Genomic DNA, 57,671 nt, shown 5'->3' with positions numbered 1-57,671 from the left:
AACAAAAAGCTGCTGAGGGTTTAGATATTAAAATATTAATAGATTCATTAGGATCATTTTATGTTTATCGTCATAACAAAAGAGTATTTAAGAATCTAAGAAAGCTAGGCGCTAAAGTAGTATTTTTTATGCCTATAATATCTAATCCTTTGCGTAATTATATAAATTATCGTAATCATCGTAAAATATTCATTTTTGATAATAACACAGCTTTTAGTGGTGGAATAAATATAGGTGATGAATATATGTCACCGACTAAGCATAATGGAATGTGGAGTGATTTATTGTTCAAAATTGAAGGAGAATCTGTAGTCCACTTTCTGAAAGTTTTTTGTTCAGACTGGCACTTTGCAACATCAGAAGAACTAAACTTCAAAATTGAAAGTCAAATCACAACTGAGTGTTTCGCTCAGGTAATACCTTCTGGTCCAGATATGCATAAAAATCAGCTTTATGCTGGATTAATTACTGCCATAAACTCTGCTCAACATAGGTTATGGATTATAACACCATACCTAATCCCATCACTTGATTTACTACAATCGATACTATTAGCAAAATGTCGTGGAATAGATGTAAAAGTAATCACACCTAAAAACTCTGACCATAAAATAATTAATCGAGCTAGATCTAGTTATATTAGAGATTTACTCGAATGTAACATAGATGTATATTTTACTGAAAACATGCTACATGCAAAGGCTGTACTTGTTGACTCTAACATAGCTATCTTAGGTTCAGTAAATTTAGATAATCGTAGTCTATTTTTGAACTATGAAATAGCAACTTTTATATACTCACCTAAGCAAGTTAAGAAATTATATACATGGGCAGAAACTGTAATAGAAGGCTCAACACAGGATGCATCTCACCTACCAACGAAACGCACAAGTTTAATCGTTGAAAGTATAATGAAGATATTGACACCATTAATGTAAGCTACCCAGAAAATCAGGGCTGTGTTACAATCTAGCTTAATAATTTGTTATCACCATATAAATAAATGGAAAATTTCTTACTACATTTACTATACATCCTTGAAGCAAACATCATTTTATTTGTATGTCAGGCATTTACAATATTAATTGTTCTAAAATTAATAGTCGATAAGAAGTCTGCTTCTAATATAATAGCCTGGTTATTAGCTATACTTTTTATTCCATATGTAGCTATACCTTTTTTCTTTATATTCCAACGCAAAGATAAGCGTAGCTTTTGGCAAAAGGAAAATATGGATATTAGCGAATCAGGCTTACAATCATTTTGTATTAATGATAGTGATAGTTGCAAAAATTTGCCGATAGAAACAATAAATGTTTTTACAAATATGGATCTACCAACCTTAACAAGTAAAAACTCTTTTGAGATGTATACTAATGGGGTTAAGTCATTCGAAGCTTTTATGGAAGCGATTGAAGCTGCTAAGAAAAATATCTACATTCAAACGTATGTATTTAAAAATGACACAACATCTAAACTTGTAATCAGTGCCTTAGAAAAAAAAGCTGCTGAAGGTGTTGAAGTTAAAATGATGATAGATTCTTTAGGATCATTCTATATATATCGTCACAATAGAAAAATCTTTAAAAACTTACGTAAATTAGGTGCTCAAGTTGTATTTTTTATGCCGGTAATATCAAATCCACTTCGTAACTATATTAACTATAGAAATCATCGTAAAATATATATTTTTGATAATCATACTGTATTTAGTGGCGGTATGAATATAGGTGATGAATATATGTCGCCAATTGAGCATGAAGGAATGTGGGATGATATTTTATTTAAAATCCAAGGAGATTCATTAGCATATTTTCTTAAAGTTTTTTGCTCAGACTGGCACTTTGCTACAAGTGAAGAGCTTGAATTTAAAATTGAAAACACTATTTCTCAGGAAGGTTTTGTTCAAGTAATACCTTCAGGACCAGACTTACAGGAAGATCAACTATATTCTGGTCTTATTACAGCTATTAATTCAGCCAAAGAAAAGCTCTGGATAATAACTCCATATCTAATACCATCTGCTGAACTATACCACTCAATTATACTAGCAAAAAAGAAAGGCATAGATGTCAAAATTATTACACCTAAAAAATCTAATCATCAATTAGCTGATCGTGCTAGAGCTAGTTATATAAGAGATTTTCTAGCAAATGATATTGATGTTCATTTTACAAAGAATATGATCCATGCAAAAGCCGTGTTAATAGATAATAATATCGCTATGCTTGGTTCTGTTAATTTAGATAATCGTAGCTTATTTTTGAATTATGAAATTGCTACTTTTTTGTATAGTAAGAACGATGTCGAAAAAATATATCAGTGGGCTGATAAAATATTAGCTGATTCTACTCAAAGCACACAGCATATGACCACAAGTAGAGGTAGCCTGATCGCAGAAAGTATTCTTAAAATACTTACTCCGTTAATGTAACCGTAAATCGTAACACTTATTTGCTATGTTTTAAATAGACTTTTGTTGATATTTTTTTATTTGATAAAAGCTGGTTAATCTCTTGAATTTGTAAATTATTATGTCCTTGTTTTTGATTTATTTTAGTTAAACCAAGGAGATATACTATTATGCAAAAACTTAAAGCCACATCGAAAGCATTGTTAATACTAGGATTAGGTACAACAGTATTGACATCATGTTCAAATGATGATGACAAAAGCAATGTTGATCCATTAGAACTTTATACAAAAGTTACTCAGCTTGAAGCTGCTTTTGATGAGCAGTATGGCGATACATTCAAACTACCCCAAAATGCTAAACAATGTACTAAAAATATTACCAAAAACTCAGATGTATTTAAGTATATGGATAGCAAAACAGGTTATGATTATACAGATAACTCTCAATATGCCCAAACCGCAAAAAAATTAGTAGATAGTTTAAATAATCTAATGTACGAATTTAAAGATATTGGCTTTATTAAAGCTATAGAGCAAAGTGGTAAACACCCTGCTATTATGTTCGATATTGATAATACTCTTGAATTAACGTCTTTTAATGATGATTACGATAGCAAAGGTACCAAACCAACTCCATATATTACTGACTTTGTAAAAAAACAATGTTTTAAAAATGGAGTTGATTGCTATTTTATAACTGCTAGATATTGTAATACTGCCTCAGCAACTACTACTGCAAAATGGCTAAAAAATAATCTCAATCTTACAGATGATCAGATTGATAAATATGTATTTTTATCAGGTTCAATTGAAAATAGCCTTTGTGCGTCTGGTGCAAATGATAAAGTCGCTTATAAAGATTCATTTAGACAAGCCCTATCAGAACAAAGAAATGTATATTGGTTGATGTCTATTGGTGATCAAATGACTGATTGGTACGGCTCTCATAGTGGTTTAAAAGTCAAATTCCCAAATCAATTATTCCAAAGTAATATAGTACCTAATAACTATGATAACCCTAGCAACTGTATGTTGATGACTGTTACTGCTCCTACTCAAAGTTGCTATGATAGAATTAAATCAGGAATATTAGAGCATGGTACAATTAATTATTGTAAGAATTTCAAAGAAAATAAATATTATAGTGGTAATTAAAGTCTAAATTATTGTTAATTTCTAAGTCCAAATAGCGACTATTGCCATAATTGCAAAGCCAATAATTACAAAACTATACTGCTTTGTATTACAACAGTCTTTAACAAGTACAGATCTATCTAAACCATGTAAAGTTCCCATATATATAAAAGTACCTGCTGCTATAGCAGTAAATGTAGGCTCAACAAATGGATTTGAAACGTAGTTATGTGCAGCCTGTCCAAATAATATTCCTAATGGTGTCATAAAAACAAATATTATAAATAGGATTAGCCTTGCTAAAAATCTTAGGTTTGTCTTATTAATAGTTATAGCTAAAGCAAAACTTGCTGCCCATTTATGAGTAATAATTGCTAGAAATATTGCTAATGCGACACTTAACTGTTCTGATAAACCCAATGCTGCACCTTCAAAAAAACTATGAATAGACAACATTATTGTTGCCATTATAGCCATAAAAGATAGATTGCCTTTATTGCTCTTTGATAGTGCTCCACCTATATGTTCTAACAACAAAAAGAGTAAAATAGTTATCCCTGCTATCAAAAATGGAAATGGGTAGTCTATATTTAGTTCTGAAAAATCCCCAACTGAATCACTTAGCATATGAATTAGACCAGCACCTAAAAATACACCGCTTGCCAAAGCATCACCTATTGGGAAGTGAAATCCCTCAGGATTATTTGCTTTCTTTACAAAAGGAAATATACCAGAAATCGCCGTTACGAATAAAATCACAAGCAGAATTGTTAATTGAAAATTACTCATCTTTAGACCTCTTCATCATCTGATTCAAACCAAGCAGGAAATGGATCTGCTAAATCGGTATATTTTTCTAGATTATCCCAGTAGTCATTTATTAAGCAATCATCTAGAGCCGCTTTTATTTGCTCATCTTTCATTTCATCTTTTAGATCAATAAATACTATCTCTTGTCTTCTATCGCCGCTGATATCATTCCATCTATCTTTTAGCATCTGTTGAAACTCTGGGGTATTTGGCCATTGCTCTTTATCCATACTAGCCCACCACATGCCCATACCTTGATGCCTTACTAAAGCACCAGCTTGAGAAACTTCACCAACATAATCTGGTCTTGTAGCTAGCCAAAAGAATCCCTTTGCTCTAACTACGCCTGGCCACTCTACATTGTCAAAAAAGTTTTTTATCTTAACCGGATCAAAAGGGTTTATTGAATGATAAACAAATGATTTAATACCATACTCTTCTGTTTCTGGTACATGCTCTTTGAAGTTATAAAATTCTTTGCTCCATAACGGATGATTTTCAGCTTCTTCTAAGTTGAATTTTTTTGTATTTACTACCTTATTTATATCAACTTTTGAAAAATTTGTTTCGATTATTTCAGCATCTACATTTAGTCCTTTAATTATAGATTTGATAGTATCTTTGTCTTTAGCTGAACAATTATCAACTTTGTTTAAAATGATTACATTTGCAAATTCTATTTGCTCAACCATAAGGTCAACTATTGCTCGGTCATCTTCTTCCCCTAAGCTTTCATCAGTATTTTTTAGATACTCTGAAGAGCTATAGTGATTCATAAAATTAACACTATCAACTACTGTAACCATCGTATCTATATAAGCAACATCGGCTAGACTCTTACCCTCTTCATCTCTAAACTCAAAAGTTGTCGCAACAGGTAATGGTTCTGAGATACCAGTGCTTTCAATAATTAAATAATCATATTTTTGTGATTTTGCTAACTGCTCTACTTCTATTAGTAAATCTTCACGCAGAGTACAGCAAATACAGCCATTACTAAGCTCAACCATCTTTGCTTCAGTTTTTGAAATATGTGAATCATGATTTTTGATTAGCTCAGCATCTATATTTATTTCATTCATGTCATTAACAATCATAGCAATTTTTAAATCATTACTATTATTGAGAATATTACTTAATAAAGTAGTCTTACCAGCCCCTAGAAAGCCAGATAAAACAGTAACAGGTAATTTTTTCATATAGAGTTTTCTTGTAGTTAAAGTTTGATTGATATAATACATAACTACACAATATGTTACAATATAACAGTTTATTAAATAATAAGAAATGAGTTATACTTTGTCGAGTAAATTAAATAAAATTTGACTTCTATTAATGAGTAAAAGTATACAAATAGCTAAAAATTTCTGTGAAAAGAATAAATACAGATTTACTAAACCTCGAGAACAAGTGCTCCAAACTATTTATAATCAAAGCACTCCGCTAAGTGCTTATGATATTTTAGAGATTCTTTCAGCAAAAAAACAAACAAATCCCCCTACTGTATATAGAGCAATAGATTTTTGGTTAAAACATGGTTTTATCCATAGGATAGAAAGTCAAAATTGTTATGTAAAATGTAAAGAAAATCACAAGCATCAAGGTTTTGAAGTATTTGTTTGCCAAAATTGTGGTTTTGTTGATGAATCACATTTTTGTAATCTAGACATATTTAAAGAGTTTCAAAAACTTACCCCTTATCAAGTTGATAGTTGGAATCTTGAGTTAAGAGGATTATGCGACAAATGTATAAAATAATATAAACCAGCTTATATTAATAATTCTGTAGATAGTTAAACTCTTTGTTCTGCGCCAAACTTATTTATTAAAATAGATAAAGCAGAATCTACAGCTTGATTTATAATTATATCATCTAAAGTTTTATCATTATCTTGGAAAAGCATACTTAAAGCTATGCTCTTTCTTGCATTTTCTTCAGACTCATAGATATCAAAAATATTTACATCTTTTAGTATGCTTATATTAAGGTCATTTATAGCTTTGATAATATCTCCAGCAAGTACAGATTTATCAACTAAGAATGATATATCTCTTGATACAGACGGATATTTAGAAATTTTCTCAAAACTAGGTATTTTTTTGTTAGTTAAAACAGCTAAGTCTAACTCAAATACTACTGGTGCTTTGGCTTTGATTTGGAATGTTTTTAAAACAGATGGATGAATCACACCAATTACACCAATCTTTTCACCATTTGCTAGTATATAAGCTGACTGACCTGGATGAAGCCAATTAACATCATCACAAACTTCAAAACTTAGATTTATAACATCAGCACAAAGTCCTTCGATATCTGCTTTAACATCAAAGAAATCAACTTTTTTAGTATTTGACCAATTAGGGTTTAAAAGATCTCCATAAGCTAGACCTGCAATTCTATCAAACTGAACTCGTTGGTTATTCTCTAACTTAAAACAAGCACCCTTCTCAAAAATTCTAATTCTATTTTGCTGACGGGCAGTATTAGCTTTAAAAGAGTTAATTAATCCCGGTATCAAAGATTGTCTCATTATAGATAAATCTTGCGATATTGGATTTTGAATAGCTATACCCTTTTCTTCAAAGAAAAACTCATCAAACTTAGGATCTATAAAGCTATAATTAATAGCTTCATGATAACCTCTATCAACTAGCCTAGCATTTAAAGTATCTATAGGTTGCTTTGTTTCTGATATATTAATTTTAGAAGCTTGATACTTAGGCATAGTCTCAGGCAGATTTGAATAGCCATATACACGAGCAACTTCTTCAATTAAATCTTCTGGAATTTCCATATCAAAACGATATGATGGAGGAATTACCTCTAAACAGCATTCATCTATTTTTGTAACTTGCATATGTAAGTTTGTAAGTACTTCAGCTACATATTCAATAGTAAACTGCGTACCCAAAACTCTATTTAGTTTATTGATACATAGATTGATAGGTGTAGTCTTATCTATAGATTCAGAATCTTCTACACCTGATATAGGTGCTACTTCACCACCAGCAATTTCCACTATTAAATTAATAGCTATCTGCATCGCATCCTGTGGTAGCTTAGGATCCACACCTCTTTCAAATCTATGTGAAGAGTCAGTATGTAAGTTATATTTACGCGCTTTACCAGCAATTTTCTCTGGTACAAAATGTGCACTTTCTAGGAAAATATTAGTCGTAGAATCTGTAATTGATGAATCTAAACCACCCATCACACCTGCTATTGCAAGAGCTTTTTTATCATCTGCAATTACTAGAGTATCTGATTGTAATTTAACTTGTGTTTCATCTAACAGAGTTAGCTTCTCATTATCATTTGCATAACGAACATTAATACCACCTTCTAGTTTATCCAAATCAAAAGCATGCATCGGCTGACCAGTTAGTAACATCACATAGTTTGTCACATCAACAAAAAATGAAATACTGCCTACGCCACTTCTTCTAAGCTTTTCAACTATCCATAGTGGAGTTTGAACTTTGTTATTTACATTTTTGATAATACAACCCAAATAAGACTTACAAGCATCATCAGCTAATATTTGCACATCTTTTGTATCTTCTAAAGATACTTCGGTAGCTTTGATCTCAATATCTTTAAGTTGTGTTTTTGTAAGAGCTGATACTTCGCGAGCAATACCATAGACACTTAGGCAGTCTGCTCTATTTGGGGTTAAATCAACTTCGATAATATTATCATCTAAATTTAGATACTCATTCATATCTTTGCCTACTGGAGCATCTGCTGGTAGATCCATCAAACCATCAGCCTTCTCAGCTAGACCAAGCTCTTCTTCTGAGCACATCATCCCAAAAGATTCTTGCCCACGAAGTTTTGATTTCTTGATTTTAAAGTTACCAGGTAAAACTGCACCTATTGTTGCAACAGGAGCTTTCATACCCTCATAGATATTTTTGGCACCACAAACTATAGTTAGTAGCTCTTCTTCAGCTATATCTACACTACATATATTTAGTTTATCAGCATCTGGATGTTTATTTATAGCTTTGATTTGCCCTACTACGACACCTGTAACCTTTTCAGCAACTACTGGCTCAATCGCATCAACTTCTAAACCAGCTAAAGTTAAAGTATCTGCTAGATTTTGGCTATCTTGAGTATCATCTAGATATTCATTTAACCAATTATGTGAAAATTTCATTTATAAACCTCAATAATAAAAATTAAAACTGTTTCAAAAATCTTAGATCATTTTCAAAGAACATTCTCAAATCATCAATACCATATCGAAGCATAGCTAATCTCTCGACACCCATACCAAAAGCAAAACCTTGGTATTTCTCAGTATCAACATTGCCAGCTTTTAGGACTTTTGGATGCACCATGCCACAACCTAGCACCTCCAACCAACCAGTATGCTTACATACTCTACAACCTTTACCATCACATATTACACACTCCATATCTGCCTCTGCTGATGGCTCTGTGAATGGAAAATATGAGGGTCTAAATCTTACTTTTAAATCCTTTTCAAAGAATGAATTTAGAAATGCGTGTAAAAGCCCTTTTAAATCAGCAAAAGAAACATCTGTATCAACCAATAAGCCTTCTACTTGATGAAACATTGGAGTATGAGTAATATCAGAATCACAACGATATACTCTACCCGGAGCTATAATCCTAATAGGTGGCTCTTGCTTCTCCATAGTACGAATTTGCACACCTGATGTATGAGTTCTAAGTACATGAGTATCATCAATATAAAAAGTATCATGCATAGCACGAGCTGGATGATGTGATGGTATGTTTAGAGTCTCAAAATTATAATAGTCACTCTCAATCTCAGGACCAACCTCTACTGCAAAACCATTTTGTTTAAAAAATGCTTCGATACGATTAAGCGTTTTTGTTACAGGATGAAGAGAACCTTGATTTTGCCCCACTCCCTTTAATGTAACATCTATCTTCTCATTAGCTAATTTTTCATTTAATTCTGCTTCTTCAAATTTTGCTAGTTTTTCATTAATAGCATTTTGTAATGCTTGCTTTGCAATATTTACTGCTTGACCAAGCTTTGGTTTTTCTTCATTTGGCAATGTAGCTATCAGCTTCATCATACCAGTTAACTCACCCTTTTTACCAAGATACTTTACTCGAATATCATCTAGAGACTTTTTATCACTGACAAGATTTAACTCTTCAAGAGCCTGATCTCTCATTTGATCAACTATTTGCATACTAATCCTTTATTTAAAAACTTGCAGATATTATAGACAAAAAAGATTTTTATTAAAATGTGGTAAGACAAACAATTTAAGAGTTTTAGTTAGTTTTTTTATTTAAGCCATATTTACTAATTATAAAAGCACCTACAACACTTATTATTCCACCAATTATTGATATATATGCTTCTGTCTCTCCTAAAAAGATCCAACCTAAGAATAAAGAAATAATAGGCATAAAATATAACGAGCTAATAGCAACTGTTGCAGGAATATTTCTAAAAGCATATCCCCAAAATAAATAACCTAATGCTCCAGGAAATACTCCTATATAGATAACAACAAAGATACTTGTAAAATTTGCAGTAGATAATTCTGTATAAGCCTCGCTAGAATATATCATTAACATAATTGTGCCAAACCAAATACAATATGTAATAGCTTCAATTGGGTGAAATTTCATAAATAAACTTTTCTGGAAAACCGAATAAATAGCACCTGAAAAACAGGCTCCATAAACTAAGCAAATACCAATAAATTCAAATGAGGTATCATTCTTTGAACAAAAAATTACTGCGGCACCTATGATAGCTAAAATAAATCCAAAAATACCATATTTATTAATTTTTTCACCCCAGAATATAAATGCAAATACAGCTACAATTATGGGAGCTTGTGCTATGATAAAATTAGCACTAGATGCCGTAACTCTAGATTCTCCAGAATTTAACAGTACGTTATATGCAAAAAAACCAAAGAAGCCTAAAATAGCAAATCTCAACAAATCCTTAAAACTAGGCCTAGCTTTATCTTTTTGTCTAAAAAATATTATAAGCATAACAATACTAGCTATAGCATATCTGGCTAATGATAAGCCTCCAGCACTAAATCCATTTAACATCAAATAACGGATTCCAATAAAAGCTGTTGACCACATTGTTATAGTGAGTAGTAACAATATTAATGCCTTTTTAGCAGAAAGTTGATTATGCATCATTATTAATTGGTTGATATTATTTAATCTTGAATCATTTTATTAAGTTTTTTGCCAATTACAAAAGCAATTATTGCAAAAACTATCGCGACTAAGGAAACATAACCGAATAACTCTTGATATTTATGGAAACTACTTATAGTCATCTGAGTATTAAAACCTTTTGACTCATCATACTGTATACCACTTGTAACTGCTTGAGCAATTGTTGTACCGATCTTAATACCAATAGCTGATGTTATAAACCATGTTCCCATAGCAAAGCCTGTGATTCTCTGAGGTAGAAGCTTAGCCATTAAAGACAATCCTAGGGCTGAAATCAATAATTCACCAGCTGAGAAAAACACTGTTATAGCTAAAACTTCCCAAAGTATACTGACTTTAGATGTGGGATCGTTAATTATACATGCTAAAAACATACTGCCATATGCTAAACCACAGAATAAGATTCCTAAGGCAAATTTAAATGGTAAGCTAAAATCTTTTGCTCCTAGCTTTGTATATATAAAAGCTAATATAGGTGATAATATAATCACACCAGCAGTATTCAAAACTCCAGGTATACTCTGAGGATTGACACTATAACCAAATAAATCCAAATTAACATGATGCACGTTAAACAGGAAAAATGACGTTGATTTTTGCTGATATATTATAAAAAATAATACTGCATACACTAATAAAACAATCGCCGCGACTATCTTTTTTCTTGAACTAGGATCTTTTTCAACATAAATTTGAAAAGCAAAGACTCCAAAAATGAGTCCCGCTCCAAACCATAATATGTAGTTTATAGTATCATTGGCTTGTAATATTATGCTTAATCCCATTATAGCGATAATGAATATCAAAACTATAAGAATAGTTTTTAGATATCCCATGTTTTTAAAATCTACTTCATTACCAATATTTTTGATACTAGAATAGCTCAATATACTATTCAATATACCTATCGCAAAACCTACAGAACACACACCATATGCAACAGTATAACCATATTTAGTTGCTAAAACTGGTATCAAAAGAGACGCGGATAATGATCCTAAATTTATCGACATATAAAAATATGTATAAACAGAATCTAATTTTAGTTTATCGGTATATATTCTAGATATTAAGTTTGTAGGTGCCGGTTTAAACAATGAAGACCCAACAATAATACAAGCCAAACTTATATAAACATAATTATCTATACTCACAAAATAAGGACTTAACGCTAAGCTAAAATATCCAATCAGAAGAAAAAAACCTCCTAAAAACATGGTTCTTTTTATGCCAAAAATTTTATCTGCGACGTATCCACCAATAGCATTAAAAACATATGTTAATGAAGCAAAGCCTCCAAATAGAAGTACAGCTTGTTTCTCTGTAAAATCAAAACCATACTGGCTCATAAAAAACAAAATAGCCGTATAGCTAAACCCGTAGTAACCAAATCTTTCAAAAAATTCGAAAAAACATAACAAAAAAAATGAATTTTGTTTTCTAATATTCATCAACTTTATATCCAAGATAATTTTATTTAGAATTCGATTATAGCTACTATTAACTTATATTATAAGAAAAAATATTTGAAAAATAGCACTAATAATATTTGTTTGTATGATGGTAGTTAATCAAAAAAAACATACCAAATATTAAATTTATATTTCAAATTAGCTCTAAATTACTTATATTTGAAGTTATAACTATCTTAGATACAAGAATGATGTCAAATACTAAAGAAGTTAAATTTAAGAACATGGTTGCCTACGGGTCAGGAGATTTTTTTGGCGGTGGTGCCTTTACTATTCTTGGATTATGGCTGATGTATTTTTATACAAATATTGCTGGATTATCTGCAGCAGAAGCAGGATTAATAGTAGCAATTGGTAGAGGTCTCGATGTGTTTGCAGATCCAATTATGGGATATATTTCAGATAATTGGCGAGGTCCATTAGGCAGAAGAAGGTTTTTCTTTGTAGTAGGCGCTCCTTTAGTTTCAGTATTTGCTCTACTTTGGATTCCTGGATTTGGCTTTTGGTACTATTTATTCGGCTATATTGCTTTTAATTTCATTTTCACAATGATTCAAGTTCCTTATGAAACATTAGCTGCGGAAATGACAGATAGTTATCATATCAGATCTAAGATGACTGGAATTAGAATGGTCTTTTCACAAAGCTCTAATATTGTTGCAGGATTTTTACCTGCAGCTATTATGTATTTTTTTGCTGATGAAAAAACCTCTTTTATAATTATGGGAGTTATTTGTTCAATACTATTCATGCTACCATGGTTCTTTGTCTATAAGTTCACTTGGGAAAGAAAAGTTGAAGTTTCAAAAAAAGAACATTCTTCTTTATTTAAAGAAATAAAATTCATATTTATTAATATATTTTCAACACTACGAGTTCGAGCATTTAGACTTAATCTCCTGATGTATATTGGTGCTTTTGTCGCATTAGATGTATTTGGAGCTAGTTTTGCTTACTATTTTACTTTTATATTAGATTACAATATTAGTTCTGCATCAATCGTATATACATGTTTTTCAATAATTCAGGTTATTTCAGTACCTATATTTGCATATTTATGTATAAAAGTTGGTAGTGTGATGAGTTATAGAATTGCTATTAGCTGCCTACTTGTAAGCATGCTTAGTTTCCTTATCATTCCTATGTTTACTCCGATTCTTGCTTTAATCTCATTTGTTGTAATTATATTTGTTTTAGGTTTTGCTAGAGCAGGATGCTACTTTACACCATGGAATATCTATAATTTTATTGCAGATATAGATGAAGCATTAACCACTAAAAGAAGAGAAGGAACTTTTGCTAGTACAATGACCGTTTCACGTAAACTTGTTCAGGCATTAGCGTTTGCAATTGTTGGTTTTACCTTATCAATTTTTAATTTTAAAGCAGGAGTCATAACTCAATCAGAATCTGCTTTATTGGGAATAAATATCTGTTTTATTGGCGGCACTATACTGTTTTGTATTATTGGAGCTATTGCAAGCTCAAGATTCAGATTAACTCAAGCGAAACACTCTATATTAGTAACTGAACTAGAAAGACTAAGAGCTGGAGGAGAACTCAAAAAAGCTCCCAAAGAAGCAATTAATGTTGTTGAAGAACTTACAGGTTGGCCTCATCAAAAAACTTGGGGCCATAATAATACATTTTAGGATTTTGAATTATGTTAGACATTTGTAAATTTAAACTTAAAGATACTAGGGTAGATCACATTTTATTTGAGTTAGAAGAAAAACAAATATTTGCTAGAGTTTTTGTTCTTGAAGAAAATATTTTCAGAGTACTCTTCACTAAATCCGTAAAACCATCTTTAGATAAAACTTGGTCAATAACAAAAGATGACATTCCATTTGAAGGGACTGATAGACTAGACACATCCAGTTTTAGTTGTCCTAAGTTTGAAGCTTATGGTAATGATGATTTTGCTTTTATAGAAACATCAAAGTTAAAATGTAAAATTGAGCTTAATGGCTTTAGAATTAGTTGGTATAAAAAAAATGTTGATAGCTGGATCAAAGTATCTCAGGATTTACAAACCCAAGCATATAATTTAGACTTTTGGTCAGATCGAAGTGTATACCACGCTATTAAGAAAGAACCTGAAGCTATGTTTTTTGGTCTTGGTGAAAAAGCTGGTTCTCTCAACCGTAATAAAAAACGTTATGAGATGAAATCAATAGATCCCATGGGCTATGATGCAGAAAGCTCTGACCCTTTATATAAACACATTCCTTTTTTTATATCTCATAATCCTACAAATAAAAGTTCTTTTGGAATTTTCTATGATAATTTAAGTGATAGTGTTTTTAACTTTGGTAAAGAAATTGATAATTATCATGGTCCATACATTAGCTATGAGGCAAAAGCTGGTAACTTAGATTACTATTTTATGATTGGTGATAATATCGCTGAAGTTACTGAAACTTTTAGCACGATAACAGGTAAAACTATATTACCACCCTATTGGAGTTTGTATTATTCTGGTTCTACAATGACTTATACAGACCTTCCAGATGCCCAGAGTCAAATGGATAATTTTATTAATGATTGCCAGAAATATAATATCCAATGTGGATCATTTCAGCTAAGTTCAGGGTATACTTCTATTGGTGATAAGAGATATGTATTTAATTGGAATCATACAAAATTTCCAGATATTGAAGGATTCACCAAGAAATATTTAGATAATGGTATTAGACTATGTGCAAATATCAAACCTTGTCTACTTCAAGACCATCCTAAATTAGATGAAGTTGCCAGTTTTGGTGGCTTTATATATAACAAACAATATCAAAGACCTGAATTAGCACAGTTTTGGGATGAATTAGGATATTACCTTGATTTTACGAATCCAAAAACTATCTCATGGTGGCAGGATAATATTACAAAACAATTATTAGAAAAAGGCATTGAATCAACTTGGAATGATAATAATGAATATGAAGTCTATAATGGCGAGGCTGTTTGTTATGGTTTTGACAAAGAAATAAAAATCAAACATATCAAGCCAGTTCAATCATTGCTAATGACTAAAGCGAGCTTTGAAGCTCAAAAAGCTTTCGCTCCTAATAAACGTCCTTACCTAATTACAAGATCAGGATGTGCTGGGCTGCAAAGATATGCTCAAACTTGGACTGGTGATAACTATACAGAGTGGAAAACTTTGAAATATAATCTAGAAATGGCGAAAGGCCTATCTCTATCAGGAATTTATAATTTTGGTCATGATATTGGTGGTTTTAGTGGTCCTGCTCCAGATTCAGAATTATTAATTCGCTGGATTCAGCATGGTATATTTTATCCTAGATTTACAATTCACTCATGGAACGATGATAAATCAGTGAATACTCCTTGGATGTATCCAGAAGCTTTGGAGACTATTCAAAAAGCTTTTGATTTGCGTAATGAGATAAGTCCATATATTTATCAGTTATGTTATCAAGCTCATGCTAATGCTAAACCAATTTTAAAGCCAACTTTTTATGATTTTGAATCTGATGAGAAAACATTTCAAGAAAGTAAGGATTTTATGATTGGAAACTTGCTTGTTGCAAATATTCTTGATAAAAATCAAAGAGTCAGAGAAATCTACCTACCTAAAGGTTCAAGCTGGTATGACTACTATACTGGTGAAGTATATGAAGGTGGTAAAACTGTAAGTCTGAATATTGATATCGAAAGTATTCCTATATTTGTTAAAGAAGGAAGCGTAATTGCTATAAATAAATGTAAGGCTAAATTTAATAATTTCGGACAAGATATTGTTTATAAAATTTATCCTTCTTTAAGTGAGGAAGCTACTCAACATCAAATATATTTAGATGATGGTGAAAGTACTAAGTACTTAGACAATGAATGTGGTTTCTTAAATATTCAAATCACTAATAGAAATGATAAACTAGATATTAATTGGCAATATGAGGGCCATGATAATTTCAAAGTGACTCACCCTCAGATAATCAATATGAATAAGGATTTAGAATATAATGCTTAATCTTCAAAAATTACATAATTGTAGTTTACCAAACTATCAACGTACTAATTTAAAGCCAGGAATATTGCATATAGGTATAGGAGCTTTTCATCGAGCTCATCAAGTATTCTATATTGATAAGTTACTTAATACTGGTAATCAAAATGCCCTAAACTGGGGCTATATAAGTGGTACTATTAGAACTAACCAAAAATTAATTGATGCTTTAAAAGCAAATGACTGCTTATATACTTTATCAACCAATGATGAATCTGGCACTAAAAACACTATAATAGGTGCATTAAAAGATGTTTACTTTGCAGGTAATGGTCAATCTCAAAATCTAATAACCCAAATTTCAGATCCTAATATAAAAATAATCACCTATACAGTTACTGAAAAAGGTTATTATGTTGATTTATCAACTCAAGAATTAAATTTTGAAAACCCTGATATAGCTTATGATTTAGCTAATATTAACTCACCTAAAACTGCTATAGGAATTACTATAGCTGGGCTATATAAACGTTGGCAGGAAAATGCTGGTGCTATTACTCTACTAAGTTGTGACAATATGCCAAATAATGGCAAAATATTAAAAAAAGCTATTCTAGACTTCTCAAGTAAAATAGATATGCAGTTTAGTACTTGGGTAGCAGAGAATGTTAGCTTCCCTAGCTCTATGGTAGATAGAATTGTTCCTGCTATTACTCAACAGGCTCTAGATAACATTGAAAATATGATTGGTCAAAAAGATATCTCAGCAGTGGCAACTGAAGAATTCTCTCAGTGGGTTATCGAAGATGATTTTGTAAATGGTCGCCCTGCTCTAGAAAAAGTTGGAGTTGAGTTTGTTAAAGATATAGAACCTTTCGAAAAATTAAAGCTAACTATGTTAAATGGTAGTCATAGTTTAATTGCATATCTTGGTGCTTACGCTGGCTTAAAGACAGTTGATGAAGTTATATCTCAATATGAATTTTATACATTCATTAGAAAATATATGTTAGAAATTGCAGCTCCTTTAGTAGATGGTTTACCACAAGAGATCTCAACTAGTGAATATGCTAATAAACTTTTACATAGATTTGCTAACCCTCATTTAAAGCATAGAACTGAGCAGATAGCTATGGATGGCTCTAAAAAAATTCCTCAAAGATGGTTAGGATCTTTAGTATATCTTTTAGAAAACAAGCAAAATTATGATATTTTAGCTTTGGGATTGGCTGGTTGGATATTATTTTGTAGTGGTAAAGATCAATATGGAAAAATATTAGAAATTAGTGATCCTCTACAAAATGACTATAAATTGATATATCAAGAGAATATTCAAATTATTGATATAGTTAATAACTTTTTATCATTAAAAAGCATATTCCCGGAAACAATAGCAACAAATAAAGATTTAAAAGAAAAAATAGTATTTTTTATTGAAGAAATTAATAAAAATGGCGTTATTAAAACTCTTACTAAATTAGGAGAATAAAATGATAGAATCATGGCGTTGGTTTGGTCCAAATGATCCTGTGTGTATTGAAGATATTATGCAAACTGGAGTTACTGATATTGTAACTGCCCTACACCATATACCAAATGGTAAAATATGGCCTATAGAAGAAATTAAAAAAAGACAACATGAGGTAGAAAACTCTTCTAAACTTGGTAAAACAAACTTAACCTGGTCTGTTGTTGAGAGTATACCAGTTCATGAAGATATCAAAAAAGGTAAATCTTCACGTGATCAATATATAGATAATTACTGTCAAAGTATCCGTAATTTAGCCAAATGTGGTATTAAATTAATTATTTATAATTTTATGCCAGTATTAGATTGGACGCGTACAGACTTAGGTAAGCAAACTTCCACAGGTGCAAAGACATTATCTTTTGATGAGATAGCATTTGCGGCTTTTGATATTCATATACTTAAACGTAAGGGTTCAGAAAAAGCATATAAGGCTGAAATAATATCTCAAGCAAAAGAATATTTTGAAAATATGACTCAAGATGAGATTGATAAACTTACTTGTAATATAATTGCTGGCTTACCTGGAGCTGAAGAAAGTTTCTCATTAGAACAATTTCAAGCAGCTCTTGATGAATATAAAGACATTAATAAAGAAAAATTACGCGATAATTTAATATACTTCTTGAAGAAAGTAATTCCTGTAGCTGAAGAAGTCGGTGCGAAGTTAGCTATACACCCTGATGATCCTCCGTTTGAATTATTCGGCTTACCAAGAATAATTAGCACTATAGAAGATTATGATTGGTTGTTCGAAAATATACCATCTATGGCGAATGGTATAACATTCTGTGCTGGATCACTAGGTTCTAGATGGGATAATAATCTTCCTCTTATGGCAAAAAAAATTGGTAGAAGAATTTATTTCACACATCTAAGAAATGTTGCTCTTAATCCTAATAATCGCAGTTTCTATGAGGCTGAGCACTTATGTGGCAATACTGATATGTATGCTCTTGTGAAAGAGATTTTAAAAATAGAAAAAGATTCTCAGCCAATCTATATGCGACCAGATCATGGCCAACAAATGCTATCAGATTTAGGTAAGAAAACTAATCCTGGATACTCATGTATTGGCCGTATGAAAGGTCTTGCTGAAGTTCGCGGTGTTGCATATGCTGTAAAAAGAGAGCTAGAAAATGAATCAAAGTAAGCTTTTAGCTATTGGCGAATGTATGCTTGAGTTAAGCGGTCAAGCTCAGCTAGACTCACAAGTAAAGTTAAATTTTGGAGGCGATGTTCTAAATACTGCTCTATATTATGCTAGATTAAACGGTGATGTCTCTTTTTTAACAGCCCTAGGCGATGATAACTTATCAAACCAAATGATAAATAAATGGAATGATGAAAATATTGATACATTAAAAGTTTTAAAAATAAAAGATAAAGTCCCAGGCTTGTATGCTATACAAACAGATAATCTCGGAGAAAGAAGTTTTTATTATTGGCGTGAGCAAGCTCCTATTAAAGATATTTTTTATCATTTATCCAAAGAAGAGTTGGATAAGTATTGTAAAGAGTATGATTATTTATATTTTTCAGGTATCTCCCTCTCAAGATGGGACAATAAGCAATTAGAAATATTTGCAAACTGGTTAAAAGATTTTAGAAACTCAGGTGATGATAAAGAGATAATTTTTGACTTAAATTATCGCCCTAAATGCTGGAAATCTAAACAACAGACTAAAGAGTTTTTAGAAAAAGTACTAAAGTATGTAACGATAGTTTTAACAACTTTTGATGACGAAGAGTTACTTTTTGACGATGTTAATTACCAAAAAACCTTAGACAGATATAATAGATTCAATATTCCAATAGTCATTATAAAACACGGTAAAAATCCAACTCTATTACAATATCAAAACAAAATTAATTTAGTAAAAGCTAACAAGGTAGTTACCCCAGTTGATACGACTGCAGCAGGAGATAGTTTTAATGCTGCTTTCTTAGCTGCTTTTATTAATAATTTGGGCTTACAAACAAGTATTGAATTCGCACAAGATTTTGCTGCAGAAATAATACAACATAATGGAGCCATAATTGATAAAAAATATACGGATAAGTACTTAAATAAATTAAAGGAGTTAACAAATGCCTACAGGTGAGATTCTTAAAAATAATCCTATTATTCCAGTAGTTTCTGCAGACACTATTCAAGAGGCAAATGCTATTTTAGAAAAGGTAAGGGGAAAAAAGCTTAATATAGTTGAATTCACTCTTAGAACACCCAACTCTCTAGAGGTTATAAAAAAAGTAATAGAGTCAAATAGAGATTTAATTATTGGTATAGGAACGATAACTAATATAGAACTTTTTAGAAAAGCTCGTTTTCTTGAAGCTGATTTTTATGTCTCTCCAGGAGCTAATCATGAATTACTAAAGTTCGCTCAAGAACACAACCTCAAATATCTACCAGGCGCTGTAACACCTTTTGAAATCATGACTATTATGAGCTATGGTTTTAGAACTATTAAGTTTTTTCCAGCAGAAGCATTTGGAGGAGTTAAACTCTTAAAAAATTATAGAGCAGTTTTCCCTGAGGTCAAATTTTGTGCAACAGGAGGAATTAATGCTCAAAACCAACAAGAATACTTAGATCAAGAGAATGTTATTGCTATAGGAAGTTCATCGTTAATATAAAGGAGGAGTATATGTTAAACGATAACGTATTAATGCCAGTAGATAAAACAACTAGAGATCTAGCTCTAGAGATTTATAATCATATTAAAGATTTACCAATAATTAGTCCTCATGGCCATACCGATCCAAAATGGTTTGATGAAAATCTAGCCTTTGAAAATCCAGTTGAACTACTTATAAAACCAGATCATTATATTTTTAGAATGTTTTATTCACAAGGCTTAAGGCTTGAGGATTTTGGCATATCTAGAAAAGATGATAAGCCAGTTGAAACTGACCCTAAGAAAATATGGAAAAAAGTAGCAGAAAACTGGTACCTTTTTAGAGGCACACAAGTTGGTCTATGGTTTGATGCTCAACTCAAAGATGTATTTAACTACAACAAACCTTTTAATCTTGGAACTGCTGATGAATTATATGAACATATAGATAACTGTTTAAAGCAGAAAAATTTCCTTCCTCGTGAGATATGTAAAAAATTCAATATAAAGGTTATTGCTACTACAGATGACGTAGCTGATGATTTGCATCATCACAAAAATATTGCTAACTCTAATTTCGAATGTAAAGTAGTTCCAACTTTTCGTCCTGATAGTGTGACCAACCCAGAACTTCACCCTGTCCATAAGAATATAAAAAAATTAGCCAAGAAACTAAATGAAAATATAGAAACCTATGACGATTTTATTAAAATATTAGCGGAGAGACGAGAGTTTTTTAAGGCTAATGGCGCCACAGCCTCAGATCATGGTGTGACTATACCTAAAACATATGATTTAGATAAAACAGAGCGTCGTAACCTGTTCAAAAAAATAATTACAAATGTTGCTTCAGATAAAGATAAGCGTGTATTCAGTGGACAAATGTTAACCGAAATGGCAAAAATGGCGACTAATGACGGTCTTGTAATGCAAATTCATGCTGGAGTTTTTAGAAACCATAACACAAGAATTCAAAGAAAATTTGGTAATGACAGAGGTTGCGACATTCCATTAAAGTGTGATTTTGTAAATGGCCTTCACCCTCTTTTAAGTAAAGTAGGTAATAATCGCAACTTTAGGACGGTTTTATTTACTATGGATGAGTCAACCTATACTAGAGAGTTAGCACCATTAGCTGGACATTACCCAAGTGTGTTTTTAGGTCCTGCTTGGTGGTTTAATGATTCTGCTGAAGGTATGAAAAGATTTCGTCATGCTGTGACTGAAACTGCTGGTTTTTATAATTGTTCAGGATTCATTGATGATACGCGAGCTCTGCTGTCCATACCAGTAAGACATGATATCGCTAGACGTGTTGATGCTATTTATTTAGCTGAAATGGTTCTACAGGGAAGACTATCTAAAAAAGATGCTTTAGATATTGCTTACGATATTACATATACACAATCTATAAAGATATTTAATATGAGTCATTTATTAGGATAATAAAATGCAACAAAATTAACATAAATCATCGAAACTTTATGTAATTATTATTGTTGCAGTAGCTGCAATTGGTGGATTACTATTTGGCTTTGATACATCTATAATAGCTGGCGCTACGCCATTTATTCAACAAGATTTCTTAGCTGAGCATTGGCAGTTAGAAATGGTTGTCAGCTTCTGTGTTCTAGGAGCCTTTTTTGGCGCTCTTGCTAGTGGCTACTTTACCGACAGATTTGGCCGTAAAAAAGTAATGATTGCTACCAGTTTGTTATTTATAGTAGGTACTCTGGTGGCATCGTTAGCCCCAAATATAGAATCATTAGTCCTTGGCAGATTTATGTTGGGATCTGCTATTGGTGTAGCATCTTACGCAGTGCCTTTATTTATTGCTGAAGTTGCTCCAGCTTCTAAAAGAGGCTCATTAGTTCTTTGGAATGGAGCATTTCTTACAGGTGGCCAAGTTATAGCATTTATTGTTGATTATTTTCTAACAAGCAGCGGTAGTTGGCGTATTATGATAGCTACAGGACTAGTACCAGCAATTATGCTATTTGTAGGTATGTGTTTCATGCCCTACTCACCTAAATGGTTATTTTCTAAAGGAAGAAAGCAAGAGGCTCGAGAGACACTTACAAAGATTAGAGAAAATGCAAATGATGTCTCAGAAGAATTATCTGCCATTCAAAATAATTTAGAAAAAGCAACTAAACCTAAGTTCTCTGCAATTTTTAATAAAAAAATTAGACCAGTTCTATATATAGGTTTAGCTCTTGGGATATTTCAACAATTTTTTGGTATAAATACAGTAATGTACTATGGGCCATATATAATGGAAAATATAGGTTTTAATGGAAGTGAAATGCAGATGCTTATGACCCTTTCTTTAGGACTCGTTAACTTCATAGCTACAATTATAACTATAATGTTTATTGACAGACTAGGTAGAAGAAAATTCCTACTACTTGGATCCGCTATGGCTGCTTTGAGTCTGTTTAGCATGATTTATTTGCTTAATAATGTTACAAGTAGTACTGTCGCAATATTAGCCTTAATTTGTCTTTTAATATATATTGTGGGATATTGTATTAGTGTTGGTTCTCTTTTCTGGCTAATTATTTCGGAGATTTTTCCCTTAAGTGTTAGAGGGTCTGCGATGAGTTTTGTTGCGTCAATACAGTGGTTAGCTAATTTTATTGTTGCTGCTACATTTTTAACTATTTTAACAAAGCTAGGCGTTTCATTCACTTTCGGGATATATGCATGCGTAGCCAGCTTAGCGTTTATTGTAACATATCTTTTTGTTCCAGAAACAAAAGGAGTTGATTTAGAAACTATTGAAAACAACCTGAATAAAGGTATAAAAACGAGATATTTAGGTAAAGAAATTATTGATTAATAGAGGTGGATATTATGTCTCAAACAGTAGAAAATACATTTGGCGAATTTCGTAACTATACAGATAGTAAATTCCAAGATCGTGTAGAAAGAACATATAAAGATATGCATATCAATCAAAATCTTGAATATGTTACTCAAATGAAGGATAAATACTTCAAACTTGATTTGGGAAAAATGGATGTTTACGAAGTATTTAAGCTTTTAGAAAACGTTCATGATGAAAGTGATCCAGACAACGATCTTCCACAAATTGAACATGCCTATCAAACAGCAGAAGCTTGCCAAAATAAGTTCTTAAAAAGTGATACTGAACTTAGAGAAAATGCTTTAATTAGATCACTATTCAGAGATCATGAGTGGCAAAGTATTCCTAAAATTTGGCAAGATTTTTATATTGAAAAACAAAGTCTAGGAAATCTGTATACCCATATTAAAGACTGGTCTTGGTTCCCTCTAGTTGGTTTTGTGCATGATTTAGGCAAAATTATGACATTACCAGAATATGGTCAATTACCTCAATGGTCAACTGTTGGTGATACATATCCTATTGCTTGCCCTTTTGCTTCTGCTAATGTTTTTTCTCATAGGGAATTTGTCAAAGACTCTAAAGATTATAATAACTATAATACTGAATCTGAAACTCATTATGGAAAATATAAGAAAAAATGTGGCTTTGATAATGTTGATATGAGTTTTGGCCATGATGAATATATTTATAAAGTTTTCGAGCAAGGTAGTGATATACCGTATGAAGGATTATATCTTCTACGATATCACTCATTTTATCCATGGCACACTCCTCAAACTGGAGGACATGCTTATCAAGAACTTGCTAATGAAAAAGATTGGCTATTACTACCTCTATTAAAAGCTTTCCAGAAAGCTGATTTATATTCGAAACTGCCTGAACTACCACCCAAAGAGATTTTAGAGAAAAAATATAAAAACCTTTTAGATAAATGGGTTCCAAATAAAAAAATTAACTGGTAATAAAATTTAAATCAAAATACATTTAGGTAAATGGTATTATAGTATTAGTATAATAATTTATCATTTATATGAATATTAAAAAGTCAGATATTTTTAACTATGCATTTATAGCTTTCCCTGTAGCCTTTGCTAGTATTCCCATATATATATTTATACCTGAATACTACCATACCAATTTTGGTATAAACTTAACTATACTAAGTATAGTTTTATTCATACTAAGAGCATTAGATGCTATATTCGATCCCTTAATTGGTTGGTACTGTGATAGATTTCACTATCTAAGTAAAATTAGTTTGGTAGCTGTAGTTGCTATATTTATAGTTGGAGTATACGTTATATGCGTGCCAATATTTTCAAATATTTTACTTAATCTTTCTGTTGGGATTTTTTTATCTACGCTTGCTTTTAGCTATATTACAATATTTTCAACTACAAAAGGGGCTCTTTGGTTAAAAGATGACAATAGTAAATCTTTAGTGATTTCTGCCCGTGAAATTTCTAATATACTAGGTGTATTAATCGCTTCGGTATTACTATCTGTTTTACTTACCTTAATGCCGCATGGAAGAAGCTATTTTTTATATGCTATTATTGCAATAATACTAATCTTAGTAGCTACCATATTTTTCTTTAAATGGATTAATAGAGTTAATCTAAATAATAAATCTAAACATACAATTTATAGTTTCAATATTAAGAATTACATTGATCACTTTGACAAAGATGGTATATTTTTATTTGTCGGATATACAATTAGTGCTGTAGGATCAACTTTACCTGCAGTTACTATCATATTCTTTAGTAAATATATTCTCAAAACACCAGACTTAACTGGACTATATATTTTTACGTATTTTTTTGGGGCAATATTTTTCATTCCTATAATGAAAAAAATCTCTCTTAAATTTGGAATTATTAAAACATGGGGTTATGCTCTTTTATTCTATGCGAGTATATTTTCTTTTGTATTTGCTCTATCTGATGGCGATTATATACTCTTTACGTTGATATGTTTTATTTCTGGAGCTGGACTTGCAACTGAATTAATTCTTCCAAATATACTTCTAGCTAAATGGATAGATAGCTATCCAGAGAGAAAAGAACTTGGTAACGGTTATTATGCTATGCTAGCATTTATAACTAAATTTAGTTATGCGATTGCAACAATTATAACATTTCCCCTTATTAACTCCTCATTTTCATCTAATACTGAAAATCTTGAAATATCTCTTAGGTTTATATATTGTGTTCTACCTTGTCTTTGTAAATTGCTAGCTACTGGAATTATATTTTTATGGTATAAAAGTTTATATAAATATTCTATTAATAAATAAATACTTATATTCGTTCTTTATACACTTAATATTTTTCAATAACCATACCGTACATTAATTTTATATTTATTTACAAAGTCATTACTCCTAAATGTTTTAGATACAAAGTTTATATATATACAAAGCAAGTATTAATAAAAAAATAAATACTTTAAATATTATTTTAATATTAATATTGACATAAAATAAATATTAAATATAATAGTCGAGTGCTTTAAATACTTTATCAATGATAATTTAATATTTTGTTAATAATGGAGATATAAATGAAAAAGACTATTACCCTTGCACTTTTAAGCTCAATCGCAGCAGCTTCTGCTTATGCTGATGATTTAAATGCTAATATCGTAAACAACTCTATCATTGATTATTCAAATAAAGTTGAAACAGCTGCTGATACTGATCCTAATTCACCAATTTATGCTGTTAAAAGCATAGCTGCAGACGCTGGCGATATCCAAACAAACGGTGAAAAAATAGCTAGAGGTCTAGTATTAACTAATAATGGTAAAGTTAAAATACCTAATTCTGTTAAGCCTAAAGATATGTATATGAAAGACGAAGCTTCTGCTGCTCAAGGTCTTGAAAAATATAGAGCTGAAAGAGATGAAATCAGTAAAAAGATAGAAGATTTGGAAAGCAAGAAAAAACTAGGCTGGAGAATCAAAGTAACTGCAGAAAAAGCTAAACTAAAAAGTATCAATACTAAAATTGATATCTTAAAAGGCATTGAAAAAGGCGATAAAGCTTATGCAGAAGAAAAGATTGCTCAATTCAATACTATCCAAAATATAACTGTAAATGGTCCTACAGCATACTATAATGATATTGCTAAACCAGTTTCATCTGAGCTAACAGCTGCATGGAATTCTGCTACTGCTCTTGATTATATTGGCTATAGAAATAATATAGATAAATTCTGGAGCGCAAGAGTTGCTCTTTGGAATGGTCAATATAATATAAATAGCAAAGATGCTCAAACAGCTATAGAATTTAACGATATAACTAACTACTTGACTATTCAAGCTATTCAGCTGATCCAAGGTGGTAATAATGATAAGGCAATTACTACTTATGCTAATGTAAACACTCTTGCATACACAGTGACTACACTGGGCGACTTAGAAAGTGGTATCCAAGAGAAAATAGCTTCTCCTAGAACTGCTCAATCAATATGTGAAGCTGATTTACTTGAAGTTAGAGCTAACAGCAATGTAGCTACAGCTAGAAACGTATTAAAAGACTTATCCGATGAAAAAGCAGTAGAATCTATTCTTACTCAATTCCTTGATATCATAAATGTTGGTGATATTAAGGTATATGATTTAGATAAACTTGGAAATAACTGGGCTGTTAAAGCTGCTGTCAATGCTATTGCTGTTGCTATAGGTTCTGAAGGTGTTATTTACGTTAAAGATCATACTTTAATGTTAAGACCTGCAAGTGCTATTGCTGCTCCAGTAGCTAATGCTATCGCTGAAAACGGTATCTACAAGCAAGTAAGTGATGCTGATGGTATACTATTTGGAGAAAATGCTTGTAACTTTACTGCTGCACAAAACAGCAATAACCCTGTAGCTAAAGCAATGGTTGCAGCTACAAAACAGATAGCTAGCCAAATAGCTAAAGACCAAACTATCGATGCTGCTTTCGAAGAACAAGTTTATGTAGCTCTTCAAGCGACTATGTTCGAAAATTTAAGCAAAGTTATTCCTAACTAATTGATATATCCTTCAGTTCTTATTTCTTGACATAAATTCTACTTGCAGAAAAATCATATATTACTTTTTCTGCCTTTAGTTCCTGATATCCTAAAATGCATACAACTCCTAAAAACTTACTCATAATCTTAATATTTGCAGCTGTTGCTTCTAGATTAACCATTTGAACTTTATCTTGGAAAAATAGATTTAAAGGGTTTAGCACTAGCTTCTTAATTTTAATATCACTGACTGTTAATGTTCCATCTGTTGCCTGAATTGTTTTCTTGGGCTTAGTTGGTGCTAAGTCTATGCTCTGCAGATATTTATCTGAAATTGTAAAATTAGAAGTTCCGGTATCAAGTAAACAATTAACCGGTTGATTACTATCTATTGATATGGCAATTGTCTGATGCTGAGATAATAATTTAGTTAAGCTAATTACTAAATAATTTTCTTTATCTAATACTTGTCCTATTTCATAGTGTTTTTTAGCTGTTACGTTATTTTTGTTTAAGTATATTAAGTTCTCTGAAAAGTCAAAAATTGCATTATATCTAACTAAGAAATCTGTTCCGACAACAATTACCGGATATTGTTTTCTTTTAGGCTGGTTAGTAATTTTGGCTTCGACATTTTTAAGGAAAATGTCGCCTATCTGAATTTTATTTAATACTACATTTTGATTTTTAATTTTTTGTCCTACCATATTTGATGAGTATCCAGAACCACTTTCCTGATTAAGTCCTAATTGATCAACTGAGTGGTTAAAAATACTTATTCCTTTTGATCCGGAATCAAAAATCACATAAGCAGGTCTATCGTTTACCTTTGCAAGTATATATGGTGCTTTAAACTCTTTTTTATTTTCTAATTTCAGTGCTTTGTAATTATATTCTTTCAGATTATTTTGTAACTTATTAGCAACTGATAAATTCATAAATAAACAACAGCTAAATATTATTAAAATTTTTCTAAACATATTTTATTTTCCTTCATTTTTTTGATATTCTTACAAATAAATTACTGTTAATCAATAACTAATTATTGATAAACGATAAATATAATCTAAAATAGATATCATATCTCTAAATACACAAGGAATAAAAGTTATGCAAAACTTAGAAAAAATCAGTAAGTTCTATAAAAATATTTTTAGAATAGTATTTATATTGATAGTAATATCTGTTATGTCATTTTGGGCTTTTGCACAAAGCGAATATATACCTAATGTCACAGATACTGCGCAGCATTATATCGATCAAATGTCACAACCAATAGCTTTAGATACTAGAATTATAGGGCTTTTAGTCAGCTTGATACCAGTTTCAGTAATACTTTATATAATTGCTCTTTTAGTCAAATTATTTACGTGTTATGAAAAGCTTGAGGTTTTTTCTTCTAGAGTAGTTTTGATATACAAAAGATTAGGTTGGGGATTAGTATACTATTTTTTTGCTCAAATTATTTTTGAGCCTTTAATATCATTAACTCTAAGTTACCATAATCCTGTAGGTGAACGTTTCGTAAGTGTATCAATTGGTACTAACGAAATTCTAGCATTATTATGTGGGGGAGTGATAATAACAATATCAAAAGTTATGCAAAAAGCTCATGAACTTGCTGAAGAAAATGATTTAACAATTTAAGGATATTTAGATGTCTATAAGAATTGATTTAGCAAAAATAATGCTTGATAAACAAATTAAGTCTAAGGATTTAGCGAAAGCTATTGGAATTACAGAGCAAAACTTATCAATATTAAAAAACGAAAAAGCAAAAGCTATTAGATTTTCTACTTTAGAAGCAATCTGTAAGTATCTAGGTTGCCAACCAGGAGACATATTAATTTATGAGGATTAAATTCTTATAAAATATAAATATACTAATACTCTATATGTATTGTTACAATTGTATTCAAATAAAATTAATCTTAGATAATATAAATTATGAATACAATCAATTTAGGCAAGTATTTTTTTGTTTTAACTATATTTTTCATAAATATAAGTTTTGCAAGTTCTGATAAATATCATTTGGAAACTCCTCCAATACCGGCAGGAACTTATAAACCTGACTTTAGAGATATTAAAGATATATCTGAAAAGAAAAAAATTTTTATAGAGTTTATGTCAAAAGAAATAGATGAAGCTAATCAAGAGTTATGTAAACAAAGAAAAACTATTATGAAACTACAAGAAATTCTTAATAGTAAACAAGATTTAGATGAAAATCAAAAAACAAAAGTCAAAAAATATACTTCATTCTATAAAGTATGGAATGCTAAGACTTTACAAGAGCAAGTTAATGCTTTAGTTACAAAAGTTAATATAGCACCTAAAAGTTTAGTGATTGCTCAAGCAATCCTTGAAACTGGTTGGGGAACATCTAGATTTGCAGTTGACTATAATAATTACTTTGGATTACATTGTTTTGAAGAAAACTGTGGTGTCAAAGCTAAAGATTCAGATGTCCAAGTAGAAACTTTTAAAGATGTTGGAGATAGTATTCTTGGATACTACTTTAGATTAAATACTGGAGAAAAGTTTGCTAAATTTAGACAAGTAAGACAAGCTAATGGTGATACTTCTCAACTCATTAATACTCTGACAGAATACTCTGCGTTAGAGGGAGATGAATATCAAAATAGATTAAATAGTGTAATTAAATCAAATAATTTAGATAAGCTTAAAGCTTCTTGTTAAAGAATAAGTTCTGAATTAAAGAGATAAGTTCTGTTGCTGATCTGATGATAAACTATCTGGTATTTTTAATTTAAAATGATTGTATGCTAGCAAAGTTGCAATACGCCCTCTTGCGGTACGCATGATGTATCCTTGCTGGATTAAATATGGTTCTATGACATCTTCAATAGTTCCCTTTTCTTCACTAAGTGCAGCTGCCATCGTATCTAATCCTACTGGACCACCACCAAATTTTTCCATTAATGTAAGTAGATATTTATGATCCATATGATCAAATCCTACAGGATCAACTTTTAGCATTGTAAGAGCTTTATCAGCAATATCATAAGATATAACTCCAGAAGCTTTAACTTGAGCATAATCTCTAACTCTACGTAGTAATCTATTTGCTATCCTTGGTGTACCTCTTGAACGTTTAGCAATTTCGTTGGCACCATCGTCTGTAATATCTAGATCTAAAAGCTTAGCCGAACGGTAAACTATCTTAGCTAAATCGTCGATTGAGTAGAATTCTAGCCTTTGAATTATACCAAACCTATCTCTCAAGGGTGAAGTCAGAAGCCCTGCTCTAGTTGTAGCTCCTACTAATGTAAATGGAGGTAAATCAATCTTGATTGATCTTGCTGCGGGACCTTCACCAATCATAATATCAAGCTGATAATCTTCCATCGCAGGATACAATATCTCTTCGACAACAGGACTTAAGCGATGTATTTCATCGATAAATAATACATCGTTCTCTTCTAAGTTAGTCAAAAGTGCTGCCAAATCTCCAGCTTTTTCTAAAACTGGACCACTAGTCTGCTTAAGTTCCACTTCCATTTCATTGGCAATGATATTTGATAATGTTGTTTTACCTAAACCTGGGGGCCCAAATATAAGAGTATGATCAAGCGCATCCTTTCGAGATTTTGCAGCTTGAATGAAAATCTCCATTTGTTCGCGTACTGCAGGCTGGCCCTCATATTCAGCTAAAGTTTTTGGTCTTATAGCTCTATCAATGAAGTTTTCATCTTTATTTTGTGCTGTATTTGCTGATATTATTCTGTCAGTTTCTATCATATTATAGTGTTCTAATAAGATTTAATTTTTATTATAGCATTTTATTGCTCTCAATTTGACTTTGCATTATTCATAGTAAATTTTGAGGTTGTAACTAATATAAGAATTAAATTATACCAATATAGTAAAATGTTGAGTGATAAACTTTGAAAAAGGTAAATGTTTTGTCTAAAATCTAATAATAGAATCGACATTAATATATGGAGAAAATAGTGGATTTAAAAGATTTCAAACAAATAGAACTTTCTCATTTCAGTGATACTAAATCAATAAATTATCTTAGAGATGATGCCAGTCACCTTCTTTACTTAGAAAGTTCTGCTTTAGATGTCTTTAGAGACTATAAAGATCATGATGCTTTAACAGTTAGAGCAGATCTTAACCTAAAGGATGTAAAAACAAAAATTATTGATAATCATAAAGATTTTGCACTGGTAATTGGTGCTCAAGATAAAGTTGTGGGAACAATTGCTCTTCATTATATAGAGAGCCAAGCCCTACAAGAAAGAGCTAGAAGTTCTGGTACAAAACCAGCTGATTTAGTTGCACATGATATTATGTTACCTATTGCCAAAGTAAACACAGTGTCTTATTCAATTATAAAAAGTACTAAAATTGGCCATATCCTAAACACATTAATTAACTCAGACTATCATCATATCGTAGTGTATGATAAAAATGAAAATGGTGAAAAATATATCCGTGGTTATTTTTCTTTACCATATATTAGAAGAAAGCTTGGTTTAGATGTCTATCACGTTTATCAAAAAGAAGGTATTTCTAACCTTAACAAAGGTATCTGATTTTTTTAACAATTAATCTACATATTTCTTTATAACATTATAGAAGTGATTTGCCATAATCCTGTATCCTTTTGCATTTGGATGTACAGCATCAACCATTAAATCTTTATTCCCAATTATACCTTCTAAAACATTAGGAACTAATAAACATCCATAGCTCTTAGCAAAGTTAATATAGTCTTCAGCATAATCATTTTTATAATATGGTATATCTAGACCTCCGATAATAACTAACGCTCCGTTTGCTTGTAGTATATTCACTATACGCTTTAAGTTTGCAAACGCTTCTTTTGCAGGAATTCTTTTTCTTAAATCATTAGCTCCCAATGACACCATTACTATCTTAGGGTTAGCTTGAACAACATCTTCAATTCTTAATAGTGCTTGACCTGTTGTTTCACCAGATACTCCCATATTTATTACAGGTTCACCAATCATCCTTGATAATTGAGATGGGTAATTATCATATTTATCTACACCATATCCAGCTGTTAAGCTATCACCAAAAGCAACAATAGTCTCGCCTTGTGGATTTTGGTTAACAATAGGCCAATTATTATAGTTTTGATAGATAAAATAATAGTATGACAATGCTAATAAAACTATTACAAAAATAAGTAAAATTAATTTCTTCATTAGATAAGCGTTTCTAAAAAGAATATATTTGAAATTATAAAATAGTAACCAACAAAATACTATCTATAGCATTATTAATAATAAGTAGAATTTAGACAAATAATTATCCTTTGTGACTTAAAAGTTTTTCTAAGACTTCTGATATTTTGCTAAAAGAAAGATTTGAATAATCTAGCAGAAGATCTTTTGTACCATGAGTTAAAAACTCATCCTTGAGACCAAAGTTTCTGACAATTGTATTTTTACTTAGATCGCTAGCAAGTATATACTCATTAACCGCAGAACCCGCTCCTCCTGCTATTGAACTCTCCTCAAGTGTAAATATAATATTATGGTTTTGACATATTTCATCAATCAGCTGTTCATCAAGAGGTTTTACAAATCTCATATCAACTACAGTAATATCATATTTATCAGCTAGCTGGTTAGCAAGTGGTAATAAAGTTCCAAAATTTAAAATTGCTGCTCTAGAACCTTTTTTAACAAGCTTTGCTTTGCCTAATTCTATATCAAGATTATCAGTAATTTCAGCACCAATACCTGCTCCACGAGGATAGCGTACCATTGCAGGTCCCTTGTATTCATATCCAAGTTCAAGCATGTGATATGTTTCGTTTTCATCACTTGGAGTCATAATTACATGATTCGGGATACAACGCATAAACGATATATCAAAACTACCATCATGAGTTGCTCCATCTGCCCCAACAAGACCAGCTCTATCAACAGCATACAAGACATCTAAATCTTGTAATGCTATATCATGTATAACCTGATCGTAAGCTCTTTGTAGAAATGTTGAGTAAATAGCAACTACAGGCTTAAGTCCTTGGCATGCTAACCCACCTGCAAAAGTAACTGCATGCTGCTCAGCAATAGCCACATCAAAGTATCTATTTGGATATTGTTGTGAAAATCTAATTAAATCAGAGCCTTCCTTCATAGCTGGAGTTACACCTACTAAGCACTCATCTTTAGCTGCTTTTTGACAAATCCAGTTACCAAATATATTTGAGTAAGTTGGCTTAGAAGCTTTTGATTGAGCATCTCCACTATGAAAACTTGGTGCAACATGATGAAACTTAATTGGATCAGATTCTGCCTTAGTATAGCCTTTACCTTTTTTGGTAATTACATGTAAAAGTTTCGGACCTCTGTGATCTTTTAAAATTCTTAAAGTCTTTACTAACTCTACAACATTATGCCCATCTATTGGCCCTACATAATAAAAACCTAAATCTTCAAAAAAATTTGCAGGGACAAACATTCCTTTAGTCTGTGTTTCTATCTTTTTCACGAACTCAAACATCGGTGGAATATTTTTAAGAACTTCCTTTCCTTTTTCACGAATTGAGTTATAAAAGCCACCTGAAATAATCTTGCTAAAATGAGCAGAAAGACCACCAACATTATCAGAAATTGACATTTCGTTGTCATTGAGAATAACTAAAATGTCCTCTTTAATTCCCCCTGCATGATTAAGTGCCTCAAATGCCATACCACCAGTTATAGCTCCATCTCCAATTACAGCAATTGAACTAGAGTGTTTACCTTGTAGTCTATCTGCAATAGCCATGCCAAGAGCTGCACTTATCGATGTACTTGAGTGCCCTACTCCAAAAGTATCATATTCACTTTCAGATCGCTTTGGGAAACCCGAAATTCCACCATCTTTTTTGATAGTAATAAGCTTATCTTTTCTACCTGTCAAGATTTTATGAATATATGTTTGATGTCCAACATCCCATACAATATTATCGTAAGGTGTATTAAAAACATAGTGTAGCGCTACTGTAAGCTCTGTAGCACCAAGACTACTTGCAAAATGTCCACCACTTACATCCAATGTATCTACCAAAAAAGTTCTTAACTCAGATGCTAGTTCTTTAAGTTGTCCCTCAGGTACAAGCTTAAGATCTGTAGGGGTATTTATCTTATCTAAAATAGTATATTTCGACATAGTATAAAATCTTCATCTAACCCAAAAGTACAATTCTAAAGAATATATACTTTAATAAATTAAACATTTCGTCAACTAGTGGTTATTCCCACTCAATTGTTCCAGGTGGTTTACCTGTTACATCATAAACGACTCGTGATACTTGTTTAACTTCATTTACAATTCTATTTGAAACTATAGATAAGAAGTCATAAGGCAAATTTGCCCATGTTGCAGTCATAAAATCAATACTAACCACAGCTCTTAATGCTATAACATATTCATATCTACGCTGATCCCCAACAACCCCAACTGACTTAACTGGTAAGAAAACCCCGAAGGCCTGAGAAATATCATGATACAAATTATGCTTATAGAGCTCTTCAGTAAAGATAGCATCTGCTTTTTGTAGAGTTTCAACATACTCTTTCTTAATTTCACCTAATATACGCACACCAAGACCTGGACCTGGGAACGGATGTCTATAAAGCATATTATACGGTAAGCCTAAGCCTAGTCCTAATTTACGCACCTCATCTTTGAATAACTCTCTTAGAGGTTCTAATAGCTTAAGCTTCATCTCTTTTGGCAAACCACCAACGTTATGATGAGATTTGATAACATGAGCTTTAGACTGGCTATTACCAGCTGACTCAATTACATCACTATAGATCGTGCCTTGAGCAAGCCATTTCGCATTTTCGATTTTAGCTGCTTCTTCATCAAAAATATCAACAAAAAGCTTACCTATGATTTTACGCTTTTCTTCAGGATCACCAATCCCCTTTAGAGCGTCTAAAAATCTATTTTTAGCATTTACACGAATAACATTAATATCCATATGCTCTGCAAATACTTCCATCACTTGGTCGCCTTCATTAAGACGAAGTAGTCCAGTATCTACAAATATACAGGTAAGTTGATCGCCAATAGCTTCATGTAATATTGCTGCTACCACAGATGAGTCAACACCACCTGATAAGCCTAAAATCACTCTATCATTTCCAACCTGTTTTTTTATTTCTTTGATATCATTTTCAATAATATTTTCGATATTCCAAAGAGCATCACATTTACAGATATTTAAGGCAAAATTTTCTATAATCTGTTTACCATTCTCTGTATGAGTGGTTTCTGGATGAAACTGTACTCCATAAAAAGGTTTACTCTTGTGAGCAACAGCTGCAACAGGAGCATTAGCTGATGATGCTATTACCTCAAAATGTTCGCCAGTTTGAGTAACTTTATCGCTATGACTCATCCATACAGACTGTTCTGTTTTAAGATTTGAAAACATATTTTCTGATGATTTTAAGATATTAATGATTGCTTTACCAAACTCACTTTGATCAGCTCCTTTTACTTCTCCACCATGCTGCATTACCATTGTTTGCATACCATAGCAGATACCCAAAACAGGAACACCTAATTCAAAGACTATTTCCGGAGCCTTAACATCTGAATCATATACAGACTCAGGACCACCAGAAAGAATTATACCTTTAGCCTGATAATCTTTGATAAAATCATCTGCTATGTCGTGAGGAAATATTTCGCAAAACACACCAACCTCTCTCACTCTACGCGCGATAAGTTGAGTATATTGCGAACCAAAATCTAAAATCAAAATCTTATGATTATGTATATCTGTCATTTTTATAGAAATAAATATTTTCTTAAAAGGATATTTTAACCTAAATGAATTTGATTGTAATTAGCTTTTAGTAATAAAAGTAACATTAAATAAATACTTACAAAAGACTTTCTTAGAAAACTAAATGATTAGACTAACAAAAAAGCTCTATTACTCGACGTTTAAAACTAAATTGAGGATATTCAACTCCAACAAAATATAGACCGTGTGCTTTAGCTGTTTCTGCTGCTTTTGATCTATCCCTTGCTTGTAATACTTCTTTAATCCATTCTGGAAGCTTAAGTCCTAAGCCAACTTTTAATAACGAGCCAATAAAATTTCTAATCATATGATGTAGAAAAGCATTACCAACAACCTCAAATACTACAAAATTCCCCTTCTTAATAAACTCAGCTTTTTGAATATTTCTAAATGGTGTATTGGACTGACACTGAGATGATCTAAAAGATGTAAAATCTTGCTCATCTAATAAGTATTTACAGGCTTGATTCATCTTATCTATATTTAACTCTCTATTCTCCCATAAACAATGCTCAGCAAATATTGGAGAGCTAATTGCAGAATTATAGATAATATAATTATAGGTTCTATTTATCGCTGTAAATCTCGAATTAAAATCATTATCAACTTCTTTAATATCTAGTATTTTAATATCTTGAGGTAAAAGAGCATTTGCTCCCCTCATCCAAGAACTAAGACTCCTATCAGCATCTGAATTGAAGTTAGCAATTTGCGAAGTCGCATGTACTCCAGTATCTGTTCGACCTGCACAAATAACTTCGATATTTTGATTTGCAATTTTTGAAAGTGCTTTTTCTAGCTCTTCTTGAATACTTGGTGAATGAGACTGTCTTTGCCATCCACAATAGTTTTTACCAAAATATTCAATTTGTAGTAGATAATTTTTCATAATTAGCCAAGAAATTTAACAACTCTAGAATGAAGTATTTCCATCTCTTTTGGAATCAGTTTTGAGAAATTGATAAAACCATGTACCAAACTATCAAAGTGATAATGTTGTACCTCAACATCATGTCTAAGAAGCCTTTCAGCAAATAATAAGCCCTCATCTTTTAAAGGGTCATAGCCTGCTGTCATAACTAAAGTTCTCGGCATATTATCTAATTCTTTGATATAAAACGGTGATATTTCAGGAGAGCATTTATCCATACCTTCAGGCACGTATAGCTCAGAATACCATTTTGTTTTTGCTTTAGTTAAAATATAGCCACTAGAATAGTCTTCAAGCGATTTCGTAGGCATATGCGATAAATCCACAGATGGGTATAAAATAATATTATTAGCAATTTTAACACTACCTTTTTGTAATAGATTATAAATTGCTAAAACTGTCAAATTAGCTCCTGCGCTATCACCCATTAAAGTAAATTTCTTACGAGATACACCAAGTTTTTTAGAGTGTTGATAAACATATTCTGTAACAAACTCAATATCATTCAAACCAGCTGGAAATTTATGTTCAGGCGCAAGACGATAATCAACAGCAAAAACAATCCTATTGGTAGTTAAAGCAAGCTTGCGGCAAAAAGCATCAAATGAGTCTAAAGTACCAGATACAAACCCTCCACCATGACAAAAGATTATTACTTTAAGTTTCTCATCAGTTTTAGGATTATATACTCTAACAGGGATATTATGACCATTATCAGCATGTTTTATTTCAATATCTTCAACACTTTCTAGATCTACCTTAGGATAACTATATAAGCCTAGCGATGCCGCTGCCTTTCTCGTTGCTTCGATATCTTGTCGATTGCCATCCCTATCAAATTTACTAATAAATGTCAGTAAGTCTTGAAGCTTAGGTGGTATAGTCTTAATACCTCCATATAGATCTGGAACCTTTTTAAGAATTTCAGCTTCAAGTGCTTCTTCATGCTCAGAGTTATCCTTAGCTATAACTTTTAGCCACTCTTTCTTATTTGGAGGCAATGACTCAATAGGTGTTGATAAATATCGAGCAATACCCAGTTCATGACAATCATTTTCAGCATAAAATGACAAGTTATTTACCATCCACTTGACAATTTTTTCAGCTTTATAATTATTTGTTTCCCTTATTTCTAATACATTATACAAATTTCTAACATCATATGACCAAGGAACATAGTCAACAATAAAGTTACAGCTAATATAATTAAGCCCCGCTTCTCTTGCTAAAGCAAACTCTGGAAAAGCTGTCATACCTATGACACCACCTCCCATACTCTGGAAGCATTTAGCATCAATTATAGTAGGAAATTGGGGTCCTTCTATACAAACGTAGCTCTGCTTAAAATGAATATCAAAATCAAACTCTTGTTTCTTTGCTCTAATTTCTTCAGCTATACTCTCTGTTATAGGTTTTGAAAGAGATACATAGTTAAGCAACCCCTGTTCACAAAACGTAAATTCTCGTAAAGATTTTGTTCTATCAATAAACTGATATGGAATAACCATATCTCCAGGTTTTAACTCTTCTCTTAAACTTCTAACTGAAGATAATGCAATAATAGAAGTAGCACCATATTTTTTCAAAGCATATATATTCGCTTTGTAGTTTATTTGATGCGGTAATATATTCTGACCTAAACCAGTTCTATTTAGAAATAATGCTTCCTTATCTTCTATTTTTATTTTAAATAAACCATTAGAACACAAACCATATGGAGTTTCTCGAGAGAGTTCTTCTATAATTTCAAAATCATCAAAAGACTCAAAACCACTACTTCCTACAATTGCCCACATATCTCATTTATCCAAAAGTTGTTTCTAATATTTTTTTATCTTTACAAAAAAGCTCTATTCTAAATTTATCACCGATACTTACTACCCCGACACCTTTGGGTGTTCCTGTCATCAACAAATCATTTTCAGCTATAGTGATTTCATTTTGTTTTAAAAAGTCTATAATTTGTTGGGGCTTATAGATCATTAAGTCATAGCCACCGTGCTGAATTAAGGAATCATTTTTGTACGCTTTAAAGTTTAATAACCCAATATCCTGATTATTAATTTTAACAAACTCGCTAATCACAGCGCTATTATCAAAAGCTTTTGCTAACTCCCACGGAAGTCCTTTTGATTTAAGCTTTGATTGTACATTCCTATCAGTTAAATCTAAACCTAAACCTACCGCTTTTATATTTGAATCATTATCAAAAGCAAAAACTATCTCACACTCATAGTGTGTTTCTCTAGCTGACGATAATTTAAGATTTTTAGCTATACTTGAGTTAGGTTTGATAAATATTACCGGACTATCTGGAACTTCATTATTCAGTTCATGAATATGTTCAACATAGTTTCTACCTATACAAATTACTTTTGATTTTGTCAGATCAATTTGCATAATTTACTTCCTTTTATGAATTGTGATTATTACAACTTAAAGTCTTCTCCGAGATATACCTTTCTAACCGTTTCATCAGCTAAGACTTCTTCTGGTGTACCAGCAGCGAGCATATTTCCAGCATTAACAATGTATGCTCTCTCACAAATATCAAGCGTCTCTCGTACATTATGATCTGTAATTAACACACCTATCCCTCTATCTTTAAGATGTCTCACAACTTCTTTAATCTCTATTACAGATACTGGATCAACTCCGGCAAACGGTTCATCTAGAAGTATAAACTTAGGATCCATAGCAAGAGCCCTTGCAATTTCAACTCTTCTTCGCTCTCCTCCAGATAAGCTCATACCTAAACTTTTACGTATGTGCTGAATACTAAACTCATCCAAAAGTTGATTTAGTTTTTCTTCAATTTGGATTTTACTAAGTTCTTTACGAGTCTCCAAAATAGCAACAATATTGTCTTCAACACTTAGTTTTCTGAAAACGGAAGCCTCTTGAGGAAGATAACCTAAGCCTCTTCTAGCTCTAAGGTGAATTGGCATCTTTGTTACATCATCATCCCCCATATGCACCTTACCACGTGTTGCAGCGACAAGTCCTACAATCATATAAAAAGATGTTGTTTTCCCGGCTCCATTAGGTCCCAGGAGACCAACTATTTCACCAGTTGAAACTTTCATGGAGACATTATTTACAACCCATCGCGAACCATATTTTTTACCTAGTCTTTTTGCTTCTAATGTATATTTTTCCATTTTAAACCTGTCTGCTTTAATTAAGTTGTAGAGTTATATGTATTTAAGCCTCTAACACTTCCTTTTTGTCTATCTTTCTCATAGTCACTAATAGGAGTTAGACCTGTATCAATTTTAGTCTGTTTCTGTACTCCATCTAATATTATTGTTGATCTTTTATTTTCACTACCAGGAATTGATATTAGATCATGTTCAATATCAAAAATAACTTTTTCACCCTTATAAACATTATCATTCTGGAAGGCCACAGCCTTTCTGTACATTTCTAGATGCTTGTCATCAACATGATAGATTATCATTTTTGATTTACCCTCAACAGGACCTCTAGTCGCAGTCTTAACATCTTTATAGTCAGGGTTTGAATTTGTTGGATATGTATAGAATTGGGAATTATGATTATCATCTGAAATCATAGTAAAAGTCTTTAGTTTATTTTTATCATCTAAATTTATTATCAATCTCTGCCCAGAGATAAAGTTACATTCTTTTTGTTCAGAACATAGTTGTTTAGCTGTTTTTAACCAGCTTTCTTGTAGCTGTTCCAATGATAAGTCTTTATTTCTTTCAAAGTAAACAACTCCATCTTTGGGTGTAGTAGGTTTATGGCAAAGTATATGGTTGTTATGGATTTGCATTGCAAATACATTACCTAAATAAGTTATAATATGTTGATCATGAACATAGACAACGCTATCAGCACATATTGTTACAGGTCCATATTCCCTTAGACTATTATCTTCAGAATTATCCTCTTTTTCATTATCAGCAACATTATCTTCCTGAACTACTGCATTATACATCGGAAGAGTATCGTCTATTTGGTTCACTTGCGTTTCCGAGAAGGCATTGGAAGTAAATACTAGTAAGATTAATACTAGTGCTATTCTAACTAGATGCATAATAACTCCTCACATTCTGACCTAGCTTTATAACTTTCGCATCTGAATTACCAGATGCTCCAATACCTGTTGTATTATTACCAGTCTCAGGATCATACATCTTTGTAAATCTAGCATTATAAAAATCTTTTGAACCAGAGTTATAAAACATTTCTGAAGTTTTAATAAAAATTCTATCTAAAGAAGAGTTTTTACCCTCTTTAGCTTGATTACCAGATGAATCATTACCAGTATACATAATTGCATCAACACCATCATATAAATGAGTCAAATTTTGGCCAGTAAACTGTTGAATATAGCCATACTTAGACTTAACTTGCCACTGTAACTTACCTGTTTTATCGTCATAACTTTTTTCTGTAAGATTAATCATAAATAAGTCTTGATTAATATAGCGTCTTAACTCTTTTGAAAAATAATTCGTTACTAAATTACCTTTTACATCATATTTATTGTATGTAAAATCATAAGCTTTTAACTCGACTCTATTTTTCTGTTGACTAGATTTTAATGGTTTTGCACCATCTAAAGCATTGTAACTTATATATAGCATAGCTAAGATAATAATGACTATGGAAAGTACGTTAGCAAATAAAGAATACTTAGTGAAAAACTTCATATTTTTGTTTATTTAACCTCACCAGTCTCAATAAAATCTTTAATAACCTTATCATAAGAACCTGATTGCTTAATAATATAGTCACAAAACTCCCTAACTGCAGCATTACCACCATTATTTTGGCATACATAGTTTGCATATTCTTTTACTACTGATATTGAGTCTGTAGGCGTTGCAGACAACCCTACCTTATTCATTAACACAAGATCTGGCAAATCATCTCCCATATAAGCAATATTCTGATCATTTAGACTATATTTATTTTTTAAGCTTTCATATGCTTTGATTTTATTTTTTTGGCCTTGATAAATATCTTGGGGATCTAGACCTAAACTTTGAAGTCTCTGCTGAACAATCTTTGATTCTTTACCAGTTATAATTGCAACTTTAATACCCAATTTCTGTAACAGAACGATACCAAGACCATCTTTAACATTAAAGTTTTTAAACTCATTTCCGTCATTTGAGATTATTATTCTACTATCTGTAAGGACACCGTCGACATCAAAGATTACTAGTTTAATACTATTTACGACATTTTGCTTCATACTAAATTTCATGAAAATATTGAATTCGATATGAAATATTATCACAAATGACTTAGAGACTAAAATATTAAAAACAAAAGAAGAAATTATTTATAATTATTTACAGATTTTTCGATTTCTTTTTTAGCAAAAGCGACATCATCCCAGCCATCAACTTTTACCCACTTACCAGAATCAAGATCTTTATAATGAGTGAAGAAATGCTCAATTTTTTGTTTTAAAGAAACAGGCAAATCATCAACATCACTTATATGATCATATTCCTTAGTTAATTTAGAGCTTGGTACTGCAATAATTTTTGCATCAACACCACCATCATCTTCCATTTTGAAAACACCAACTGCTCTACAGTTAATCACACAACCTACCGCAAGAGGATATGGAGCCAATACTAACACATCAATTGGGTCGCCATCATCGTAAAGAGTATTTGGTACGAAACCATAGTTACAAGGATATCTCATAGTAGATGACATAAATCTGTCAACAACTATCATGTCACTATCTTTATCAAACTCATACTTAATCGGATCACTATCTTGGGGTATTTCAATAACAACATTGAAATCATTAGGAATATCTTTTCCACAAGGTATATTTTTTAGCATAACAATTTCTCCTATATTTTTGCTAAAGCATAAACGCTTGATACACTACACAAGTAGTCTATCATAAAAACCTTTGTATTTATAACCTATAAATATTAAAATACTTTGAGATATTACTTAATAAGTTACACTTTAACAAAAGTTTAAAGAGGAAAATTATGAAATTTAAAAAGATGGCTTTATTAACAGCTAGTTTGGTTGCAACTACAGCATTCGCAGCACCCAATATTTCTTCTAGCTCAGACCCATATTTTAATGGAGGTAACGGACTAGCACAGAAAGATATAATAGTAAGACCTGTAAATATTGAGCTAGATGCTCCAGCATGGGTAGCTATGAATTATCGCACTGGTGATGTAGTTAGTGAGAAAAATATGGATGTGAGAAGACCTCCTGCTAGTTTGACCAAAATCATGACATCTTATATTGTTGCCAGTGAAATCAAAGCAGGAAACCTTAGTTGGGATACTATGGTACCAATAAGTGCAAAAGCTGCTTCAACTGGCGGATCTAAAATGTACGTAAAAGCAGGAGCTAAAGTTTCTGTTAAAAATTTAGTAACAGGAATGGATGTTGTATCGGGTAATGATGCTACTATAGCTTTAGCAGAATATATCGGTGGTACTGCCGATGCATTTACTGATCTTATGAATCAAACAGCAAAAGCAATTGGAATGAATAATACTCACTTTGCCAACCCAGATGGGCTGCCTGGAGGAGAACAGTATACAACTGCGCATGACATGGCATTATTAGCTAGATCTTACATATATAATTTCCCTGAAGCATATGAGATATACGATGACAGAGGTTTGGTTTGGAATGCTACAGAGCAAGAATCTGTAAGCATAGCAGATCGTAAGCAATGTTTACCTAAATTTGATCGTTCAAGCGGTAATGTTTTAGAAAGTTTTACTGCAAAAGGGCTAGACTCTCAAGCTCAAGATAAGTGCTCAAAACTATTCCCTAAAGGCGACAACTTTGTACTTCAAAACAATAGAAACAGGCTTCTATTCACTTTTGATGGTGCTGATGGCATGAAAACAGGCCACACAGATGCAGCTGGCTATTGTTTAGTATCCTCTGCAAAACAAGATGGCGAAAGATTCATCTCTGTAGTACTTGGTACTAGTAGCTCAGCTAAAAGAGATTCAGAATCTTCTAAATTATTGAGATATGCTATAAGTAAGTATGAAAATGTCTTATTATACAAAGCTAACTCTCCAGTCACAATAAGTGCAGATAACATCCCTAACGCCAAAGCTGGACAAAAGATAACTGTAGCCTCAACTCAAAATATTTATAAAACCGTACCTAAAACTTATATTCCATTCTTAAAGCAAGGTATTGTGTTTACATCCGGATTAAAAGCTCCAATTAAAAAAGGACAACCAGTAGGTGAACTAGTCATAACTCTTGGAGACACTAAAGAAAAAATAGCAAGTGTACCAGTGATATCTATGAATGATATATCACAAAGAGGTTGGTGGTAACCCTAAAATAAGAGGATTTATAATGTCTGAAGATAATAACAGTAATCAGCCAGAAACTTTTTTTGAGTTTCCCTGTCAATTTCCAATAAAGATTATGGCAAACCCACAGAAAGAGACTGTTGAATTTATTCTTAAAGTCTTTGAAAAACATGTTCCAAAACATGATGAGATTGATTTTAATACCAAAGAAAGTAAAACTGGTAAATATATATCTATTACAGCCATATTTACAGCTGATAGCAAACAACAGTTAGATAATATTTACAAAGAAATTTCTAGCCATCCTGAAGTACACATGGTTTTATAATAATCGTTACTCTATGAAAGAAGATATCATAATTAGAGATTTAGGATTACAGCCATACTCTAATGTTTTTGAACGAATGGCTGATTTCACAACCGAACGTGACAATACTACTAAGGATGAGATTTGGCTTGTTGAACACCTGAGTGTTCTTACACAAGGAAAACATGGCAAACCCGAACATATCCTAAATCCGCACAATATACCTATTGTTGAAACTGATAGAGGTGGACAAGTTACATATCATGGTCCTGGTCAAGTTGTAATATACTTTATGCTTGATATAAAAAGAAATAAACTTGGTGCAAAAAAATTAGTTGATGTAGTAGAGCAAGCCTGTATCAATATACTTCAAAAGCACTATAATCTTGACCCTCACATTATTGAGAATGCCCATGGCATATATATTGATAATAAAAAAATAGCTTCTCTTGGCTTAAGAATAAAGCAAGGTAAAAGCTACCACGGCATTGCTATAAATACTAAAATGGATCTTACGCCATTCAGTTATATTAACCCCTGTGGATATAGTGATTTAGAGATGTGCCAACTATCGGACTTTATCGATAACATTGATACTAAAATAGTTCAAAAACAATATGTCGATGAGTTTATAAAACTAATTAAAGCTTAACCAAGCTCTAATTAATTATTTTAAGCTGCATTTTTATGCAGATCTTCTTTGACATTTCTTAAGAATCTTTTCGATTGAACTTTATCACCAAATATATCGTACTTAATAGATAACGTTGATGAATTGTCAGCTATTCTAGTCACACTAATACTAAACGTCCCTTTGAATCTCTCCGAGTTAACATCGCCATCAATCTCTGATGCTTGATTAGTTATAATATTCTTAGTAATAGTGACACCTGGCATTTCTTTAAGAACGTGCAAGACTGAATTGCTAACATCTATAACAGAGTAGTCAAGGTTCTCAGAGTATGACGCAGCTTGATCAACACCATAAACACCTGCTCCGATTAATAAACAGCTATTAAGACTAAAGATACTTGATATCAGTATAAATATTAATACTATTTTTTTCATCATAAAATTGAATAAATAAAAATTAGCAAAAATATAGCACAGCTAAGTATAAAAAGCCATTTTAGTTGAGAAATTTATTAATAAGAAAATTTATAAAAATGTTTTTAAGAATGCCGATCTTGATGGGTGCTTTAACTTTCTAAGAGCTTTTGCTTCAATCTGCCTAATACGTTCTCTGGTTACATTGAACTGCTTACCTACTTCTTCAAGAGTATGATCGGTATTCATACCAATACCAAAACGCATCATAAGAACTTTTGCTTCTCTTTCAGTTAAACCCGTATCAATAAGCTCCTTAATAGCCTCTCTTAAGTTCTCTAAGTTTGCTGCCTCAATTGGGGAATAATTATTCTTATCCTCAATAAAGTCACCTACTGTTGAATCTTCATCGTCACCAATTGGACTCTCCATAGAAATAGGAGTATGAGAGATATTAAGAATCTTTTTAAGTTTATCCTTAGTCATATTTGGAGTGTATTCAATAATCTCCTCTTCTGTAGCTTCACGTCCTTTCTCTTGAAGTATTTGACGTTTAATTCTATTAACTTTATTGATAGTTTCAATCATATGAACTGGAACTCGAATTGTTCTAGCTTGATCTGCAATAGAACGAGTGATTGCCTGACGAATCCACCAAGTTGCATAAGTTGAAAACTTAAAACCTTTTCTGTAATCAAACTTATCAACAGCCTTCATTAGGCCAATATTACCTTCTTGTATAATATCCAAGAAATGCAAACCTCTATTGGTATATTTTTTAGCCTCTGAAACAACTAGTCTTAAGTTTGCTTCTATCATTTCTTTTTTAGCTTGAGTAATTTTTGCTTCACTCTTAGAAATTTCAACATTAACTTTTTTAAGTTCTTCAACTTTCATCATCATCAGAGTCTGAAATTGATTAATTTGCTTAGTTAAGTTATTAATTTCTTTGATAGTATTATCTGTAAATTTATACTTTTTAGTTAAAGGCTCCAGCCACTCAACAGAGCCAATTTCATATACCTTGATAAACTCCTGACGAGGAGTTTTTGATCTTTCTACGCACAATCTAAGTATTTTTCTCTCGAACTCTTTAACTCGAGTATAAGGGAGTCTAATGTAGTCAACCAATTTCTGCAAGTGAGAAGTAGATAATCTTAAACATTCAAACTCTTTGACTATTTTGTTATATAGCTTTTTATTAGGTTTTTCCTGGTACTCCTCAAACATTTTCTCAAGGTTTACAAAGAAATTATATGCTCTTTGAGTATCAATCTTCTCATCATGATCATCTTCCGCAACTTTTTCTTCTGTAATCTGCTCATCACTGAAGCCCGCTATAATTTCATTAAAGCGAATATACTTAGCTACAGACTCATCTTCAATATCTTGTGATGACATGTAATCATCAGCTTTTTCTTCTAATTCACGAAAGCGTTCAATATAAGTTTTAATAACTATTGGGTAACTCAAAATAGTACTAAAAACTTCCGTAGTACCTTCTTCGATTCTGATGGCGATATCAGTCTCACCTTTTTTATCTAAAAGATCTACTATACCCATTTCTCGCATATACATACGGATAGGATCAGAAGTCTTACCTTTCAAATCATCTAAGTTCGCCTCACTTACTTTTCGTTCATCATCTTCATCTAATTGAGGAGTTCTATCATAAACATCAATACCAGCATCTATAAGTATAGCTTCTATTTCTTCATACTTTTTAGGATCATCTGACACATCTCCTGGTAATGCATCCAGAATATCTGCTCTAGTTAAATAACCTCTTTCTTTACCATCAACTATCAAATCTTTTAGATCAGAAAGTAAATCTTCTCTTGTCATCTATTAACACTCCAATAGAATTTTTTATATTTTATTACCTAATTTTGCTACTAAATACTTACGTTCCATCTCTTGAACATCTGTCCTAAAAGGTAGAGACCCTAAATGATTAAGCTGCTCTTTTACACTATTAGCCTCAATCCTTTTTAAGTCATTTAATATCTGACTGCAATACTGTTCACCATCAGATTTTTTTCTAGCCTTGTTAATGCCATAACTCAATAACTCAAAGAAATACTCTCTATAGTCAGGATAGTCCTCTGCCAAAAACTGTATCAATACCACAGTTTCTATTTGATTAGATGAGTCTTCTTTTAAAATTTTCAAGCTTTTTACAAGAATATCAAGATTTTTTGAAGTAGAAAATATTTCAAAGTCATTTTCTTTTAGTAGAATGCGAAAATCATCAATATTAACAAAAATTTCAGCTAACACTACCTCTTCAAGTAAAATATTTTTTGAAAGCCTTTTTTGCTTAATCATATGATTACTCTTATTCATAGTATCAATACTAAATTTTTGCTTTCCTAGCTTGATTAATCTTTTTACTTGATCAGAACTAATATTTATTTTCTCTGAGACGGTTGATACAATACTCTCTGAATAAATATTTTCATCAACATCAGATAAAAAATCTTTTAAATTCTCCAAAATTTCTGCTTTACACTCAGCTTTAGAAATATCTCTATTGCCTATTATATGTCTTATTATAAAATCTGAAACCAACAAAGAGTTATCTAGTTCACTCTGGAAACTTATCAACCCATGTTCTTTGATATAATCGTCAGGATCCTTTCCTTCCTTTAGAGTAAGTATTCTAAGTTTTTTATTACCATCTAAAATAGGTAAAATTATTTTAATACTTCGGATAGCCGCGTTTTGTCCAGCACTATCGCCATCAAAGCAAAGTATCACTGAGTTACTCTCACGGAATAGTATTTTTGCATGATTTTGTGAAAATGCTGTTCCTAACGTTGCCACAGCAGAATAAAAACCATATTGAGCCAACCCAACAACATCCATATACCCTTCTACAACAATAAGACTTTGATTTACCAACTCAGGATGTTGTTTTTTTCTCTCTCTATATTCATATAATCCATACAAAATATTATTTTTTTGAAAAACTATAGTTTCTGGAGAATTCAAGTATTTAACTGTATCAGAATCATCAATCACCCTACCGCCATAACCAATAACGCTTCCTTGAATATTTCTGATAGGAAACATTATTCTATTACGAAAACGGTCATAAACATTTCCTTTATCATTTTTTATTGAAAGACCCGTATCAATTAATATATCTTCAGATACATTGACAGATTTAGCAAGCTGGGTAATATTATTCCAACCTTCCGATGAATATCCAATACCAAACACTTTAGCTAATCCACTATCGATTCCTCTTTTCTTAAGATACTCTATAGCTTTTTCTTTTGATACTGAATTACCAAGATTCCAACGGTAATATTTTTGAGCTATCGCTAAAAAACCAATACACTTATTAAAAAGATGTTCTCTTTGCAAATCTTCTTGTGAATAATTCTCATATTCAACGGGTTTCCCCACAATCTCTGCTAAATTATTAACTGCTTCTACGAAGTCTAAATTATTTATTTTTTTGACGAAAGTTAAGGCATCTCCAGATACACCACACCCGAAGCAATGAAAAAAATTCTTTTGAGTATTAACATAAAATGAAGGCGTTTTTTCATTATGAAATGGACAACATGCTTTATAATTTTTTCCAGATTTCTTGAGATTGACAAATCTAGACACAACATCTGCAATATCAGCACTTGCAACAAGCTCTTTTATAAAACTATTTGAAATCTTTTTTGCCATACTGATAAAATCTGAAAGTTAAGATAAGTTTGACTTTACTATAGCACTTACTTTACTCATATCTGTTCTACCAGCAAGCTCTTTTTTTACACTAGCCATTATTTTACCCATTTCTTTCATTGAGGTAGCTCCAACAGATTCTATTGCCTTTTGGACGATAGTTACTACCTCTTCATCACTAAGCTGTTTGGGCATATATTTAGTCAAGATTTCAATCTCTTTTTTTTCACCCTCTGCAAGCTCAGCTCTTTCTGCTTGTATGTATTGATTATAAGAGTCTTGTCTTTGCTTGATCATTTTTGTTATTACAGCTGTAACAATATCATCTGTAATATCAATTTTCTCATCAATTTGTTTTTGCTTAATGGCCGACATAGCCATACGAATAGTAGTTAATCTATTTTTATCTTTATTTTTCATTGACTCTTTCATATCAAGAGTCAATTGATCAAAAATTTGTGACATTTTAAAAAAGAATTCCTAGTGAAAGGGAGAGTTAAACTCTCAACGGTGAATTAAATAATATACTACCTTCTAGCCATCATATTGCTCTTGTAAGCTCTTTTGACAGCAGCAGCTTTCTTTCTTTTACGTGCCCAAGTTGGCTTTTCAAAGTACTCTCTACGACGTAGTTCAGATACTATTCCAGCCTTCTCACAAGATCTCTTAAATCTTCTAAGAGCAACATCAAAAGGTTCTCTTTCTTTAACTCTAACGCTTGGCATACCCTCTCACCTCACTTAAATGCCAGTTTAATTTAAATTCAACAAAACTACAGCTCTTTATCCAAAGCTGATAGACAAATTTACAGGCTATCATTCTACCATATAACAATATAAATGCAACATAGCTACAACTTATTTACACTAACCCGAAACCTATCTATATATTACACAGTACCCCCACTATATTTATAGTGTATAAAATGCTATTATTCCGAATTAAGAAATTAGAAACATATATAGGTTTATCACTTTGATAAAAAGAACTAAGCTTTTAGTAGCTATATCTATATTTGTAGCAAGCGCAAACCTATCTTACGCATCTACTCGTAGCGAAATACAATCTCTTGTAAAAAAATATAACTTATCTAATGCTAAAATTGCTGTAGCAGCTCAAAGAACTATGACAGGTGCTGATCTGTATGCCTATGCTGAAAACAGATCAATGAAACCTGCAAGTAATAATAAGGTATTTACAATCGTCTCAGGATTATTTGCTATTCCTAGTAACTTTAGATTTACAACTACTGTTATGTATCCATCTAATAGAATATCAAACCATACTCTCTATGGTGATATGTATATAAAATTTACTGGTAATCCAGCCCTTACTGGTAGTCAGTTATCATCATTGATAAGAAAAATAAAAACAGAAAAAGGAATATCTAAAATTACAGGCGATGTATATCTTGTTGGTGTATTTTCAGGACCATATATCCCTAGGGGTTGGTCTAAAGAAGATAAAACATTATGCTATGGTGCACCGGCTTCTAGCTTTACATTAAATAGAAACTGTACTGTTATAAAACTAGTTAAAAATCCAAATAGTTTAACTACTAGAGTTGTAGAGCTTAGCAATGCTAGCAACATTGACATAAAAAATTCAGCTAAATATACAAGTGCAACAAAGGCTACGATTTTATCAATGAATGATGATAACGTGGTATATATAAGTGGATATTTATCTAGAACAGCTGAAAAAATGTTTAAACTGGCAATTAGAAACCCTGCTTTAAAGACAGTAGATACTGTTAATGATTTTTTAAGTTCTAGTGGAATAAAACATGGTAAGGTACTTATTGCTAGTGATATTCCAGCTGGTTATGAATCACAAATAACAACAAGATCAGCAACAATTGGACACTTCTTTGACCAAACTCTTAAACACTCTGACAATTTATATGCAGAAACTATACTAAATACTATTGGTTTACAAGAAAAAGGAATTGGCTCAACTAAAGCAGGTACTGAAGCTGTTCAAAGCATCTTATATTCAAAACTAGGATTAGACACGTCTGCTTTGACTATGTATGACGGATCTGGATTATCACATCTGGATAGAGTTAGTCCTGAATTTATGGTTGATTTCTTGACTAAAACTTTTAACAGTAAAGTTGGTAAACAATTCTATAATTACCTACCTTCATCTGGAATAAGTGGTACCATCGCATATAGAATGGGAGGCAAACTGCTTGGTCGAGTACATGCGAAAACAGGTACATTATCTGGAGTATCAACACTATCAGGCTATGTTTTAACTGCAAAAAACCATCGCATCTCATTTTCGATTATGCTTAATGATCTCAAGTATTCTGATCGTTACAATGCTCGTAGATTCCAAGATAAAGTTGTGGATGTTTTTTATAGGAATTTATAATGAAAAAGATAGTAAAACTAATACTGATTACCACAGTCATATTACTCTTAGGTTCTTGCTCAACAGAACCTCCAAAAAATATAAATAATGCGTGTAGTATAATCCACCAATATCCTGACTGGTACTATGACATGATAGACTCCTACGATCGTTGGGGGATACCTCTAAATATACAAATGGCATTCGTACGTCAAGAATCTTCATTCAGGGCTGATGCACAACCTTCTATGCAATATTATTTTGGTTTTATTCCAAAAGGTAGAGCATCCAGCGCTTATGGTTATGCACAGGCTCTAGATGACACATGGGAGCATTACAAGAAAGAAACTAAACAATCTTTTGTCTCACGTTCTGACTATGCTGATGCTGTAGATTTTATAGGTTGGTATTTAAACAATGTCCATAATAAAACAGGTATAAGTAAAACAAATACTTATGATTTATATCTTGCATACCATGAGGGTATTGGAGGATATAGAAGAGGCAGCCATAGAAATAATTCATTCTTAAAAAACTATGCCCGTAAAACCGCTGATGTAGCACAAAAATATGCTATACAATTACAGAACTGTGAAGTACCTCGCAAACCCCTACTGTCATATATTTTCTAAAGGTAAGTTATGAAATCAAATATTTTTAAGCATACTGTAAATATTCGCTTTGCTGACACTGATAAATATGGACATGTAAATAACTGTACCTACTTTAACTATTTTGAAGAAGCTAGAACAACATGGGCATATGAAAATAGTGGATTAATGTCTTGGGCCACTCAAAACTCTATCCAACTTGTAATTACAGAACAAACCTGTAAATACATCTTACCACTACTACACCCTAATAAGATTGAAGTAACTCAACATATTACTAAAATTGGTGCAGTAAGCATCGAATTTGATTATGAGATACGCTTAATTAATAATGAACAAGTTATTACAAAAGCAAGTGCTAAACTTGCTTGTTACAATACAAAGACAGGAAGATTACAAAAAATACCTAATGAACTAAAAAAGATGATTTTAGAAAAAAATGACAGAAACTAATAAACAACCTTTAAAAAAGCTAGAAAAACAAATACTTAGAAAAACAGCCCAAGCAATTAATCAATACAACATGATTGAAGATGGCGATAAAATAATGGTGTGCCTATCTGGCGGTAAAGACTCATACTGTTTGCTTGAAATGCTTTTATTACTCCAAAAGAAAGCTCCTATAAAATTTGATATCATAGCTGTAAACTTGGATCAGAAGCAACCAGGATTTCCTGAAGAGATTTTACCTAATTATCTTAGAACTAAAGATATAGAATTTAATATCATTGAAAGAGATACTTATAGTGTTGTCAAAAGAGTTATACCAGATGGTAAAACTACATGTGGATTATGCTCGAGAATGAGGCGTGGCATTCTGTATGATTTTGCTGAGGAGAACAACATTACAAAAATTGCTCTAGGTCACCATCGTGATGATATCATAGAGACATTTTTTTTAAATCTCTTTTATAACGGCACTATTAAATCAATGCCTGCGAAGTTATTAAGTGATGATAAACGTAATATTATAATTCGTCCTCTTGCTTTTGTAAGTGAAAAAGAAACACTAGAATATTCTGAACTAAAAAATTTCCCGATAATTCCTTGTAACCTATGTGGTTCACAAGATAATTTGCAAAGAGTATTTATAAAAGATATGCTTAATAGATGGGAGAATAATAACCCTGAAAGAAAAAATGTTATATTCAAAGCTCTATCAAATATTTCTCCATCTCAAATGTTAGATAAAGAGCTTTTTGACTTTTTTAATATCACAAAAGATGATATTCAAAGATAAATAAGGAGATAAGATGAAACTAAAAAAAATAGTTGCGATAATGTCATGTACTGTCCTAGGTGTAGCAATTGGTTCATGCTCAACAAAAGAAACAACTAATGAGACTAAAACTCAAGCTATAGCCACTAATACTCCAAGTACTCAAACTCAAACAAAGGATACTTCAATTAATAACAGTTTAAAAATGGGATCTGATGCAAGTTATGTAGTCGGATACCAGGTTGGGTCTGGAATTGCTAGACAAGATTTTGGGCTATATGACAAACAAACAGTCTCAGGTTTTGCTGATGCTCTCAACAATGAGAAGCCTAGAATTTCTGAAAGTCAAATTCGAAGAAATATGGAAACTTTAAAAGATAGGATGATTAAAAAGCAGTTAGATATAGCTAAGCTAAATAAAGTCAAATCAGATGAGTTCATGTCGCAAATTGCTAAAATGGATAATGCTGTCGAAGTAAATGATGGTGTTTACTACCAAATGGTTAAACAAGGTGATGGTAAAAAACCTTCTGCAGATAGCACAGTAACTATTGCTTACAAAGGAACAACACCAGTAATAGCTTATGAGGACGACAAATCAAAGCTTAATGATGTAAAAGAAGGTAAACTCATAGGACCAAGTTTTGACTCAAGTGAAAACGCAACCTTTCCACTTAGAAACCTAATAGAATGTTGGAAAGACGCTATTCCTAAGATGCCTAATGGTTCTACTTTTATATTATACTGTGCCCCCAACAAAGCTTATGGAACTAGAGCGCCTGCTACAATAGGACCTAACCAAGCATTAGCTTTCGAAATTACACTTAAAGATTTTAAGTAAAAATACATAATCCTTTACCACTAAATATGTTATTATAAAATATAATTTATATTAAGATTTTATTTTATGAAATGTATTATCTTAGATGATTATCAAAATATCTCTCTAAAACTTGCTAATTGGAAAGATTTAAATAATGTTTCTGTAACAAATCTAACTAAACATTTAGAGGAAGATGATCTAGTAAAAGCATTATCAGATGCTGAAATTATTGTCATAATGCGTGAAAGAACTCCCATTACTCGAGAATTAATTTCAAAACTTCCTAAATTAAAGCTAATAGTTACTTCTGGCATGAGAAATCACTCTATTGATAAAGAGGCTGCTAAAGAAAGAAATATTATAATATGTGGTACAAAAAGCCTTAAACGCCCACCAATGGAATTAACTTGGGGCTTAATTCTCAATCTATCTAGGCATATCTCTCAAGAGTTTAATTCCATTAAGGAAAATGGTCCTTGGCAATCGACTCTTGGAAATAGTCTACAGGGGAAGACACTAGGACTTTTAGGGCTAGGGCATATTGGGAAGCTTATGATTCCTGTTGCAAAAGCATTTGATATGAACATTATTGCTTGGAGTCCAAATCTTACTCAAGAACGTTGTGATGATGTAGATATTGTTTTTGCAAAATCTAAAGAAAATTTATTTAAAAATGCAGATATTATTTCTATTCATATGGTTCTAAGTCAATTAACTAAAGATTTGATAACGTATAAAGAGTTATCTCTGATGAAGCCAACAGCAATTCTAATTAATACTTCTCGAGCAGAGATAGTTAATCAAAATGATTTAATAAAAGCACTAAAAGAAAAAGTATTTACTAGTGCTGGTTTAGATGTTTTTGAAAATGAACCATTACCTCATGATCACCCTTTTAGGGAGCTAGATAATATTATAGCAATACCACATTTAGGATATGTTGCTGATACAAACTATCACTTATATTTCACTCAAGCTGTTGAAAATATTCAAGGTTTCTTATCTAATAATCCTCTAAGAATTATTGATTAAAATCTAGTTCTTTCTTTTAACAGCCAAATCACATAGCGAGATCATAGCCTTCTTATATTCTGATTCTGGTAAGAAACTTATCGATTCTTTTGCTTTATCAGCATATTGACATGCAACTTGATAAGAGTATTCAACAGCGCCACTATTTTTAACTATAGCTATAATTTCGTTTATGTCATAGTTACCTTTTTCAATTGCTTCTTTTATTTTCTGTTGTTCTTGATTTGAAGTATTTGCTAACGCATAAATCGTTGGTAGCGTCATTTTACCTTCATCTAGATCATCACCAATATTTTTACCCAAACTTTCCGCATCAGAAACATAGTCTAATACATCATCAGCTATCTGAAAAGCATTCCCCAAATAGACACCATAGTTTTTAATACTATTTTGAAATTTACTATAACTTTGCTTATCAAGGCTAATTACACCAGCTAACTCACATGATGCTTCAAATAATTTAGCGGTTTTACAATATATGACATTAGTGTAATCTTCCTCTGTCAAATCAATGTTTCTAGCGTTTAATAGCTGAAGCACTTCACCTTCCGATATTTTATTAGTAGCATCTGCTAATATCTGCATAATTTGCATATTATCTAAACCTACCATCATCTGAAAAGCTCTAGAGTATAGAAAATCTCCGGTTAATACACTTGCAGCATTGCCAAAAACATTATTAGCTGTCTCTTTGCCTCGGCGTAGGTGCGAATCATCAACTACATCATCATGTAGAAGAGTTGCTGTATGAATAAACTCTATAATTGCAGCACATGCTAGATGACCTTTGCCAGTATAATTTAGAGCTCTAGAAAATAGCATCACTAACAAAGGCCTAAGTCTTTTGCCACCACTATTTATGATATAGTGACTAATTTGATTGATAAGAACAACATCTGATGAAAGAGAGTTGATTATAAACTCATTGTTATTTTCAATATCTTGTTTAATTAACTTCTGAATATCTTTTAAGCTTTGCATTTTATTTATATATTTTAAGACTTTGAGTTAGTTAGATTTAAGAATAAAGTAGCAGAATATATTTATCAACCATATTTAGTTGATATTATCTAGTTGTCTTCATCTTTTGAAATTCTGAAATGTTTTAATATCTCTTTATCTTCTGAGGTTAAAGACTGATCTTTACTATTAGCTCCATCATCAAAACCTTTAATAAACTCTTCACAATTTTGTTTGTTTATGACAATCATTTTTTTTAGTTTTGACTTATATTGAGTTGCAATAATCATTCCCACTTCATAAGAATCTTTATCTGAAATTTTGTTTATATCAGGTTTATGATCTAAAATAGTATCATCAAAACCTGAAATGAAGTCTTTTTTAATAATTTCTTGATTCATAGCACTAAAACTTTTATGTGAAGCTTTACCCAGTGCATCACCAATTGAATAAGCTGTATATGTTTTTGAGGTATTATCCAATGCAAATACTAGAGAGCAAGCACCTAAAGATAATATACACACTAAAAATTTAATAATTTTTTTCATATTTTAATTTTTTCTAAAAATACTGATCACTAATTTTAACATAAAACACGTGGTGTTCTATAACTCTAGTTTATAGAAGTATTTAATATTTGCTTTGAAAGCATTCCTTTATAATAGAAATATTGAATAATTTGTATAGATACCAAAATAAATAGGCAACTAGAAACTATTATTGATACGATAGGCCATCCTAAAAATATAGCACTATTTATATCACACATAAGGCTAAGTACAGAAAGTCCTAAATAGAATATACTAAACCCTTCTGCTTGTTTTTGTCGAAAGTTTTTATATATCTGAGGTAACCAATATACATTATATATTACCCCACTAATTGAGCCACTCCATAACAAAGTCTGTTGGCTCAGCGATATAAATTTGACTATATAAATAACAATCAGTAAGAATAACAAAATAAACACAGTATGTATAAATATATTTCTCTGCCTTCTGTCATTTAAGATTTGAAGTTGCTGGACTGTTAAAAAGCTTAAAAGAATAATATCAACTAAGATATATTGCCATTGCATATTAAACCCTATCGCATATATAAGATCTAAAGAATTAGCAAATATCATTAACGAATGAGTCCAGAGACTAATTTCAAATGTCTTATGCTTGAACTGATTATGGATGGTTTGTGGTAAAAAATGAATAAAATATATTACTAATGATATGTTTAAAGTTATATAACCTAAATATTCCACGGTTAATCTCCTATTATTTCTAAGTTAAATAATAAGAATTTGAATGATATTTATAGAAAATAATCAAACAAACTCCCTACGCTAATACTAATTAGATCAGGTACAAAGGGTTATTTTCTCAGCCGTCTTATTCGAGTAAGATAGACCTCCGGCCGGGATCCTAGTAAAAAAGGGTCATGTTTGTTTTCTACTCTGAATATTAAACTCTAGTGGTATTGATGTTTTTGACTTTGATAACTCAAAAACACCGTAACGATTTATATTTTC

The 57,671-nt window shown here is 31.6% G+C and carries 54 protein-coding genes and 1 pseudogene (1 of these 55 running past the window's edge); 28 read left to right on the top strand and 27 right to left on the bottom strand.

What is annotated here, in order from left to right:
• The 3 genes from cls (F3D59_RS09180) to F3D59_RS09170 all read left to right on the top strand — a co-directional run.
• Positions 1 to 938: the 3' portion of a cardiolipin synthase gene (gene cls / locus F3D59_RS09180; RefSeq protein WP_150464644.1), read on the top strand. 493 nt of this gene lie to the left of the window's left edge; only the last 938 of its 1,431 coding nucleotides appear in the window; its start codon lies beyond the left edge, outside the window; it ends in the stop codon at positions 936 to 938.
• Between the two features lie 65 nt (positions 939 to 1,003).
• Positions 1,004 to 2,434, top strand: coding sequence for a cardiolipin synthase (gene cls / locus F3D59_RS09175; protein WP_150464643.1), 1,431 nt, complete (start codon positions 1,004 to 1,006; stop codon positions 2,432 to 2,434).
• A 149-nt stretch (positions 2,435 to 2,583) separates the two neighbouring features.
• Complete coding sequence (locus F3D59_RS09170) at positions 2,584 to 3,570, top strand: hypothetical protein (protein WP_150464642.1); 987 nt, start codon at positions 2,584 to 2,586, stop codon at positions 3,568 to 3,570.
• Positions 3,571 to 3,591: 21 nt separating this feature from the next.
• Here the strand turns inward: F3D59_RS09170 and F3D59_RS09165 are convergent, their stop codons facing one another.
• Complete coding sequence (locus tag F3D59_RS09165) at positions 3,592 to 4,338, bottom strand: ZIP family metal transporter (RefSeq protein ID WP_150464641.1); 747 nt, start codon at positions 4,336 to 4,338, stop codon at positions 3,592 to 3,594.
• A 2-nt stretch (positions 4,339 to 4,340) separates the two neighbouring features.
• Positions 4,341 to 5,558 carry a GTP-binding protein gene (locus tag F3D59_RS09160; protein ID WP_150464640.1) on the bottom strand — a complete coding sequence of 406 codons (1,218 nt, stop codon included), beginning with the start codon at positions 5,556 to 5,558 and terminating at the stop codon, positions 4,341 to 4,343.
• A 136-nt stretch (positions 5,559 to 5,694) separates the two neighbouring features.
• Here F3D59_RS09160 and F3D59_RS09155 point away from each other — a divergent pair, with 136 nt between their 5' ends.
• Positions 5,695 to 6,117: a Fur family transcriptional regulator gene (locus tag F3D59_RS09155; RefSeq protein ID WP_150464639.1), complete on the top strand. Its 423-nt coding sequence runs from the start codon at positions 5,695 to 5,697 to the stop codon at positions 6,115 to 6,117.
• Between the two features lie 35 nt (positions 6,118 to 6,152).
• Here the strand turns inward: F3D59_RS09155 and pheT are convergent, their stop codons facing one another.
• From pheT to F3D59_RS09135, 4 genes are all read right to left on the bottom strand, one after another.
• On the bottom strand, positions 6,153 to 8,522 hold the full coding sequence (gene pheT, locus F3D59_RS09150; protein WP_150464638.1) for a phenylalanine--tRNA ligase subunit beta: 2,370 nt from the start codon (positions 8,520 to 8,522) through the stop codon (positions 6,153 to 6,155).
• Between the two features lie 22 nt (positions 8,523 to 8,544).
• Positions 8,545 to 9,558 carry a phenylalanine--tRNA ligase subunit alpha gene (pheS, locus tag F3D59_RS09145; protein ID WP_150464637.1) on the bottom strand — a complete coding sequence of 338 codons (1,014 nt, stop codon included), beginning with the start codon at positions 9,556 to 9,558 and terminating at the stop codon, positions 8,545 to 8,547.
• 85 nt (positions 9,559 to 9,643) lie between these two features.
• Positions 9,644 to 10,537 (bottom strand): DMT family transporter, encoded by an 894-nt coding sequence (locus tag F3D59_RS09140; RefSeq protein ID WP_150464649.1) that lies wholly within the window; start codon positions 10,535 to 10,537, stop codon positions 9,644 to 9,646.
• A gap of 23 nt (positions 10,538 to 10,560) precedes the next feature.
• The gene (locus F3D59_RS09135) at positions 10,561 to 12,036 is read right to left on the bottom strand and encodes a peptide MFS transporter (protein WP_150464636.1); all 1,476 of its coding nucleotides are present in this window, start codon (positions 12,034 to 12,036) and stop codon (positions 10,561 to 10,563) included.
• Positions 12,037 to 12,245: 209 nt separating this feature from the next.
• Between F3D59_RS09135 and F3D59_RS09130 the strand changes: the two genes are divergently transcribed.
• The 11 genes and pseudogenes from F3D59_RS09130 to F3D59_RS09080 all read left to right on the top strand — a co-directional run bounded on the left by F3D59_RS09130 (position 12,246) and on the right by F3D59_RS09080 (position 27,065).
• Entirely contained in the window at positions 12,246 to 13,706 is a 1,461-nt protein-coding gene (locus tag F3D59_RS09130; RefSeq protein ID WP_150464635.1) for an MFS transporter, read from the top strand.
• An 11-nt stretch (positions 13,707 to 13,717) separates the two neighbouring features.
• Positions 13,718 to 16,048, top strand: a complete 2,331-nt coding sequence (locus tag F3D59_RS09125; RefSeq protein WP_150464634.1) for a TIM-barrel domain-containing protein — start codon at positions 13,718 to 13,720, stop codon at positions 16,046 to 16,048.
• On the top strand, positions 16,041 to 17,513 hold the full coding sequence (locus tag F3D59_RS09120) for a mannitol dehydrogenase family protein (RefSeq protein ID WP_150464633.1): 1,473 nt from the start codon (positions 16,041 to 16,043) through the stop codon (positions 17,511 to 17,513). The genes F3D59_RS09125 and F3D59_RS09120 overlap by 8 nt, the downstream gene beginning before the upstream one ends.
• A gap of 1 nt (position 17,514) precedes the next feature.
• On the top strand, positions 17,515 to 18,705 hold the full coding sequence (uxuA, locus tag F3D59_RS09115; protein WP_150464632.1) for a mannonate dehydratase: 1,191 nt from the start codon (positions 17,515 to 17,517) through the stop codon (positions 18,703 to 18,705).
• Entirely contained in the window at positions 18,692 to 19,657 is a 966-nt protein-coding gene (locus tag F3D59_RS09110; protein WP_150464631.1) for a sugar kinase, read from the top strand. The genes uxuA and F3D59_RS09110 overlap by 14 nt, the downstream gene beginning before the upstream one ends.
• Positions 19,644 to 20,192 carry a bifunctional 4-hydroxy-2-oxoglutarate aldolase/2-dehydro-3-deoxy-phosphogluconate aldolase gene (gene eda, locus F3D59_RS09105; RefSeq protein WP_150464630.1) on the top strand — a complete coding sequence of 183 codons (549 nt, stop codon included), beginning with the start codon at positions 19,644 to 19,646 and terminating at the stop codon, positions 20,190 to 20,192. The genes F3D59_RS09110 and eda overlap by 14 nt, the downstream gene beginning before the upstream one ends.
• An 11-nt stretch (positions 20,193 to 20,203) precedes the next feature.
• Positions 20,204 to 21,619, top strand: coding sequence for a glucuronate isomerase (gene uxaC, locus F3D59_RS09100; protein WP_150464629.1), 1,416 nt, complete (start codon positions 20,204 to 20,206; stop codon positions 21,617 to 21,619).
• A gap of 37 nt (positions 21,620 to 21,656) precedes the next feature.
• Positions 21,657 to 23,015: pseudogene (locus F3D59_RS09095) on the top strand (sugar porter family MFS transporter); the annotation flags it as partial.
• Between the two features lie 14 nt (positions 23,016 to 23,029).
• Positions 23,030 to 24,007, top strand: coding sequence for an inositol oxygenase family protein (locus F3D59_RS09090; RefSeq protein ID WP_150464627.1), 978 nt, complete (start codon positions 23,030 to 23,032; stop codon positions 24,005 to 24,007).
• Positions 24,008 to 24,075: 68 nt separating this feature from the next.
• Positions 24,076 to 25,344, top strand: coding sequence for an MFS transporter (locus tag F3D59_RS09085; RefSeq protein ID WP_191092466.1), 1,269 nt, complete (start codon positions 24,076 to 24,078; stop codon positions 25,342 to 25,344).
• Positions 25,345 to 25,610: 266 nt separating this feature from the next.
• Entirely contained in the window at positions 25,611 to 27,065 is a 1,455-nt protein-coding gene (locus F3D59_RS09080; protein WP_150464626.1) for a hypothetical protein, read from the top strand.
• Positions 27,066 to 27,084: 19 nt separating this feature from the next.
• Here F3D59_RS09080 and F3D59_RS09075 read toward each other — a convergent pair whose 3' ends face one another.
• Positions 27,085 to 28,026 carry an aspartyl protease family protein gene (locus tag F3D59_RS09075; RefSeq protein ID WP_150464625.1) on the bottom strand — a complete coding sequence of 314 codons (942 nt, stop codon included), beginning with the start codon at positions 28,024 to 28,026 and terminating at the stop codon, positions 27,085 to 27,087.
• A 130-nt stretch (positions 28,027 to 28,156) separates the two neighbouring features.
• Here F3D59_RS09075 and F3D59_RS09070 point away from each other — a divergent pair, with 130 nt between their 5' ends.
• The 3 genes from F3D59_RS09070 (at position 28,157) to F3D59_RS09060 (ending at position 29,749) form a co-directional block, all read left to right on the top strand.
• Positions 28,157 to 28,693 carry a DUF2975 domain-containing protein gene (locus tag F3D59_RS09070; protein ID WP_150464624.1) on the top strand — a complete coding sequence of 179 codons (537 nt, stop codon included), beginning with the start codon at positions 28,157 to 28,159 and terminating at the stop codon, positions 28,691 to 28,693.
• A 10-nt stretch (positions 28,694 to 28,703) separates the two neighbouring features.
• Positions 28,704 to 28,907, top strand: a complete 204-nt coding sequence (locus F3D59_RS09065) for a helix-turn-helix domain-containing protein (RefSeq protein WP_150464623.1) — start codon at positions 28,704 to 28,706, stop codon at positions 28,905 to 28,907.
• An 86-nt stretch (positions 28,908 to 28,993) separates the two neighbouring features.
• Positions 28,994 to 29,749, top strand: coding sequence for a glucosaminidase domain-containing protein (locus F3D59_RS09060; RefSeq protein ID WP_224721184.1), 756 nt, complete (start codon positions 28,994 to 28,996; stop codon positions 29,747 to 29,749).
• A 15-nt stretch (positions 29,750 to 29,764) separates the two neighbouring features.
• Here the strand turns inward: F3D59_RS09060 and ruvB are convergent, their stop codons facing one another.
• The gene (gene ruvB / locus F3D59_RS09055; protein WP_150464622.1) at positions 29,765 to 30,811 is read right to left on the bottom strand and encodes a Holliday junction branch migration DNA helicase RuvB; all 1,047 of its coding nucleotides are present in this window, start codon (positions 30,809 to 30,811) and stop codon (positions 29,765 to 29,767) included.
• A 212-nt stretch (positions 30,812 to 31,023) separates the two neighbouring features.
• Here ruvB and F3D59_RS09050 point away from each other — a divergent pair, with 212 nt between their 5' ends.
• A complete protein-coding gene (locus tag F3D59_RS09050) occupies positions 31,024 to 31,614 on the top strand; it encodes a CBS domain-containing protein (protein ID WP_191092465.1) in 591 nt (196 codons plus the stop codon).
• A gap of 12 nt (positions 31,615 to 31,626) precedes the next feature.
• On the opposite strand, the gene F3D59_RS09045 is transcribed toward F3D59_RS09050, so the two are convergent.
• From F3D59_RS09045 to ppa, 11 genes are all read right to left on the bottom strand, one after another.
• Positions 31,627 to 32,250, bottom strand: a complete 624-nt coding sequence (locus F3D59_RS09045) for an arylesterase (RefSeq protein WP_150464620.1) — start codon at positions 32,248 to 32,250, stop codon at positions 31,627 to 31,629.
• A 103-nt stretch (positions 32,251 to 32,353) separates the two neighbouring features.
• Positions 32,354 to 34,210 (bottom strand): 1-deoxy-D-xylulose-5-phosphate synthase, encoded by a 1,857-nt coding sequence (gene dxs, locus F3D59_RS09040; protein WP_150464619.1) that lies wholly within the window; start codon positions 34,208 to 34,210, stop codon positions 32,354 to 32,356.
• Positions 34,211 to 34,292: 82 nt separating this feature from the next.
• Positions 34,293 to 35,843, bottom strand: coding sequence for a glutamine-hydrolyzing GMP synthase (gene guaA / locus F3D59_RS09035; RefSeq protein WP_150464618.1), 1,551 nt, complete (start codon positions 35,841 to 35,843; stop codon positions 34,293 to 34,295).
• A gap of 133 nt (positions 35,844 to 35,976) precedes the next feature.
• Complete coding sequence (gene truA, locus F3D59_RS09030; protein ID WP_150464617.1) at positions 35,977 to 36,753, bottom strand: tRNA pseudouridine(38-40) synthase TruA; 777 nt, start codon at positions 36,751 to 36,753, stop codon at positions 35,977 to 35,979.
• A gap of 2 nt (positions 36,754 to 36,755) precedes the next feature.
• Positions 36,756 to 38,591 carry an alpha/beta hydrolase fold domain-containing protein gene (locus F3D59_RS09025; protein ID WP_150464616.1) on the bottom strand — a complete coding sequence of 612 codons (1,836 nt, stop codon included), beginning with the start codon at positions 38,589 to 38,591 and terminating at the stop codon, positions 36,756 to 36,758.
• 7 nt (positions 38,592 to 38,598) lie between these two features.
• Positions 38,599 to 39,195, bottom strand: coding sequence for a fumarylacetoacetate hydrolase family protein (locus F3D59_RS09020; protein ID WP_150464615.1), 597 nt, complete (start codon positions 39,193 to 39,195; stop codon positions 38,599 to 38,601).
• 29 nt (positions 39,196 to 39,224) lie between these two features.
• Positions 39,225 to 39,956, bottom strand: coding sequence for an LPS export ABC transporter ATP-binding protein (lptB, locus tag F3D59_RS09015; protein WP_146421340.1), 732 nt, complete (start codon positions 39,954 to 39,956; stop codon positions 39,225 to 39,227).
• A 20-nt stretch (positions 39,957 to 39,976) separates the two neighbouring features.
• Positions 39,977 to 40,855: an LptA/OstA family protein gene (locus F3D59_RS09010; protein WP_150464614.1), complete on the bottom strand. Its 879-nt coding sequence runs from the start codon at positions 40,853 to 40,855 to the stop codon at positions 39,977 to 39,979.
• Entirely contained in the window at positions 40,842 to 41,474 is a 633-nt protein-coding gene (gene lptC / locus F3D59_RS09005) for an LPS export ABC transporter periplasmic protein LptC (RefSeq protein ID WP_150464613.1), read from the bottom strand. The genes F3D59_RS09010 and lptC overlap by 14 nt, the downstream gene beginning before the upstream one ends.
• An 8-nt stretch (positions 41,475 to 41,482) precedes the next feature.
• Positions 41,483 to 42,022 carry an HAD-IIIA family hydrolase gene (locus tag F3D59_RS09000; RefSeq protein WP_150464612.1) on the bottom strand — a complete coding sequence of 180 codons (540 nt, stop codon included), beginning with the start codon at positions 42,020 to 42,022 and terminating at the stop codon, positions 41,483 to 41,485.
• Positions 42,023 to 42,108: 86 nt separating this feature from the next.
• Positions 42,109 to 42,630, bottom strand: a complete 522-nt coding sequence (gene ppa, locus F3D59_RS08995) for an inorganic diphosphatase (RefSeq protein ID WP_150464611.1) — start codon at positions 42,628 to 42,630, stop codon at positions 42,109 to 42,111.
• A 158-nt stretch (positions 42,631 to 42,788) separates the two neighbouring features.
• Between ppa and F3D59_RS08990 the strand changes: the two genes are divergently transcribed.
• From F3D59_RS08990 to lipB, 3 genes are read left to right on the top strand one after another with little or no spacing between them, the layout of a single operon-like run.
• Positions 42,789 to 44,123, top strand: coding sequence for a D-alanyl-D-alanine carboxypeptidase family protein (locus tag F3D59_RS08990; protein WP_146421335.1), 1,335 nt, complete (start codon positions 42,789 to 42,791; stop codon positions 44,121 to 44,123).
• Positions 44,124 to 44,145: 22 nt separating this feature from the next.
• A complete protein-coding gene (locus F3D59_RS08985) occupies positions 44,146 to 44,430 on the top strand; it encodes a YbeD family protein (protein WP_013923177.1) in 285 nt (94 codons plus the stop codon).
• 13 nt (positions 44,431 to 44,443) lie between these two features.
• The gene (gene lipB, locus F3D59_RS08980; RefSeq protein WP_150464610.1) at positions 44,444 to 45,061 is read left to right on the top strand and encodes a lipoyl(octanoyl) transferase LipB; all 618 of its coding nucleotides are present in this window, start codon (positions 44,444 to 44,446) and stop codon (positions 45,059 to 45,061) included.
• A gap of 20 nt (positions 45,062 to 45,081) precedes the next feature.
• On the opposite strand, the gene F3D59_RS08975 is transcribed toward lipB, so the two are convergent.
• From F3D59_RS08975 to rpsU, 5 genes are all read right to left on the bottom strand, one after another.
• Positions 45,082 to 45,477 (bottom strand): DUF3568 family protein, encoded by a 396-nt coding sequence (locus F3D59_RS08975; protein ID WP_224721183.1) that lies wholly within the window; start codon positions 45,475 to 45,477, stop codon positions 45,082 to 45,084.
• 90 nt (positions 45,478 to 45,567) lie between these two features.
• Positions 45,568 to 47,301, bottom strand: coding sequence for an RNA polymerase sigma factor RpoD (gene rpoD / locus F3D59_RS08970; RefSeq protein ID WP_150464608.1), 1,734 nt, complete (start codon positions 47,299 to 47,301; stop codon positions 45,568 to 45,570).
• Between the two features lie 24 nt (positions 47,302 to 47,325).
• Entirely contained in the window at positions 47,326 to 49,146 is a 1,821-nt protein-coding gene (gene dnaG, locus F3D59_RS08965) for a DNA primase (RefSeq protein WP_150464607.1), read from the bottom strand.
• An 18-nt stretch (positions 49,147 to 49,164) separates the two neighbouring features.
• The gene (locus F3D59_RS08960) at positions 49,165 to 49,611 is read right to left on the bottom strand and encodes a GatB/YqeY domain-containing protein (RefSeq protein ID WP_149368207.1); all 447 of its coding nucleotides are present in this window, start codon (positions 49,609 to 49,611) and stop codon (positions 49,165 to 49,167) included.
• Between the two features lie 62 nt (positions 49,612 to 49,673).
• Complete coding sequence (gene rpsU, locus F3D59_RS08955) at positions 49,674 to 49,871, bottom strand: 30S ribosomal protein S21 (RefSeq protein WP_013923183.1); 198 nt, start codon at positions 49,869 to 49,871, stop codon at positions 49,674 to 49,676.
• A 250-nt stretch (positions 49,872 to 50,121) separates the two neighbouring features.
• Between rpsU and dacB the strand changes: the two genes are divergently transcribed.
• The 6 genes from dacB (at position 50,122) to F3D59_RS08925 (ending at position 55,189) form a co-directional block, all read left to right on the top strand.
• On the top strand, positions 50,122 to 51,525 hold the full coding sequence (gene dacB / locus F3D59_RS08950; protein WP_150464606.1) for a D-alanyl-D-alanine carboxypeptidase/D-alanyl-D-alanine-endopeptidase: 1,404 nt from the start codon (positions 50,122 to 50,124) through the stop codon (positions 51,523 to 51,525).
• Positions 51,525 to 52,136: a transglycosylase SLT domain-containing protein gene (locus F3D59_RS08945; protein WP_150464605.1), complete on the top strand. Its 612-nt coding sequence runs from the start codon at positions 51,525 to 51,527 to the stop codon at positions 52,134 to 52,136. Before dacB ends, F3D59_RS08945 begins: the two co-directional genes overlap by 1 nt.
• Positions 52,137 to 52,145: 9 nt before the next feature.
• A complete protein-coding gene (locus F3D59_RS08940; protein ID WP_146421329.1) occupies positions 52,146 to 52,568 on the top strand; it encodes an acyl-CoA thioesterase in 423 nt (140 codons plus the stop codon).
• A complete protein-coding gene (ttcA, locus tag F3D59_RS08935) occupies positions 52,555 to 53,355 on the top strand; it encodes a tRNA 2-thiocytidine(32) synthetase TtcA (protein WP_150464604.1) in 801 nt (266 codons plus the stop codon). Before F3D59_RS08940 ends, ttcA begins: the two co-directional genes overlap by 14 nt.
• A gap of 13 nt (positions 53,356 to 53,368) precedes the next feature.
• A complete protein-coding gene (locus tag F3D59_RS08930) occupies positions 53,369 to 54,175 on the top strand; it encodes an FKBP-type peptidyl-prolyl cis-trans isomerase N-terminal domain-containing protein (protein ID WP_150464603.1) in 807 nt (268 codons plus the stop codon).
• 66 nt (positions 54,176 to 54,241) lie between these two features.
• Positions 54,242 to 55,189: a D-2-hydroxyacid dehydrogenase family protein gene (locus tag F3D59_RS08925; protein WP_150464602.1), complete on the top strand. Its 948-nt coding sequence runs from the start codon at positions 54,242 to 54,244 to the stop codon at positions 55,187 to 55,189.
• A 3-nt stretch (positions 55,190 to 55,192) separates the two neighbouring features.
• Here the strand turns inward: F3D59_RS08925 and F3D59_RS08920 are convergent, their stop codons facing one another.
• The 3 genes from F3D59_RS08920 to F3D59_RS08910 form a co-directional block, all read right to left on the bottom strand.
• On the bottom strand, positions 55,193 to 56,170 hold the full coding sequence (locus F3D59_RS08920) for a polyprenyl synthetase family protein (protein WP_150464601.1): 978 nt from the start codon (positions 56,168 to 56,170) through the stop codon (positions 55,193 to 55,195).
• Positions 56,171 to 56,259: 89 nt separating this feature from the next.
• The gene (locus tag F3D59_RS08915; protein ID WP_150464600.1) at positions 56,260 to 56,697 is read right to left on the bottom strand and encodes a hypothetical protein; all 438 of its coding nucleotides are present in this window, start codon (positions 56,695 to 56,697) and stop codon (positions 56,260 to 56,262) included.
• A gap of 65 nt (positions 56,698 to 56,762) precedes the next feature.
• Positions 56,763 to 57,404, bottom strand: a complete 642-nt coding sequence (locus F3D59_RS08910; protein ID WP_149368201.1) for a PQ-loop repeat-containing protein — start codon at positions 57,402 to 57,404, stop codon at positions 56,763 to 56,765.
• Between the last annotated feature and the right edge of the window lie 267 nt (positions 57,405 to 57,671).

It is taken from the genome of Francisella sp. XLW-1 (genome assembly GCF_008711455.1).
Lineage (GTDB): Bacteria > Pseudomonadota > Gammaproteobacteria > Francisellales > Francisellaceae > Francisella > Francisella salimarina.
This window is presented reverse-complemented; position numbering and strand designations above follow the sequence as displayed.

Coding starts and splice junctions, on each gene's coding strand:
- F3D59_RS09140 (WP_150464649.1), bottom strand. CDS start 10,537: ATGCATAATCAACTTTCTGCTAAAAAGGCATTAATATTGTTACTACTC.
- F3D59_RS09010 (WP_150464614.1), bottom strand. CDS start 40,855: ATGCATCTAGTTAGAATAGCACTAGTATTAATCTTACTAGTATTTACT.
- lipB (WP_150464610.1), top strand. CDS start 44,444: ATGAAAGAAGATATCATAATTAGAGATTTAGGATTACAGCCATACTCT.
- F3D59_RS08930 (WP_150464603.1), top strand. CDS start 53,369: ATGAAACTAAAAAAAATAGTTGCGATAATGTCATGTACTGTCCTAGGT.
- F3D59_RS09080 (WP_150464626.1), top strand. CDS start 25,611: ATGAAAAAGACTATTACCCTTGCACTTTTAAGCTCAATCGCAGCAGCT.
- F3D59_RS09165 (WP_150464641.1), bottom strand. CDS start 4,338: ATGAGTAATTTTCAATTAACAATTCTGCTTGTGATTTTATTCGTAACG.
- ttcA (WP_150464604.1), top strand. CDS start 52,555: ATGACAGAAACTAATAAACAACCTTTAAAAAAGCTAGAAAAACAAATA.
- pheS (WP_150464637.1), bottom strand. CDS start 9,558: ATGCAAATAGTTGATCAAATGAGAGATCAGGCTCTTGAAGAGTTAAAT.
- F3D59_RS09045 (WP_150464620.1), bottom strand. CDS start 32,250: ATGAAGAAATTAATTTTACTTATTTTTGTAATAGTTTTATTAGCATTG.
- truA (WP_150464617.1), bottom strand. CDS start 36,753: ATGAAAAATTATCTACTACAAATTGAATATTTTGGTAAAAACTATTGT.
- rpoD (WP_150464608.1), bottom strand. CDS start 47,301: ATGACAAGAGAAGATTTACTTTCTGATCTAAAAGATTTGATAGTTGAT.
- F3D59_RS08945 (WP_150464605.1), top strand. CDS start 51,525: ATGAAAAAGATAGTAAAACTAATACTGATTACCACAGTCATATTACTC.
- ruvB (WP_150464622.1), bottom strand. CDS start 30,811: ATGATAGAAACTGACAGAATAATATCAGCAAATACAGCACAAAATAAA.
- ppa (WP_150464611.1), bottom strand. CDS start 42,630: ATGCTAAAAAATATACCTTGTGGAAAAGATATTCCTAATGATTTCAAT.
- dxs (WP_150464619.1), bottom strand. CDS start 34,210: ATGTCGAAATATACTATTTTAGATAAGATAAATACCCCTACAGATCTT.
- F3D59_RS09160 (WP_150464640.1), bottom strand. CDS start 5,558: ATGAAAAAATTACCTGTTACTGTTTTATCTGGCTTTCTAGGGGCTGGT.
- F3D59_RS09125 (WP_150464634.1), top strand. CDS start 13,718: ATGTTAGACATTTGTAAATTTAAACTTAAAGATACTAGGGTAGATCAC.
- F3D59_RS09155 (WP_150464639.1), top strand. CDS start 5,695: ATGAGTAAAAGTATACAAATAGCTAAAAATTTCTGTGAAAAGAATAAA.
- pheT (WP_150464638.1), bottom strand. CDS start 8,522: ATGAAATTTTCACATAATTGGTTAAATGAATATCTAGATGATACTCAA.
- uxaC (WP_150464629.1), top strand. CDS start 20,204: ATGTTAAACGATAACGTATTAATGCCAGTAGATAAAACAACTAGAGAT.
- eda (WP_150464630.1), top strand. CDS start 19,644: ATGCCTACAGGTGAGATTCTTAAAAATAATCCTATTATTCCAGTAGTT.
- F3D59_RS09110 (WP_150464631.1), top strand. CDS start 18,692: ATGAATCAAAGTAAGCTTTTAGCTATTGGCGAATGTATGCTTGAGTTA.
- F3D59_RS09120 (WP_150464633.1), top strand. CDS start 16,041: ATGCTTAATCTTCAAAAATTACATAATTGTAGTTTACCAAACTATCAA.
- F3D59_RS08990 (WP_146421335.1), top strand. CDS start 42,789: ATGAAATTTAAAAAGATGGCTTTATTAACAGCTAGTTTGGTTGCAACT.
- F3D59_RS08925 (WP_150464602.1), top strand. CDS start 54,242: ATGAAATGTATTATCTTAGATGATTATCAAAATATCTCTCTAAAACTT.
- guaA (WP_150464618.1), bottom strand. CDS start 35,843: ATGACAGATATACATAATCATAAGATTTTGATTTTAGATTTTGGTTCG.
- F3D59_RS09025 (WP_150464616.1), bottom strand. CDS start 38,591: ATGTGGGCAATTGTAGGAAGTAGTGGTTTTGAGTCTTTTGATGATTTT.
- cls (WP_150464643.1), top strand. CDS start 1,004: ATGGAAAATTTCTTACTACATTTACTATACATCCTTGAAGCAAACATC.
- F3D59_RS09000 (WP_150464612.1), bottom strand. CDS start 42,022: ATGAAGCAAAATGTCGTAAATAGTATTAAACTAGTAATCTTTGATGTC.
- F3D59_RS09065 (WP_150464623.1), top strand. CDS start 28,704: ATGTCTATAAGAATTGATTTAGCAAAAATAATGCTTGATAAACAAATT.
- F3D59_RS09090 (WP_150464627.1), top strand. CDS start 23,030: ATGTCTCAAACAGTAGAAAATACATTTGGCGAATTTCGTAACTATACA.
- rpsU (WP_013923183.1), bottom strand. CDS start 49,871: ATGCCAAGCGTTAGAGTTAAAGAAAGAGAACCTTTTGATGTTGCTCTT.
- F3D59_RS09020 (WP_150464615.1), bottom strand. CDS start 39,195: ATGCAAATTGATCTGACAAAATCAAAAGTAATTTGTATAGGTAGAAAC.
- dnaG (WP_150464607.1), bottom strand. CDS start 49,146: ATGGCAAAAAAGATTTCAAATAGTTTTATAAAAGAGCTTGTTGCAAGT.
- lptC (WP_150464613.1), bottom strand. CDS start 41,474: ATGAAGTTTTTCACTAAGTATTCTTTATTTGCTAACGTACTTTCCATA.
- F3D59_RS08940 (WP_146421329.1), top strand. CDS start 52,146: ATGAAATCAAATATTTTTAAGCATACTGTAAATATTCGCTTTGCTGAC.
- F3D59_RS09085 (WP_191092466.1), top strand. CDS start 24,076: ATGAATATTAAAAAGTCAGATATTTTTAACTATGCATTTATAGCTTTC.
- lptB (WP_146421340.1), bottom strand. CDS start 39,956: ATGGAAAAATATACATTAGAAGCAAAAAGACTAGGTAAAAAATATGGT.
- F3D59_RS08985 (WP_013923177.1), top strand. CDS start 44,146: ATGTCTGAAGATAATAACAGTAATCAGCCAGAAACTTTTTTTGAGTTT.
- F3D59_RS08960 (WP_149368207.1), bottom strand. CDS start 49,611: ATGTCACAAATTTTTGATCAATTGACTCTTGATATGAAAGAGTCAATG.
- F3D59_RS09070 (WP_150464624.1), top strand. CDS start 28,157: ATGCAAAACTTAGAAAAAATCAGTAAGTTCTATAAAAATATTTTTAGA.
- uxuA (WP_150464632.1), top strand. CDS start 17,515: ATGATAGAATCATGGCGTTGGTTTGGTCCAAATGATCCTGTGTGTATT.
- F3D59_RS09170 (WP_150464642.1), top strand. CDS start 2,584: ATGCAAAAACTTAAAGCCACATCGAAAGCATTGTTAATACTAGGATTA.
- F3D59_RS09130 (WP_150464635.1), top strand. CDS start 12,246: ATGTCAAATACTAAAGAAGTTAAATTTAAGAACATGGTTGCCTACGGG.
- F3D59_RS08915 (WP_150464600.1), bottom strand. CDS start 56,697: ATGAAAAAAATTATTAAATTTTTAGTGTGTATATTATCTTTAGGTGCT.
- F3D59_RS09060 (WP_224721184.1), top strand. CDS start 28,994: ATGAATACAATCAATTTAGGCAAGTATTTTTTTGTTTTAACTATATTT.
- F3D59_RS08975 (WP_224721183.1), bottom strand. CDS start 45,477: ATGAAAAAAATAGTATTAATATTTATACTGATATCAAGTATCTTTAGT.
- F3D59_RS08920 (WP_150464601.1), bottom strand. CDS start 56,170: ATGCAAAGCTTAAAAGATATTCAGAAGTTAATTAAACAAGATATTGAA.
- F3D59_RS09075 (WP_150464625.1), bottom strand. CDS start 28,026: ATGTTTAGAAAAATTTTAATAATATTTAGCTGTTGTTTATTTATGAAT.